General features: G+C 59.1%; 50 protein-coding genes (1 of these 50 only partly in view). 25 read left to right on the top strand and 25 right to left on the bottom strand.

Annotated features, from left to right (window positions below; translation table 11 throughout):
* The 4 genes in view from dnaA to gyrB are tightly spaced (at most 39 nt apart) and all read left to right on the top strand, a layout consistent with a single transcriptional unit that may run on beyond the window.
* A protein-coding gene (dnaA, locus tag BZL43_RS13480; protein ID WP_095632764.1) for a chromosomal replication initiator protein DnaA crosses the window boundary here: on the top strand, positions 1–216 show its end. Its footprint begins 1,305 nt before the window's first position; 216 of the gene's 1,521 nt are visible here — the last part of the coding sequence; its start codon lies beyond the left edge, outside the window; the stop codon is at positions 214–216.
* A 39-nt stretch (positions 217–255) separates the two neighbouring features.
* A complete protein-coding gene (dnaN, locus tag BZL43_RS13475; protein WP_030132563.1) occupies positions 256–1,359 on the top strand; it encodes a DNA polymerase III subunit beta in 1,104 nt (367 codons plus the stop codon).
* Between the two features lie 20 nt (positions 1,360–1,379).
* A complete protein-coding gene (recF, locus tag BZL43_RS13470; RefSeq protein WP_095632763.1) occupies positions 1,380–2,483 on the top strand; it encodes a DNA replication/repair protein RecF in 1,104 nt (367 codons plus the stop codon).
* 5 nt (positions 2,484–2,488) lie between these two features.
* The gene (gyrB, locus tag BZL43_RS13465) at positions 2,489–4,906 is read left to right on the top strand and encodes a DNA topoisomerase (ATP-hydrolyzing) subunit B (protein ID WP_095632869.1); all 2,418 of its coding nucleotides are present in this window, start codon (positions 2,489–2,491) and stop codon (positions 4,904–4,906) included.
* Between the two features lie 72 nt (positions 4,907–4,978).
* On the opposite strand, the gene BZL43_RS13460 is transcribed toward gyrB, so the two are convergent.
* The gene (locus BZL43_RS13460; RefSeq protein ID WP_095632762.1) at positions 4,979–5,698 is read right to left on the bottom strand and encodes a response regulator transcription factor; all 720 of its coding nucleotides are present in this window, start codon (positions 5,696–5,698) and stop codon (positions 4,979–4,981) included.
* A 442-nt stretch (positions 5,699–6,140) separates the two neighbouring features.
* Between BZL43_RS13460 and BZL43_RS13450 the strand changes: the two genes are divergently transcribed.
* Both BZL43_RS13450 and BZL43_RS13445 read left to right on the top strand, forming a co-directional pair.
* Positions 6,141–7,082, top strand: coding sequence for a FecR domain-containing protein (locus BZL43_RS13450; protein ID WP_256582846.1), 942 nt, complete (start codon positions 6,141–6,143; stop codon positions 7,080–7,082).
* 18 nt (positions 7,083–7,100) lie between these two features.
* Positions 7,101–9,413 carry a CHASE2 domain-containing protein gene (locus BZL43_RS13445; protein WP_095632760.1) on the top strand — a complete coding sequence of 771 codons (2,313 nt, stop codon included), beginning with the start codon at positions 7,101–7,103 and terminating at the stop codon, positions 9,411–9,413.
* A gap of 181 nt (positions 9,414–9,594) precedes the next feature.
* Here BZL43_RS13445 and BZL43_RS13440 read toward each other — a convergent pair whose 3' ends face one another.
* The 4 genes from BZL43_RS13440 to glyQ form a co-directional block, all read right to left on the bottom strand.
* On the bottom strand, positions 9,595–10,374 hold the full coding sequence (locus tag BZL43_RS13440; RefSeq protein ID WP_095632759.1) for a 1-acyl-sn-glycerol-3-phosphate acyltransferase: 780 nt from the start codon (positions 10,372–10,374) through the stop codon (positions 9,595–9,597).
* 81 nt (positions 10,375–10,455) lie between these two features.
* Positions 10,456–10,995, bottom strand: coding sequence for a D-glycero-beta-D-manno-heptose 1,7-bisphosphate 7-phosphatase (gmhB, locus tag BZL43_RS13435; RefSeq protein ID WP_168185091.1), 540 nt, complete (start codon positions 10,993–10,995; stop codon positions 10,456–10,458).
* A gap of 4 nt (positions 10,996–10,999) precedes the next feature.
* On the bottom strand, positions 11,000–13,054 hold the full coding sequence (gene glyS, locus BZL43_RS13430; RefSeq protein WP_095632758.1) for a glycine--tRNA ligase subunit beta: 2,055 nt from the start codon (positions 13,052–13,054) through the stop codon (positions 11,000–11,002).
* Entirely contained in the window at positions 13,051–14,004 is a 954-nt protein-coding gene (glyQ, locus tag BZL43_RS13425) for a glycine--tRNA ligase subunit alpha (protein WP_003213601.1), read from the bottom strand. Before glyQ ends, glyS begins: the two co-directional genes overlap by 4 nt.
* Positions 14,005–14,085: 81 nt before the next feature.
* Here glyQ and tag point away from each other — a divergent pair, with 81 nt between their 5' ends.
* Both tag and BZL43_RS13415 read left to right on the top strand, forming a co-directional pair.
* Positions 14,086–14,643: a DNA-3-methyladenine glycosylase I gene (tag, locus tag BZL43_RS13420; protein WP_095632757.1), complete on the top strand. Its 558-nt coding sequence runs from the start codon at positions 14,086–14,088 to the stop codon at positions 14,641–14,643.
* Positions 14,644–14,683: 40 nt separating this feature from the next.
* Positions 14,684–15,571, top strand: coding sequence for a lysophospholipid acyltransferase (locus BZL43_RS13415; RefSeq protein WP_095632756.1), 888 nt, complete (start codon positions 14,684–14,686; stop codon positions 15,569–15,571).
* Between the two features lie 136 nt (positions 15,572–15,707).
* Here the strand turns inward: BZL43_RS13415 and BZL43_RS13410 are convergent, their stop codons facing one another.
* The 5 genes from BZL43_RS13410 to def form a co-directional block, all read right to left on the bottom strand.
* Positions 15,708–16,022, bottom strand: a complete 315-nt coding sequence (locus tag BZL43_RS13410; RefSeq protein WP_095632755.1) for a tetratricopeptide repeat protein — start codon at positions 16,020–16,022, stop codon at positions 15,708–15,710.
* Positions 16,023–16,172: 150 nt separating this feature from the next.
* Positions 16,173–17,546: a Trk system potassium transporter TrkA gene (gene trkA / locus BZL43_RS13405; RefSeq protein ID WP_095632754.1), complete on the bottom strand. Its 1,374-nt coding sequence runs from the start codon at positions 17,544–17,546 to the stop codon at positions 16,173–16,175.
* A 21-nt stretch (positions 17,547–17,567) separates the two neighbouring features.
* A complete protein-coding gene (gene rsmB / locus BZL43_RS13400; protein ID WP_095632753.1) occupies positions 17,568–18,878 on the bottom strand; it encodes a 16S rRNA (cytosine(967)-C(5))-methyltransferase RsmB in 1,311 nt (436 codons plus the stop codon).
* Positions 18,875–19,834: a methionyl-tRNA formyltransferase gene (gene fmt, locus BZL43_RS13395; RefSeq protein WP_095632752.1), complete on the bottom strand. Its 960-nt coding sequence runs from the start codon at positions 19,832–19,834 to the stop codon at positions 18,875–18,877. The genes rsmB and fmt overlap by 4 nt, the downstream gene beginning before the upstream one ends.
* 70 nt (positions 19,835–19,904) lie before the next feature.
* Positions 19,905–20,411 (bottom strand): peptide deformylase, encoded by a 507-nt coding sequence (gene def, locus BZL43_RS13390; protein ID WP_095632751.1) that lies wholly within the window; start codon positions 20,409–20,411, stop codon positions 19,905–19,907.
* A gap of 169 nt (positions 20,412–20,580) precedes the next feature.
* On the opposite strand from def, the gene BZL43_RS13385 reads away from it, so the two are divergent.
* The 3 genes from BZL43_RS13385 to BZL43_RS13375 all read left to right on the top strand — a co-directional run bounded on the left by BZL43_RS13385 (position 20,581) and on the right by BZL43_RS13375 (position 23,405).
* Positions 20,581–21,606, top strand: coding sequence for a LysM peptidoglycan-binding domain-containing protein (locus BZL43_RS13385; protein WP_095632750.1), 1,026 nt, complete (start codon positions 20,581–20,583; stop codon positions 21,604–21,606).
* Between the two features lie 80 nt (positions 21,607–21,686).
* Positions 21,687–22,793, top strand: a complete 1,107-nt coding sequence (gene dprA / locus BZL43_RS13380) for a DNA-processing protein DprA (protein WP_095632749.1) — start codon at positions 21,687–21,689, stop codon at positions 22,791–22,793.
* A gap of 54 nt (positions 22,794–22,847) precedes the next feature.
* A complete protein-coding gene (locus tag BZL43_RS13375; protein WP_095632748.1) occupies positions 22,848–23,405 on the top strand; it encodes an L-threonylcarbamoyladenylate synthase in 558 nt (185 codons plus the stop codon).
* A gap of 131 nt (positions 23,406–23,536) precedes the next feature.
* Here the strand turns inward: BZL43_RS13375 and BZL43_RS13370 are convergent, their stop codons facing one another.
* On the bottom strand, positions 23,537–24,514 hold the full coding sequence (locus tag BZL43_RS13370) for an NADPH:quinone reductase (RefSeq protein WP_095632747.1): 978 nt from the start codon (positions 24,512–24,514) through the stop codon (positions 23,537–23,539).
* 158 nt (positions 24,515–24,672) lie between these two features.
* On the opposite strand from BZL43_RS13370, the gene hemF reads away from it, so the two are divergent.
* A complete protein-coding gene (gene hemF, locus BZL43_RS13365; protein WP_095632746.1) occupies positions 24,673–25,587 on the top strand; it encodes an oxygen-dependent coproporphyrinogen oxidase in 915 nt (304 codons plus the stop codon).
* A 77-nt stretch (positions 25,588–25,664) separates the two neighbouring features.
* On the top strand, positions 25,665–26,486 hold the full coding sequence (aroE, locus tag BZL43_RS13360; protein ID WP_095632745.1) for a shikimate dehydrogenase: 822 nt from the start codon (positions 25,665–25,667) through the stop codon (positions 26,484–26,486).
* A 126-nt stretch (positions 26,487–26,612) separates the two neighbouring features.
* Here the strand turns inward: aroE and BZL43_RS13355 are convergent, their stop codons facing one another.
* The 3 genes from BZL43_RS13355 to betC all read right to left on the bottom strand — a co-directional run bounded on the left by BZL43_RS13355 (position 26,613) and on the right by betC (position 30,729).
* The gene (locus BZL43_RS13355) at positions 26,613–28,181 is read right to left on the bottom strand and encodes a SulP family inorganic anion transporter (protein ID WP_095632744.1); all 1,569 of its coding nucleotides are present in this window, start codon (positions 28,179–28,181) and stop codon (positions 26,613–26,615) included.
* Between the two features lie 97 nt (positions 28,182–28,278).
* Complete coding sequence (gene choX, locus BZL43_RS13350; protein ID WP_095632743.1) at positions 28,279–29,199, bottom strand: choline ABC transporter substrate-binding protein; 921 nt, start codon at positions 29,197–29,199, stop codon at positions 28,279–28,281.
* 15 nt (positions 29,200–29,214) lie between these two features.
* Complete coding sequence (gene betC / locus BZL43_RS13345) at positions 29,215–30,729, bottom strand: choline-sulfatase (protein ID WP_095632742.1); 1,515 nt, start codon at positions 30,727–30,729, stop codon at positions 29,215–29,217.
* Between the two features lie 114 nt (positions 30,730–30,843).
* Between betC and BZL43_RS13340 the strand changes: the two genes are divergently transcribed.
* A complete protein-coding gene (locus BZL43_RS13340) occupies positions 30,844–31,794 on the top strand; it encodes a LysR family transcriptional regulator (protein ID WP_095632741.1) in 951 nt (316 codons plus the stop codon).
* A gap of 20 nt (positions 31,795–31,814) precedes the next feature.
* On the opposite strand, the gene BZL43_RS13335 is transcribed toward BZL43_RS13340, so the two are convergent.
* Both BZL43_RS13335 and BZL43_RS13330 read right to left on the bottom strand, forming a co-directional pair.
* The gene (locus BZL43_RS13335; RefSeq protein ID WP_095632740.1) at positions 31,815–32,477 is read right to left on the bottom strand and encodes an NAD(P)-dependent oxidoreductase; all 663 of its coding nucleotides are present in this window, start codon (positions 32,475–32,477) and stop codon (positions 31,815–31,817) included.
* A 123-nt stretch (positions 32,478–32,600) separates the two neighbouring features.
* The gene (locus tag BZL43_RS13330; protein WP_095632739.1) at positions 32,601–33,002 is read right to left on the bottom strand and encodes a GFA family protein; all 402 of its coding nucleotides are present in this window, start codon (positions 33,000–33,002) and stop codon (positions 32,601–32,603) included.
* A 320-nt stretch (positions 33,003–33,322) separates the two neighbouring features.
* Between BZL43_RS13330 and BZL43_RS13325 the strand changes: the two genes are divergently transcribed.
* From BZL43_RS13325 to BZL43_RS13280, 9 genes are all read left to right on the top strand, one after another.
* Positions 33,323–34,630, top strand: coding sequence for a CitMHS family transporter (locus BZL43_RS13325; protein WP_095632738.1), 1,308 nt, complete (start codon positions 33,323–33,325; stop codon positions 34,628–34,630).
* 86 nt (positions 34,631–34,716) lie between these two features.
* Positions 34,717–35,484 carry a TerC family protein gene (locus BZL43_RS13320; protein ID WP_095632737.1) on the top strand — a complete coding sequence of 256 codons (768 nt, stop codon included), beginning with the start codon at positions 34,717–34,719 and terminating at the stop codon, positions 35,482–35,484.
* A gap of 369 nt (positions 35,485–35,853) precedes the next feature.
* Positions 35,854–37,512 carry a Na/Pi cotransporter family protein gene (locus BZL43_RS13315; protein WP_095632736.1) on the top strand — a complete coding sequence of 553 codons (1,659 nt, stop codon included), beginning with the start codon at positions 35,854–35,856 and terminating at the stop codon, positions 37,510–37,512.
* A 56-nt stretch (positions 37,513–37,568) separates the two neighbouring features.
* Positions 37,569–38,948 carry a pitrilysin family protein gene (locus tag BZL43_RS13310; RefSeq protein WP_095632735.1) on the top strand — a complete coding sequence of 460 codons (1,380 nt, stop codon included), beginning with the start codon at positions 37,569–37,571 and terminating at the stop codon, positions 38,946–38,948.
* Between the two features lie 213 nt (positions 38,949–39,161).
* On the top strand, positions 39,162–40,190 hold the full coding sequence (locus tag BZL43_RS13300; RefSeq protein ID WP_095632734.1) for a DUF5924 family protein: 1,029 nt from the start codon (positions 39,162–39,164) through the stop codon (positions 40,188–40,190).
* A gap of 54 nt (positions 40,191–40,244) precedes the next feature.
* Positions 40,245–41,393 carry an ABC transporter permease gene (locus tag BZL43_RS13295; protein ID WP_095632733.1) on the top strand — a complete coding sequence of 383 codons (1,149 nt, stop codon included), beginning with the start codon at positions 40,245–40,247 and terminating at the stop codon, positions 41,391–41,393.
* On the top strand, positions 41,390–42,193 hold the full coding sequence (locus tag BZL43_RS13290) for an ABC transporter ATP-binding protein (protein WP_095632732.1): 804 nt from the start codon (positions 41,390–41,392) through the stop codon (positions 42,191–42,193). The genes BZL43_RS13295 and BZL43_RS13290 overlap by 4 nt, the downstream gene beginning before the upstream one ends.
* A gap of 1 nt (position 42,194) precedes the next feature.
* Positions 42,195–43,133 carry an MlaD family protein gene (locus tag BZL43_RS13285; RefSeq protein WP_095632731.1) on the top strand — a complete coding sequence of 313 codons (939 nt, stop codon included), beginning with the start codon at positions 42,195–42,197 and terminating at the stop codon, positions 43,131–43,133.
* Complete coding sequence (locus BZL43_RS13280) at positions 43,130–43,756, top strand: ABC-type transport auxiliary lipoprotein family protein (RefSeq protein ID WP_095632730.1); 627 nt, start codon at positions 43,130–43,132, stop codon at positions 43,754–43,756. Before BZL43_RS13285 ends, BZL43_RS13280 begins: the two co-directional genes overlap by 4 nt.
* A 117-nt stretch (positions 43,757–43,873) precedes the next feature.
* On the opposite strand, the gene BZL43_RS13275 is transcribed toward BZL43_RS13280, so the two are convergent.
* The 4 genes from BZL43_RS13275 to BZL43_RS13255 form a co-directional block, all read right to left on the bottom strand.
* Complete coding sequence (locus BZL43_RS13275) at positions 43,874–45,103, bottom strand: nucleoside recognition domain-containing protein (RefSeq protein ID WP_095632729.1); 1,230 nt, start codon at positions 45,101–45,103, stop codon at positions 43,874–43,876.
* Positions 45,104–45,324: 221 nt separating this feature from the next.
* Positions 45,325–46,656 (bottom strand): glutamate/aspartate:proton symporter GltP, encoded by a 1,332-nt coding sequence (gene gltP, locus BZL43_RS13270; protein ID WP_095632728.1) that lies wholly within the window; start codon positions 46,654–46,656, stop codon positions 45,325–45,327.
* A 754-nt stretch (positions 46,657–47,410) separates the two neighbouring features.
* Positions 47,411–47,575: a DUF1328 domain-containing protein gene (locus BZL43_RS13260; protein WP_003177151.1), complete on the bottom strand. Its 165-nt coding sequence runs from the start codon at positions 47,573–47,575 to the stop codon at positions 47,411–47,413.
* An 81-nt stretch (positions 47,576–47,656) separates the two neighbouring features.
* Positions 47,657–47,941 carry a hypothetical protein gene (locus BZL43_RS13255; protein WP_095632727.1) on the bottom strand — a complete coding sequence of 95 codons (285 nt, stop codon included), beginning with the start codon at positions 47,939–47,941 and terminating at the stop codon, positions 47,657–47,659.
* Between the two features lie 430 nt (positions 47,942–48,371).
* Between BZL43_RS13255 and algB the strand changes: the two genes are divergently transcribed.
* Complete coding sequence (gene algB / locus BZL43_RS13250; RefSeq protein WP_095632726.1) at positions 48,372–49,718, top strand: sigma-54-dependent response regulator transcription factor AlgB; 1,347 nt, start codon at positions 48,372–48,374, stop codon at positions 49,716–49,718.
* Between the two features lie 10 nt (positions 49,719–49,728).
* The gene (locus tag BZL43_RS13245; RefSeq protein ID WP_095632725.1) at positions 49,729–51,519 is read left to right on the top strand and encodes an ATP-binding protein; all 1,791 of its coding nucleotides are present in this window, start codon (positions 49,729–49,731) and stop codon (positions 51,517–51,519) included.
* 12 nt (positions 51,520–51,531) lie between these two features.
* Here BZL43_RS13245 and BZL43_RS13240 read toward each other — a convergent pair whose 3' ends face one another.
* The 5 genes from BZL43_RS13240 to dsbA all read right to left on the bottom strand — a co-directional run bounded on the left by BZL43_RS13240 (position 51,532) and on the right by dsbA (position 57,657).
* Positions 51,532–53,148 carry an EAL domain-containing protein gene (locus BZL43_RS13240; protein WP_095632724.1) on the bottom strand — a complete coding sequence of 539 codons (1,617 nt, stop codon included), beginning with the start codon at positions 53,146–53,148 and terminating at the stop codon, positions 51,532–51,534.
* Positions 53,149–53,221: 73 nt separating this feature from the next.
* Complete coding sequence (locus BZL43_RS13235; RefSeq protein ID WP_095632723.1) at positions 53,222–54,001, bottom strand: N-acetylmuramoyl-L-alanine amidase; 780 nt, start codon at positions 53,999–54,001, stop codon at positions 53,222–53,224.
* Positions 54,002–54,106: 105 nt separating this feature from the next.
* On the bottom strand, positions 54,107–56,140 hold the full coding sequence (locus BZL43_RS13230; protein ID WP_095632722.1) for a GGDEF domain-containing protein: 2,034 nt from the start codon (positions 56,138–56,140) through the stop codon (positions 54,107–54,109).
* Positions 56,141–57,001 carry an endonuclease/exonuclease/phosphatase family protein gene (locus BZL43_RS13225; RefSeq protein ID WP_095632721.1) on the bottom strand — a complete coding sequence of 287 codons (861 nt, stop codon included), beginning with the start codon at positions 56,999–57,001 and terminating at the stop codon, positions 56,141–56,143.
* Positions 57,002–57,015: 14 nt separating this feature from the next.
* Positions 57,016–57,657: a thiol:disulfide interchange protein DsbA gene (gene dsbA, locus BZL43_RS13220; protein ID WP_095632720.1), complete on the bottom strand. Its 642-nt coding sequence runs from the start codon at positions 57,655–57,657 to the stop codon at positions 57,016–57,018.
* Positions 57,658–57,671: the final 14 nt, after the last annotated feature.

Below are 57,671 nucleotides of genomic sequence, written 5' to 3'. Positions count from 1 at the left end.
AAGCGTCGTTCACGCTCGGTGGCACGTCCGCGTCAGGTCGCCATGGCGTTGTCCAAGGAACTGACCAACCACAGCCTGCCGGAAATCGGCGATGTGTTTGGCGGCCGCGATCACACGACTGTTTTGCACGCCTGCCGCAAGATCAACGAGCTTAAGGAATCCGACGCGGACATCCGCGAGGACTATAAGAACCTGCTGCGTACATTGACTACTTGATGAACATCAGCGCAGCTTATTAAGGCAAGGGACTAGACCATGCATTTCACCATTCAACGCGAAGCCCTGTTGAAACCCCTGCAACTGGTCGCAGGCGTCGTCGAGCGCCGCCAGACCTTGCCGGTGCTTTCCAACGTGCTGCTGGTTGTCGAAGGCCAGCAACTGTCGCTGACCGGTACCGACCTGGAAGTCGAGCTGGTCGGTCGTGTACAACTCGAAGAGCCTGCGGACCCGGGTTCCATCACTGTGCCTGCGCGCAAGCTGATGGACATCTGCAAGAGCTTGCCGAACGATGCGCTGATCGACATCAAGGTCGATGAGCAGAAGCTTGTGGTGAAGGCCGGCCGTAGTCGCTTTACCCTGTCGACCCTGCCGGCCAATGACTTCCCGACGGTGGAAGAAGGCCCAGGCTCGCTGACTTGCAGCCTTGAGCAAAGCAAATTGCGTCGTTTGATCGAACGCACCAGCTTCGCCATGGCGCAGCAAGACGTACGCTACTACCTCAACGGCATGCTGCTGGAAGTCTCCGCTGGCGTCATCCGCGCCGTGGCTACTGACGGTCACCGTTTGGCGATGTGCTCGATGCAGGCCGATATCGGCCAACCGGATCGTCATCAGGTGATCGTACCGCGCAAAGGTATTCTGGAATTGGCGCGTTTGCTGACCGAGCCGGACGGTAATGTCAGCATCGTCTTGGGCCAACACCACATCCGTGCTACCACCGGCGAATTCACCTTCACCTCGAAACTGGTCGACGGCAAATTCCCTGACTACGAGCGTGTTCTGCCAAAAGGTGGCGACAAGCTGGTACTGGGCGATCGCCAGGCCTTGCGTGAAGCGTTTAGCCGTACCGCGATCCTTTCCAACGAAAAATACCGGGGTATCCGCCTGCAGTTGGCCAATGGTCAGTTGAAGATCCAGGCGAACAACCCGGAACAGGAGGAAGCGGAAGAAGAAGTGGGTGTTGAGTACAACGGCGGCTCTCTGGAAATCGGTTTTAACGTGAGCTACCTGCTCGACGTACTGGGCGTGATGACCACCGAGCAGGTTCGTTTGATTCTGTCCGACTCCAACAGCAGTGCGCTGGTACAAGAGTCCGACAACGACGACTCGGCCTATGTTGTCATGCCGATGCGTCTGTAATCATGCTCAGCAGAACCTAGATGTCCTTAAGTCGCGTCTCGGTCACCGCGGTGCGCAATCTGCACCCGGTGACCTTCTCCCCCTCTCCCCGAATCAACATTCTTTACGGCGCCAACGGCAGCGGCAAAACCAGTGTCCTGGAAGCCATTCATCTGCTGGGGCTTGCCCGTTCGTTTCGCAGTAGCCGTCTGTTACCCGTCATCCAATACGAGCAATTGGCGTGTACGGTGTTTGGCCAGGTTGAACTGGCCGAGGGGGGACAGAGCGCGTTGGGGATATCTCGTGACCGGCAAGGTGAGTTCCAGATCCGGATCGACGGGCAGAACGCCCGCAGTGCTGCGCAACTTGCAGAAATCCTGCCGTTGCAGCTGATCAACCCGGACAGCTTCCGCCTGCTGGAAGGGGCGCCGAAAATTCGCCGACAGTTTCTCGACTGGGGTGTGTTCCACGTGGAACCCCGATTCATGTCTACGTGGCAGCGCTTGCAGAAGGCCTTGCGCCAGAGAAACTCTTGGCTGCGACATGGTACACTTGACGCCGTTTCGCAAGCGGTTTGGGACAGGGAACTGTGTCAGGCCAGCGCTGAAATAGATGAATACCGCCGCGCTTACATCAAAGCCTTGAAACCAGTCTTTGAACAGACCTTGAGCGAACTGGTTGAGCTCGAAGGCTTAACGCTCAGCTATTACCGAGGTTGGGACAAAGACCGTGAGTTGAGTGCAGTGCTCGCCGGGTCCCTTCAACGGGATCAGCAAATGGGTCATACCCAAGCGGGACCACAACGTGCTGATTTGCGTCTTAGACTGGGCGCACATAATGCTGCGGACATCTTGTCTCGTGGTCAGCAAAAGTTGGTGGTCTGTGCATTGCGGATCGCCCAAGGGCACCTGGTTAGCCAGGCCCGTCGCGGCCAGTGTATTTATCTGGTGGATGACCTGCCGTCCGAACTGGACGAGCACCACCGTCGCGCGCTTTGCCGCTTGCTGGAAGACTTACGCTGCCAGGTCTTTATCACCTGTGTAGATCACGAATTATTGAGGGAAGGCTGGCAGACGGAAACGCCAGTCGCTCTGTTCCACGTGGAACAGGGCCGTATCACCCAGACCCACGACCATCGGGAGTGAAGGCATTGAGCGAAGAAAATACGTACGACTCAACGAGCATTAAAGTGCTGAAAGGCCTGGATGCCGTACGCAAACGTCCCGGTATGTACATTGGTGACACCGACGATGGCAGTGGTCTGCACCACATGGTGTTCGAGGTGGTCGATAACTCGATCGACGAAGCTTTGGCCGGCCATTGCGACGACATCAGCATCATTATCCACCCGGATGAATCCATCACCGTTCGCGACAACGGCCGTGGCATCCCGGTAGACGTGCATAAAGAAGAAGGCGTTTCCGCAGCCGAGGTCATCATGACCGTTCTGCATGCTGGCGGTAAGTTCGACGATAACTCCTACAAGGTATCCGGCGGTCTGCACGGCGTAGGTGTATCGGTGGTGAATGCCCTGTCTGAACAACTGGTACTGACCGTTCGCCGCAGCGGCAAGATCTGGGAGCAGACCTACGTTCACGGCGTTCCGCAAGAACCGATGAAGATCGTCGGCGACAGCGAAACTACCGGCACCCAGATTCATTTCAAGGCTTCCAGCGAAACCTTCAAGAACATCCACTTCAGCTGGGACATCCTGGCCAAGCGGATCCGTGAACTGTCTTTCCTCAACTCCGGTGTCGGCATCGTCCTCAAGGATGAGCGTAGCGGCAAGGAAGAACTGTTCAAGTACGAAGGCGGTCTGCGTGCGTTCGTTGAATACCTGAACACCAACAAGACTCCGGTCAACCAGGTGTTCCATTTCAATATCCAGCGTGAAGACGGCATCGGCGTAGAAATCGCCTTGCAGTGGAACGACAGCTTCAACGAGAACCTGTTGTGCTTCACCAACAACATTCCACAGCGTGATGGCGGTACTCACCTGGTGGGTTTCCGTTCCGCACTGACGCGTAACCTGAACACCTACATCGAAGCTGAAGGCCTGGCGAAGAAGCACAAGGTTGCGACTACCGGTGACGATGCCCGTGAAGGCCTGACCGCGATCATTTCGGTGAAGGTGCCGGATCCGAAGTTCAGCTCCCAGACCAAGGACAAGCTGGTGTCTTCCGAAGTGAAGACCGCGGTCGAACAGGAAATGGGCAAGTACTTCTCTGATTTCCTGTTGGAGAACCCGAACGAAGCGAAGCTGGTCGTCGGTAAGATGATCGACGCGGCGCGTGCGCGTGAAGCGGCGCGCAAGGCCCGTGAGATGACTCGCCGTAAAGGCGCGCTGGACATCGCCGGTCTGCCGGGCAAACTGGCGGACTGCCAGGAAAAAGACCCTGCCCTCTCCGAGCTGTACCTCGTGGAAGGTGACTCTGCTGGCGGCTCCGCCAAGCAGGGACGCAACCGTCGCACCCAAGCCATCCTGCCGCTCAAGGGCAAGATTCTGAACGTCGAAAAGGCACGCTTCGACAAGATGATCTCTTCGCAGGAAGTGGGCACCTTGATCACCGCGCTGGGCTGCGGCATTGGCCGCGACGAGTACAACATCGACAAGTTGCGTTATCACAACATCATCATCATGACCGATGCTGACGTCGACGGTTCGCACATCCGTACCCTCTTGCTGACCTTCTTCTTCCGTCAGTTGCCGGAGTTGATCGAGCGCGGTTACATCTACATCGCTCAGCCGCCGCTGTACAAGGTCAAGAAAGGCAAGCAGGAGCAATACATCAAAGACGACGACGCCATGGAAGAGTACATGACGCAGTCGGCCCTGGAAGACGCGAGCCTGCACCTGAACGAAGAAGCCCCGGGTATCTCCGGCGAAGCCCTCGAGCGTCTGGTCAATGACTTCCGTCTGGTAATGAAGACCCTCAAGCGTCTGTCGCGCCTGTACCCACAGGAACTGACCGAGCACTTCATCTACCTGCCAGCGGTGAGCATGGAGCAACTGTCGGATCATGCAGCGATGCAGGATTGGATGGCTCAGTTCGAAGTTCGCCTGCGCACCGTCGAGAAATCCGGCCTGGTTTACAAAGCCAGCCTGCGTGAAGACCGTGAACGTAACGTCTGGTTGCCTGAGGTCGAGCTGATCTCCCACGGCCTCTCGAACTACATCACCTTCAACCGCGATTTCTTCGGCAGTAACGATTACAAGACGGTCGTGTCGTTGGGCGCTCAATTGAGCACCTTGCTGGACGACGGCGCGTACATCCAGCGCGGCGAGCGCAAGAAGCCGGTTACCGAATTCAAGGAAGCACTTGAATGGCTGATGGCGGAAAGCACCAAGCGTCATACCATCCAGCGCTACAAAGGTCTGGGCGAAATGAACCCGGATCAGCTATGGGAAACCACCATGGACCCTAGCCAGCGACGGATGCTCAAAGTGACCATCGAAGACGCCATTGGCGCCGACCAGATCTTCAACACCCTGATGGGTGATGCGGTCGAACCTCGTCGTGACTTCATCGAAAGTAACGCTCTGGCGGTTTCCAACCTGGACTTCTGATCCGGCAGGACTGCTCCAACAAAAAAAGGCCAACGCTTAGCGCTGGCCTTTTTTGTGATCGCCGAAAAGACATCAGGCGTTAGCGTTGGCGACCCTCTCAAGCCGATACCCATACCCGTAAATCGTCAGCAGTTGCCAACCGCGATCAGCCGTCAGGCCCAGCTTGTTGCGCAGGCGATAGATATGCGTATCCAGTGGGCGGGAAGATGTTATTTCTTCGTGGGTCCAAAAGCGTTCATATAAGTATTCACGGGACAAAGGTCGGCCCAGATTGGCGAACAGGCAGCGAGCGAGACGGTATTCCCGTTCGGTCAGGCTGATGGGGATGGCGGCGCGGGTGACGGTGAGTTCGGCGTCGTCGAATTCGAGGTCATTGAAGGTCAGTATTTCGGTAGCCGCGGCGCGTTGCAGCCCATGCCGGCGAAGCACCGCGCTGACCCGCGCCATCAGCTCGTTAGGACGAAACGGTTTGCTCACGTAATCATCGGCCCCGGCGTTCAACGCCTGGACGATATCGCTTTCGGTATCGCGACTGGTGAGCATGATCGCGGCGGGTGGCACGTCCATGTGTTCGCGGGTCCAGCGCAACAAAGCGAGCCCGCTGATATCGGGCAGTTGCCAATCGAGGATCAGCAGGTCGAAGGTCTCCCGCCGAAGTTGGCGTCGCAAGTCCTCTCCCCGCTCGAAACAATGCAGCGTCCACGCTTGTTCACCCGTGACGGAGATCTGTCGCAGTGTCTGTTCAACCCGGCGCAGTTCAGCGGGCTCGTCATCCAGTATTGCGACACGCATGCCGAGTAGTTCCTTCATCTCGTGGTGCAAAGTAAAAATCCTGCGGGAGTTTAGGCTGATTGATGGAATCTGAACAATTGTGGCGAATTGCTGCAAAGGTCACTTATATCGGTAAATTCGTTGTCGCTGAGCGGCACAGGGGCATTGGGATGTGCTCCGGCGCAGGGAGCGCCAAGTCAACTTTACAGGACCGTCGATTGCCGGTTTTCGGCGGTACCCTGTTCAGGGGAAATACACGGAGTGCCTGCTCGGTGCCGACACAAGGATGTGTCATCTTCGATATCCTTTGCTTCATGGCTATCTGCCAGAGCATCCGCTCAGGTATCGTGCGTCGAATACGCGTGTGCGTTATCCGGCGTGATTTTCATCAGAGCATAAAAGCCAATCCATGAACCCCATGACCTTATTGCTCCCACGCCGTTCTGGCGTCTGTCTTTTACTGATGGCTGGCCTGGCGGGATTGTTCGCTCACAGTGCATCAGCCGCTGTCGCCTCGGCAAAACGTCTGCCTTATATCGATCAGAACCAACAATGCCGTGGTCAACCGCTGCCGGCAACGGTCGAACATCTGACCGGCGAAGCCTGGAAACTGGATGTCAAAGGCAAGCAGACGCCGTTGCAGGAAGGTATGTCGATCGACGAGCAGGAAGGCGTCAAAACCTCGCCTTCGGCATTTGTCAGCCTGTCCCTGGGCGATGGGGCGCGGGTGGTGTTGCCCTCCAGTTCCCATATCACCCTGCACCTCAATGAAGAACATTCGATCCCTCAGGTCATTCTTGAGCAGGGCCAGGTTGAGTCGTATGTGATCAAACGTGCCAGCGACCATGATCGCTTTCAGATTGTCACTCCGGTCGGTGTCCTGGGCGTACGGGGTACGCACTTTCGGGTGCGCAACGATGACACTGGTCAGTCATTGCTTGAGGTTCTGAATGGACAAGTGGCGGTCAATCGTGATGAACAAACGTCGGGGCCCCGCCCTGCCCGGCCCGTTGCCAAACGCCCCAAGGGCGTTGAAGCTGACGAAGTCCAGGTCATGGCCCGCCAGGGGTTGCGAATTCAGAAACAAGGCGTGCTGACGCCAACCGACTTGTTACCCGCTCCACGTTTGTTGGGGCAGGCCGGTCAGAGGGGGAATGTGCCTGTCTGGCAATTGATCATGAAACCCATCGAAGGGGCAACGCGTTATCGGGCTCAAGTAGCCACCGACGCAGCCTTTCTGGACATCAAGCAAGAGCAGTTTTCCAGCACGCCAGAGGTCAAGTTCAGCGGGCTGAAAGCGTTTTTTTACCATGTTCGCCTGTCGGCCTTTGACGCTCAGGGGTTAGAGGGTGAGACCGGGGTGTATGACATTTTCTATCACCCCAGGACCCCACGTGTTCAATAGCATCTCGGTCGACGGCCGATGAAGGGCCGGCCAAGGAAGGATGGCCGCGAGCCGACCCAGGCTCAGCGGCTGTTTCGGCGGATAGTCCGTGAGTGGCTGTGGGTCTGTCTGATCCTGCTGCCGCTGACGGCGATGCTGTCCATGTATCAGGGCTTGGCCCTGAGCAATCTGCTGTATGACAACCTGCGCCGCCTGAGTCCGCTGCCAGTGGACCGGCGAATACTCATTGTTACGATCGATGACTACAGCTTGCAGCAGCTTGGCCGATGGCCGTGGTCGCGAGCCATGCACGCGCAACTGCTGGATCGGCTCAGCGCAGCGAACGTTAAAGGTGTTCTATTCGACGTTATTTTCAGCGAGCCCGATAGCCAGCCCGCCAACGATCAGCTTTTAGCCCAGGCGACCTGTCGGGCCGCAAATGTATTTGTGCCGTTGCTGCGCGAAGGCGTCGCCCGTTATGGGCAACCCTTGGGGGAAATCGAACCGGTGGCTGCGCTGAGCCATTGCGCTAAAGGTGTCGGGCACATCAATGCCGAAGCGGACGCTGATGGGGTCGTGCGCAGCGTGTATTTAAGCGAAGGCCCGGCGCAAAAAGCACGCCCGCAACTGGCCTGGCTGCTGTACGAAGAAACGCTTTCCGACAAGGGAAATGCACCGATGCCCGGCACCCCGGCCTCGCCATTGGAGCAAGGCTGGCAGCGAGCCCATGAAATACGGATTCCTTTCATCCATTCCGACGCAGGCTTTCCTACGGTGCCCTACGTCAGCGTATTGCGCGGCGAAGTTCCGCCCGAATTGCTGCGTGATCGCTTGATTCTGATCGGCTCGACCGCTGCCGGCCTGGGGGATCGCTACGTGACCCCGCAATCGGCCAGCATCGGCACTACACCGGGTGTTGAGATTCAAGCGAATATCCTCAACGGGCTGCTTCAACAGCGCAACATCGTGGAGCTTGATCAACGCTTGGCGGCATTGCTGTCGATGATGATCGTTGGTGAGTTACTGGGCCTGTTACTGGTACGTCCGCGTCGTGCCTTATGGCTGACCCTGGGTGCAATGGCAGCCGCTCTGCTGGGCTCGGCTGTACTGTTGCGGCTTGGCTGGTGGTGGTCACCGGCCGCAAGCCTGTTGGGGATGATGCTGGGCTACCTGATCTGGAATTGGCGAAGGCTGAACGCGGTGCTCGCCTATTTCGGCTGGGAACTGGCGCGCCTGGACAGCGAGCCAAAAGTCTTTCCTGAGCGTCGTCGCACCCAGGCCCCGGCCGGTGATGTGTTGCAAGGGCAAATCGTCGCGCTGGAGCAGGCCATGAGCCGAACCCGCGATACCCGGCGATTCATTGCCGACGGGCTTGAATACCTGCCCGTGGCGACGCTGATCAGCGATCCGCACGGGCGTATTCTGCTGGCCAACCGTAAGGCTCGAGAGGTATTTGGTCGTGGTCTGGTGGGTGAGGACGTGCTCGAGCAACTGAATGACCTGGGGTACCCGGTGCCGTCCGATGGAGCGTCATCTGCGTTGTCGACCCTGGAACCCTTGGAGTTTCGTGACACCCAGGCACGCAGCCTGCGTCTGGACCTGGCACCGCTGTTACCGGCCGAGGGTGACTCCGTGATTGGCTGGCTGCTGAGTCTCACTGACTTGAGCGTGGAGCGCGACACCGAAGAACAGCGAGCCGTATTGCTGCGCTTTTTGTCCCATGACCTGCGGGCTCCCCATTCGGCGATACTCGCCTTGCTCGACGTTCAGCGGCATCAGGTGCCCGGTGATACTCAAGTGTTCAGCCAGATCGAGTTACAAGTGCGCAAGGCGTTGAACCTGACCGAGGCTTTTGTGCAGTTGGCAAAGGCCGAGTCCGAGGCCTATCAGTTTCAGCCGAGCATGTTCGCGATGTTGTTGCTCGATTCTTTCGACCAAGCCTTGAGTATCGCTTACCTGAAAAACATTCAGTTGCTGCATGACCTCGACGAAAACGCTGAAGCGCAGGTCCTGGCGGATCAATCACTACTGACACGGGCACTGTTCAACCTGTTGGAAAACGCCATCAAGTACAGCCCGGCGGGGTCGCGGATATCGGTGCGGGTGAGTTATGCCGAAGGCTGGTTGCTGTGCGAGATCGTCGATCAGGGCCGAGGGATTGCCGTCGAAGAACTTCCTGAGTTGTTCAGCCAGTATCGGCGTTTTACTTCAGCTCAGGGCACCGATGGCCTGGGACTGGGTTTGTCCATGGTCAAGGCGGTGGTGGATCGTCATGGCGGAAGGATTTCCTGTCGTAGCGTGGTGGGGCAAGGCTCGACGTTCAGCATTCAGTTACCGCTATTGAGCGAGTGATCCAGATGTTTTCAGCGCGCATAAAAAACCGGCTATATCAGCCGGTTTTTTTAGGTCAGAAATAAACTTATGCACCTTTTCGGATTTTTTTCTTTCCCAAGAAATATGTATGTAAATCAAAAACTTAATAGCTAATTGAAGCGCTTTTCAACAAAACGACACACAGGTTATCCACAGAATCTCAGACAGCCACTTGATCGGTCGCACTTGGCGCCGCCGGGGCTGCTGGCAGCGAGCCCATTTCGCGCTGCATCTGTTCGTTCCAGGCTTGGACCCGATCATTGAGGTCGGCGATCGCTCGCGGCCCACTGCCCTCGGCGTACATCGGCGCGCCAATGATCACCGTGATCACGCCCTGCTTTTTTGCCCAACCGGTTTTTGGCCAGAACTTGCCGGCATTGTGCGCAATCGGCAGTACCGGCAATGACGCATTGACAGCCAACGCGGTGCCACCCCGGGAAAACTTGCCGATGGTGCCATAGGGAACGCGAGTCCCTTCCGGGAAGATCAGTACCCAGACCTTGTCCTTGAGCAGCTCATCGCCCTTCTTCGCCACATGCTTGAGTGCAGCTTTCGGGTTGCCACGGTCGATGGCGATCGGTCGCAGCATCGCCATGGCCCAGCCGAAGAACGGAACGTAGAGCAGTTCGCGCTTGAGCACCTGGCTCAGCGGCTCGAAGTAGGCCGAGAGAAAAAAGGTCTCCCAGGTGCTCTGATGGTTCGCCTGAATCACGCAGGGCTGGTCAGGTACATTCTCGGCACCCTTCACTTCGTAACGGATACCCAGAAAGACTTTGCTCAGCCATAAGGCACAGCGGCACCAGTACACGTTGATAAAGCGATAGCGCGCCTTGAATGGCAGAAACGGCGCGATAAAAAAGCTCAGGGTGCACCAGAGTAAGGAACTGGTGCCCAGCAGCAGGTAAAAGAGGAAAGTTCTGATGGCCTGCAGTATCGACATGGCGACATTTACCGTTGCGGGCATTGCCCGCCTATTCAAACGCACTCCCGATCAGTCCTTGGCCAGGATGTCAGAAGAGCCTTAGTTGTGGATAAGTTCCGCGGCAATCGCCGCCAGATCGTCAAAAATCAAGGTGCCTGCCGGTAGGGTCTTGCCCTGAGTCTTTTCGCCTTTCCCGGTCTTTACCAAAACTGGCTGACAGTCGACGGCTTTGGCGGCTTCCAGGTCACCGAGAGTATCGCCGACGAACCATAGATTCGTCAGCGAAACGTTGTAATGCGCGGCGATGGCTTTCAACATCCCGGGTTTTGGCTTGCGGCAATCGCAGCCATCGTCGGGCCCATGCGGGCAATAAACGATCAGCCCGACTTCACCACCCTGCTCCGCCACCAGTTCGCGCAAGCGAGCGTGCATGGCCTCCAGGGTGGTGATGTCGTAATAGCCGCGAGCGATGCCCGACTGGTTAGTAGCGACCGCCACCGTCCAGCCGGCCTTGCTCAACTGCGCGATCGCTTCGATCGAACCGGGCAGCGGAATCCACTCCTCCACCGACTTGATGTACGCGTCGGAGTCGTAATTGATCACTCCATCCCGATCGAGAATCAGCAGTTTCAACAGCAGCCCCTCAGCCCAGCAACGAAATGTCGGCGACGCCGAGGAACAGCCCACGCAGGCGCGCCAGCAGTGCATAGCGGTTGGCTCGTACCTTGGCATCTTCGGCGTTGACCATCACTGCTTCGAAGAACGCGTCCACCGGCTCGCGCAAGGCGGCCAGACGTGCCAGCGATTCGCTGTACTGACGAGCAGCGGCCATCGGCTGGACAGCCTGGTCAGCCTGCTGGATCGCCGAATACAGCGAAAACTCGTTGGCGTTGTCGAAGTATTTGGCTTCAACGACCGTCGGCACGGAGCCTTCGATCTTGCTCAACAGGTTGGAAACGCGCTTGTTCACGGCGGCCAGCGCAGCGGCTTCCGGCAATTTGCGGAACGCTTCTACCGCTTGGACACGCTGATCGAAGTCCAGCGCCGAACCCGGCTTCAGGGCACGGACCGACAGGTAAGTCCCGACATCAACGCCTTCGTCTTCATAACGGGCACGCAGACGATCGAAGATGAATTCCAGCACCGAGTCATTAAGGCCGGCAGCCTTGACCTTGGTACCGAACGCATTCACGGCGAACGCCACGGCGTCGTTCAGGTCGAGGTCGAGCTTCTTGTCGATCAGGATGCGCAATACACCCAGCGCAGCACGGCGCAGGGCGTACGGGTCTTTGCTCCCGGTTGGCAACATGCCGATACCGAAAATACCCACCAACGTATCGAGCTTGTCGGCGATGGCCACGGCCGCACCGGTGAGGGTGGTCGGCAATTCAGCGCCGGCACCGCGCGGCATGTACTGCTCGTTCAGCGCCAGTGCAACTTCTTCTGGCTCGCCGTCGTTAAGGGCGTAGTAGTAACCGGCGACACCTTGCATCTCCGGGAACTCGCCAACCATTTCGGTCGCCAGGTCGCACTTGGACAGCAGGCCGGCACGGGAAGCCCATGCAGCGTTGCCGCCAATGCGTTGAGCAATGAATGCAGCGAGTCTGGAAACACGTTCGGCCTTGTCGAAGACGCTGCCGAGTTTTTCCTGGAACACCACATTCTGCAGGCGCAGATTGAACGCTTCGAGTTTTTGCTTCTTGTCTTGCTTGAAGAAGAACTCGGCGTCGGTCAGGCGTGGGCGAACCACTTTCTCGTTACCGGCGATGATCTGCTGCGGGTCTTTGCTTTCGATGTTGGCCACGGTAATGAAACGAGGCAGCAACTTGCCGTCGGCATCCAGCAGGCAGAAATACTTCTGGTTGTCCTGCATGGTGGTAATCAGCGCTTCTTGCGGCACGTCGAGGAAACGTTCTTCGAACGAGCACACCAGCGGCACCGGCCATTCGACCAGCGCGGTCACTTCATCGAGCAGGTTCGGCGGCACGATGGCCGTACCTTCCTGCTGCGTCGCCAGCTCTTCGGTGCGCTTGCTGATCAGCTCGCGACGCTCGTTGGCGTCGGCCACCACGTAAGCGGCACGCAGATCGTTCAGGTAGTTGGCCGGCGAGGTGATGCGCACGCTTTCAGGGTGGTGGAAGCGGTGACCACGGGAATCGCGACCGGACTTCTGGGCGAGGATGGTGCAGTCGATGACATGGTCACCGAGCAGCATCACCAGCCATTGGGTCGGGCGAACGAATTCTTCCTTGCGAGCACCCCAGCGCATGCGCTTGGGAATAGGCAGGTCGTTGAGGGAGTCTTCCACGATGGTCGGCATCAGGTTCGCGGTCGGCTTGCCGGCGATGCTTTGGCTGTAGCGCAGCTTTGGACCGCTCTGATCGATCTCGCTCAGGTCGACGCCGCACTTCTTGGCAAAGCCCAGGGCAGCTTGAGTCGGGTTGCCTTCGGCATCGAACGCGGCCTGGCGTGGCGGGCCGTCGAGGTTGATGCTGCGATCCGGCTGCTGGGTCGCCAGTGCGGTGATCAGCACGGCCAGACGACGTGGCGCGGCGTAGACGGTTTTGGTTTCGTAGTTCAGGCCGGCAGCTTGCAGGCCTTTGTCGATACCGGCCATAAACGCTTCGGCCAGGGTATTCAGGGCTTTGGGTGGCAGTTCTTCGGTGCCCAATTCAACCAGAAAATCTTGAGCACTCATTGTGCAGCCTCCAGCTTGGCCAATACTTCATCACGCAGGTCCGGGGTCGCCATCGGGAAGCCCAGCTTGGCGCGAGCCAGCAGGTAGGCTTGCGCAACGGAACGCGCCAGGGTGCGGACCCGCAGGATGTATTGCTGACGCGCGGTCACCGAGATCGCCCGGCGCGCATCCAGCAGGTTGAAGGTGTGGGAAGCCTTCAACACCATTTCGTAGCTCGGCAACGGCAATGGCTGATCGAGTTCGATCAGGCGCTTGGCTTCGCTTTCGTAGAAGTCGAACAACTCGAACAGCTTCTCGACGTTGGCGTGTTCGAAGTTGTAGGTCGACTGCTCCACTTCGTTCTGGTGGAACACATCGCCGTAAGTCACTTTGCCGAACGGACCGTCAGCCCAGACCAGGTCATAGACCGAGTCGACGCCTTGCAGGTACATCGCCAGACGTTCCAGACCGTAAGTGATCTCGCCGGTCACCGGGTAGCACTCGATGCCGCCCGCTTGCTGGAAGTAAGTGAACTGCGTCACTTCCATGCCGTTGAGCCAGACTTCCCAGCCCAGACCCCAGGCGCCCAGCGTCGGCGATTCCCAGTTGTCTTCGACGAAACGGATGTCGTGCACCAGCGGGTCGAGGCCCACGTGCTTGAGGGAGCCCAGGTACAGTTCCTGGAAGTTGTCCGGGTTCGGCTTCAGGACTACCTGGAACTGGTAGTAATGCTGCAGACGGTTCGGGTTTTCGCCGTAGCGGCCGTCAGTCGGGCGACGACTGGGCTGCACATAAGCGGCGTTCCAGGTTTCCGGGCCAATGGCGCGCAGGAACGTGGCAGTGTGGAAAGTGCCGGCGCCTACTTCCATATCGTAGGGCTGAAGTACCACACAACCTTGCTCGGCCCAGTATTGCTGGAGGGCGAGGATCAAGTCTTGGAAGGTACGCACGGCTGGCGTAGGCTGGCTCACGAAATTCACCTGTTTCTTGGGCTGCGATTTAAAGAGCGGGAGTATACCCGATTCGAACCTGCGCACGCCCCCTGGAGCCTTATGCCACGCTGCTTTTGGTGTACCGAAGATCCGCTGTACATGGCTTATCACGATCAGGAGTGGGGGACGCCGTTGCGCGATGCGCAGGGTTTGTTCGAGTTGCTTTTGCTCGAAGGGTTCCAGGCCGGGCTTTCCTGGATCACCGTGTTGCGCAAACGAGAGCGTTATCGCGAAGTGATGTTTGGCTTCGACATACAGCGGGTGGCACAGATGAGCGATGCGGAAATCGATGAATTGATGCTCGATCCGGGGATCATCCGCAATCGTCTCAAACTCAATGCCGCCCGTCGCAATGCTCAAGCCTGGCTGGCGCTGGAAGATCCGGTGGCGTTTCTCTGGTCGTTCGTCGGCGGCACGCCGGTGATCAATCATTTCAAGGATCGCAGTGAAGTGCCGGCCGTGACGCCGGTCGCCGTCGAGATGAGCAAAGGCCTGAAAAAAGCCGGATTCACGTTCGTCGGCCCGACCATTTGTTACGCGCTGATGCAAGCTTCCGGCATGGTCATGGACCACACTCGCGATTGCGATCGCTACGCCACCTTGGCGAACGGCGGTTAGAATAACCGCCTCGCGCACAGCACAAGATCAGGAGTGACCTGTGGATAAGTTGAAAGGCGCCTTGCTGGTAGGCGCTCTGCGGTTGTTTGCGTTGCTGCCATGGCGGGCAGTGCAGGCGGCAGGTTCGGCCATTGGCTGGATCATGTGGAAAACCCCCAACCGTTCCCGTGAGGTGGTACGGATCAACCTCGCCAAGTGCTTTCCGCAAATGGACCCCGCCGAACGCGAGCGTTTAGTCGGACAGAGCCTGAAAGACATCGGCAAGTCCTTGACCGAGAGCGCCTGCGCATGGATCTGGCCGGCCCAGCGTTCCATTGATCTGGTGCGCGAAGTCGAAGGTCTGGATGTGCTTAAAGACGCCCTCGCCTCCGGCAAAGGCGTGGTCGGCATCACCAGTCACCTGGGCAACTGGGAAGTGTTGAACCATTTCTATTGCAACCAATGCAAACCGATCATTTTCTACCGTCCGCCCAAGCTCAAGGCGGTGGATGAATTGCTGCGCAAGCAGCGGGTGCAATTGGGCAACCGGGTGGCCGCTTCCACCAAGGAAGGCATCCTCAGCGTGATCAAGGAAGTGCGCAAAGGGGGGGCCGTGGGCATTCCGGCTGATCCGGAGCCGGCCGAATCCGCCGGAATTTTCGTGCCGTTCTTCGCCACCCAGGCCCTGACCAGTAAATTCGTGCCGAACATGCTGGCCGGCGGCAAAGCGGTCGGCGTGTTCCTGCATGCCCTGCGGCTACCGGACGGTTCGGGTTACAAAGTAATCCTCGAAGCTGCGCCCGAGGCCATGTACAGCACCGATACCGAAACCTCCTGCGCGGCGATGAGCCAGGTGGTCGAGCGCTATGTGCGGGCTTATCCGAGCCAGTACATGTGGAGCATGAAACGCTTCAAGAAGCGTCCGCCGGGCGAAGAACGCTGGTATTGATGCCGCTGTGGATAACTCCCGGTAAAAATCAAAAGATCGCAGGCTTCGCCAGCTCCTGCAAAAGGCGCGGTGTACACCCCGTAGGCGCTGGCGAAGGCTGCGATCTTTTTTGATCTTTGGCCTGAGTTGCCTCTGATCAGTGCGCCTGACGCTCAAGCTTTTTAAGAAACACCGTCATTTCCTTCTCGGCCTGCTTGTCGCCATGGTTGCGGGCCGCTTCCAGGCCCTGTTCCCAGGCCTGACGCGCCGCTGCGTAATTCGCCAGTGCCAGATGCGCCTTGCCCAATAGTTTCCAGGCTGCCGAATACTTCGGGTCGATCTCGACGCAGCGCTGGAAATGCTCTGCGGCCTTGGCATTTTCACCCAGATCCAGATAACCCTTGCCCAGACCAAAGCGCAGCAGGGAGTTATCCACACCCTTGGCGAGCATCTTTTCCAGGGATTCGATCATTGGTATTTCCCCTCAGTCAGTGATCGTAGCGATCGTTCCCACGCTCCGCGTGGGAATGCCTCAATGGACGCTCCGCGTCCGCTTCGGCAGGGACGCGGAGGGTCCCGGGCTGCATTCCCACGCAGAGCGTGGGAATGATCAGTTGCCGGATCAGAAGAAGCTCAACCCCACATGGAACAGCTTTTCCACATCCCGAATATGCTTTTTATCCACAAGGAACAGAATCACATGGTCGCCGGCTTCGATCACCGTGTCGTCGTGGGCGATGATCACTTCTTCGTCGCGGATGATCGCGCCGATGGTGGTCCCTGGCGGCAGGCCGATGTTTTCAATGGCCTTGCCAATCACCTTGCTCGACTTTTCATCACCGTGGGCGATGGCCTCGATGGCTTCCGCCGCACCTCGACGCAATGAGTGCACGCTGACGATATCGCCACGCCGCACGTGAGCCAGCAAGGTGCCGATGGTCGCCAATTGCGGGCTGATGGCGATGTCGATGTCGCCACCCTGGATCAGGTCGACGTAGGCCGGGTTGTTGATGATCGTCATCACCTTCTTCGCGCCCAGGCGCTTGGCCAGTAGCGACGACATGATGTTGGCTTCGTCGTCGTTGGTCAGCGCCAGGAAGATATCGGCGTCGGCGATGTTTTCCTCGATCAGCAGGTCACGGTCGGAGGCACTGCCCTGCAACACCACGGTGCTATCGAGGGTGTCCGAGAGATGGCGGCAGCGGGTCGGACTCATCTCGATGATCTTCACCTGATAGCGACTTTCGATGGCCTCCGCCAAACGCTCGCCAATCTGCCCCCCGCCAGCGATGACGATACGTTTGTAGCTCTCATCGAGGCGGCGCATTTCGCTCATCACCGCGCGAATGTTCGCTTTGGCGGCGATGAAAAATACTTCATCGTCAGCCTCGATCACCGTATCGCCCTGGGGCAGGATCGGCCGGTCACGACGGAAAATCGCCGCAACGCGGGTTTCGACATTCGGCATGTGTTCACGCAACTGGCGCAATTGCTGACCCACCAGCGGACCGCCGTAATAGGCTTTCACTGCCACCAGTTGCGCCTTGCCTTCGGCGAAGTCGATTACTTGCAACGCACCCGGATGCTGGATCAGGCGCTTGATGTAGTTGGTAACGACTTGCTCCGGGCTGATCAGCACGTCGACTGGAATCGCTTCGTTATCGAACAGTTCGGCACGGGTCAGGTACGCGGCTTCGCGGACCCGGGCGATTTTGGTCGGTGTGTGGAACAAGGTGTGAGCGACCTGACAGGCCACCATGTTGGTTTCGTCACTGTTCGTCACGGCCACCAGCATGTCGGCGTCATCCGCGCCGGCCTGACGCAGGATGGTCGGCAGCGAACCGCGACCTTGCACGGTGCGGATGTCCAGGCGATCGCCCAGATCGCGCAGGCGTTCGCCATCGGTGTCGACCACGGTGATGTCATTGGCTTCACTGGCCAGATGTTCTGCCAGCGAACCGCCGACTTGCCCTGCGCCGAGGATGATGATTTTCATCCATTCACTCCTTAAAACCGGTTAACCGCCTGCGGCGGCAATCTTGATCAGCTTGGCGTAATAGAACCCGTCGTGGCCACCTTCCTGGGCCAGCAATTGGCGACCATGGGGCTGTTTGATGCCGGCCTGACTGGCGATATCGAGTTCACGGGCACCCGGCGTGCGAGCGAGGAATGCTTCGATGACCTCGGTGTTCTCGGTCGGCAGCGTGGAGCAGGTGGCGTAAAGCACAATGCCGCCCACCTCCAACGTTATCCACAGGGCGTCGAGTAGCTCGCCCTGAAGCACCGCCAACGCGGCGATGTCGTCGGGTTGGCGGGTCAGCTTGATATCCGGGTGACGACGAATCACCCCGGTGGCCGAGCACGGCGCATCCAGCAGAATGCGTTGGAATGGCTTGCCGTCCCACCAGCTCGCGGTGTCGCGGCCGTCGGCGGCGATCAGTTCGGCGCTCAGGCCCAGGCGTGCAAGATTTTCCCGCACTCGAACCAGGCGCTTGGCTTCCAGATCCACCGCCACCACGCCAGCCAGTTGGGGCTCGGCTTCAAGGATGTGGCAGGTTTTCCCCCCCGGTGCGCAGCAGGCGTCCAGCACCCGCTGGCCAGGCGCCAGCTCCAGCAGATCGGCGGCCAGTTGCGCGGCTTCGTCCTGCACGCTGATCCAGCCTTCGGCGAAACCTGGCAGGCTACGCACGTCCGCCGCTGCGTCGAGGATGATGCCATCCCGACTGTAAATGCACGGCGTGGCCGCGATGCCCGCTTCAGTCAGCAACCCGAGATAAGCGTCGCGGGTGTGGTGGCGACGGTTGACTCGCAAAATCATTGGCGGGTGAGCGTTGTTCGCCGCGCAAATGGCCTCCCATTGTTCAGGCCAGAAGGCTTTGAGGGATTTTTGCAGCCAGCGCGGGTGAGCGGTGCGCACCACCGGGTCGTGTTCCAGCTCAGACAGCAGCGCTTCGCTTTCCCGTTGGGCACGGCGCAAAACGGCGTTGAGCAAGGCTTTGGCCCACGGTTTTTTCAGTTTGTCGGCGCAACCCACGGTTTCACCGATGGCCGCGTGGGCCGGAACCCGGGTGTAGAGCAGTTGATAGAGACCGACCAGCAACAGCGCCTCGACATCGGCATCAGCCGCCTTGAACGGCTTTTGCAGCAACTTGGCCGCTAGCGCCGACAAACGTGGCTGCCAGCGCGCCGTGCCGAATGCCAGGTCCTGGGTGAAGCCGCGATCGCGATCTTCGACCTTGTCCATTTGCGTCGGCAGAGAACTGTTGAGCGAGGCTTTTCCGTTAAGAACAGCGGCCAATGCCTTGGCGGCAGCCAGACGTGGATTCATTGAGCGTCCGCCGTTTGACCAAGCACGGTACCGACGGCGAATTTCTCACGACGGCTGTTGTACAAATCGCTGAAGTTCAGCACCTTGCCGCCGGGCAATTGCAGACGGGTCAGGCACAGCGCCTGTTCACCGCAGGCGACGACCAAGCCGTCCTTGCTGGCACTGAGGATTTCACCCGGTGCGCCCTGCCCTTCGGCCACGCTCGCAGCCAGCACTTTAAGCGCTTCGCCGTTCAGCGTGCTGTGGGTGATCGGCCATGGGTTGAAGGCGCGAACCAGGCGCTCCAGCTCAACCGCCGGGCGGCTCCAGTCGATGCGTGCTTCGTCCTTGTTCAATTTGTGTGCGTAGGTGGCGAGGCTGTCGTCCTGCACTTCACCTTCCAGAGTGCCTGCCGCCAGGCCGGCAATCGCCTGCACCACGGCCGGCGGGCCGATCTCTGCAAGACGATCGTGGAGGCTGCCGCCAGTGTCTTGGGCGCTGATCGGCGTGGTGACTTTCAGCAGCATCGGCCCGGTATCCAGACCCAGTTCCATGCGCATCACAGTCACGCCACTTTCGCTGTCGCCCGCTTCCACAGCGCGCTGGATCGGCGCCGCACCGCGCCAGCGTGGCAGCAACGAAGCGTGGCTGTTGATGCAGCCCAGACGCGGAATATCCAGCACCACTTGGGGCAGGATCAGGCCGTAGGCGACCACCACCAGCAAGTCCGGTTTCAGTGCGGCGAGTTCAGCCTGAGCGTCTTCGTTGCGCAGGGTTGGCGGCTGCAACACCGGGATGTTGTTTTCCAGTGCCAACTGCTTGACCGGGCTGGGCATCAGCTTCTGCCCACGACCCGCCGGACGGTCCGGTTGGGTATAAACCGCAATGATTTCGTAAGGACTGTCGAGCAGGGCCTTGAGGTGTTCGGCGGCGAATTCCGGGGTACCGGCAAAGACAATGCGCAATGGCTCAGTCATGAGAACTCTCGATTACAAAGCGTCTTGAAAAGAAAAAGGCTTGCCGCAGCAAGCCTTTGAAAGAAGGGCATCAAGCGTTCTGGCGATGGAGCTTCTCCAGTTTCTTCTTGATCCGGTCGCGTTTGAGCGTGGACAGGTAATCAACGAACAATTTGCCGTTGAGGTGGTCGCATTCATGCTGGATGCAGACCGCGAGCAAGCCTTCGGCGACCAGTTCGTACGGTTGGCCGTCGCGGTCCTGGGCCTTGATCCTGACCTTTTGCGGGCGATCGACGTTTTCGTAGAAACCCGGCACCGAAAGGCAGCCTTCCTGATACTGGTCCACCTCGTCGGTGAGGACTTCGAACTCGGGGTTGATGAACACCCGCGGTTCGCTGCGGTCTTCGGAGAGGTCCATTACGACAATACGTTTGTGCACGTTGACCTGGGTCGCGGCGAGGCCGATGCCTGGCGCTTCATACATTGTTTCAAACATGTCATCGACCAACCGACGCACTTCGTCGTCCACTACAGCCACGGGTTTGGCGATAGTGCGCAGGCGCGAGTCGGGGAATTCGAGGATGTCTAAAATGGCCATAAGCTCAATTGCTGCACGTGTGAGGTAAAGTCGGGTCGATGGCCTGGCGAGTCCGAGGATGCAGGCTACCGTTGTGAACGTAGCTTCCCGCTTTTCAATAATGAGCCGGAAGCGAGCCACGAGGGCTCTGGCGTTTCACGCGAACGTACATAATAAAGGGATTCACCGCATGAGGAAATCACTACTCGCCTTGCTCCTTCTGGCCTCGGCCGGTTTTGCGCATGGGCAAGTGCAACTCAGGGAAGGTTTTCCACAGCAATACACTGTAATGGCAGGGGACACACTCTGGGACATTTCCGCCAGATACCTGCGTGAACCGTGGGAGTGGCCGCAGCTTTGGCAGGCCAATCCACAGATCGAAAACCCCAATCTCATCTATCCCGGCGATACGCTGTCGCTGGTCTACGTCAACGGGCAGCCACGCCTGACCCTCAATCGCGGCGCTTCCCGGGGCACCATCAAGCTTTCGCCACGAGTCCGCAGCTCGCCGGTGGCCGATGCCATTCCGAGCATTCCGCTGAAATCGATCAACAGCTTTCTGCTGAGCAATCGCATCGTCGACAAGGCAGAGGATTTCGACAAGGCACCCTACATCGTCGCCGGCGATGCCGAACGGGTGCTCAGCGGCACCGGTGATCGAATATTCGCGCGCGGCCACTTCGACCCGGCACAACCGGTGTACGGCATCTTCCGTCAAGGCAAGGTCTATACCGATCCGCAGAGCAAGGAGTTTCTGGGAATCAATGCCGACGATGTCGGTGGCGGCGAGATCATTGCCACTGAAGGCGACGTCGCCACCCTCGCCTTGCAACGCACCACTCAGGAAGTACGACTCGGCGACCGGTTGTTCGGCGGCGAGGAGCGCTCGATCAATTCGACTTTCATGCCCAGTGCCCCGACAACCGAAATCAACGGTTTGATCATCGATGTGCCGCGTGGGGTCACCCAGATCGGCGCGCTGGATGTCGTCACGCTGAACAAGGGCCAGCGAGATGGCCTGGCTGAAGGCAATGTGCTGGTGGTGATGAAAACCGGTGAAACCGTGCGCGACCGGATCACCGGCCAACCCTTGAAAATTCCCGACGAGCGGGCCGGTTTGCTGATGGTATTCCGCACTTACGACAAGCTCAGCTACGGGCTTGTCCTTAACGCATCGCGCTCCCTGGCGGTGATGGACAAGGTGCGAAATCCTTAAGCCTGCTCACAAGTTACCAACAGAGTTATCCACAGCTTATTCCCGATTCGACGGGACCTTATAACGATCAAGGATGATCCATGTCGCTGCCTGCCTGTACGTCCGTTTCCCCCGCGGAACTGGAAGCCCGTTTACGTCTGCACCGTTTGCCGGAACTCGGCCCTGCACGTTTCAAGAAATTGCTTGAGGCCTTTGGTTCTGCCTCCAAAGCCATCAGCGCACCGGCCAGCGCGTGGCGTGCATTGGGCCTGCCTCACACCTGCGCGCAAGCCCGGCGCTGCAGCGAAATTCGTGACGGGGCCAGTCATGCATTAGCCTGGTTAGAGCGCCCGGGCCAGCATTTACTGATGTGGGACCAACCTGACTACCCTGCGCTGCTGGCGCAAATCAGTGATGCGCCGCCGCTGTTATTTGTGGCGGGCGATCCGGGCATTCTGGAAAAACCACAGCTGGCGATGGTCGGCAGCCGTCGTGCTTCGCGACCGGGCATGGACACTGCCGCCGCGTTTTCCCGCACACTGGCCGGTGCCGGTTTTGTCATCACCAGCGGTCTGGCCCTGGGCATCGATGCTGCCGCGCACCGGGCGGCTCTGGACGTTGGCGGGCAAACGGTCGGCGTGTTGGGCACGGAGCTGGAAAATTTTTATCCACAGCGCAATCGACGACTGGCGGACGCGATGATCGCTTCGGGAAGCGCAGTACTTTCGGAGTTCCCGCTGGACGCCGGCCCTTCCCCCGGCAACTTCCCCCGACGCAATCGAATCATCAGCGGTTTGTCCCTTGGCGTGCTAGTAGTCGAGGCGAGTGTGGCCAGTGGTTCGTTGATCACCGCCAGGCTGGCGGCGGAACAGGGGCGAGAGGTGTATGCGATACCCGGGTCGATCCATCACCCCGGCGCAAGGGGTTGCCATCAGTTGATCCGCGACGGTGCGGTGCTGGTGGAAACCATCGAGCACATCCTCGAAGCGTTGCGCGGCTGGCAACGGCTGCCATTATCCTCAGCAACGGCGCAAACGACAGAGACTCATCCGCTGCTCGTATTGCTCCACGCGGCGCCCCATACCAGCGAAGCCTTGGCAATCACCAGCGGCTGGGCGTTGTCGAAAGTGTTGGCAGCGCTGACGGAACTGGAAATGGACGGCCGCGCGGTCTGTGAAAGTGGCCGCTGGCTTGCGCGGGGACGCTAGGTTTTGCATGGAAGATCGGTAAACTGCGCAGAGCCTTATTCCGGAGAGTCATTCATGGTTAACAGTTGGCGTGTGCAACAAGCCGCACGAGAAATTCGCGCTGGGGCGGTCATTGCCTATCCAACCGAAGCTGTCTGGGGCCTGGGTTGCGACCCGTGGAACGAAGAGGCGGTGGATCGTCTGCTGCTGATCAAGGGGCGATCTGTGGATAAAGGCCTGATTCTGGTGGCCGATAATATTCGTCAGTTCGACTTCCTCTTCGAAGACTTCCCAGAATTGTGGATGGACCGCATGGCCAGCACTTGGCCGGGGCCCAACACCTGGCTGGTGCCGCATCAAAACATGTTGCCCCAGTGGATTACCGGTGTGCACGAAACCGTGGCATTGCGGGTTAGCGATCACCCACTGGTACGGGATTTGTGTGCGTTGGTCGGGCCGCTGGTGTCGACTTCGGCCAACCCTCAGGGGCGGCCAGCGGCACGGACGCGGATTCGCATAGAGCAATATTTCCGTGGGCAGCTTGATTGGGTGCTGGGCGGCAATCTGGGTGGGCGGAAGAATCCGAGCGTGATCCGCGACTTGGCCACCGGCCACGTGGTGCGCCCGGATTAATGTGGTGAGGGGGCTTGCCCCCGTTCGGGTGCGAAGCACCCGCCATTGAGCGATGTGTTTTAAATGACAGACCGCATCGTCAGTTGGGGGGACTGCTGCGCAGTCCAACGGGGGCAAGCCCCCTTACCACATCAAGGCAACAAAACGGTCGAGCCAGTCGTGCGCCGCGCCGACAATTCGGTCTGCGCTTTGGCCGCTTCAGCCAATGAATAGCGCTGGCTGATGTCCACCGTAAGCTTGCCGCTGATGATCATCTCGAACAGTTCATCGGCCATGCTTTGCAGGTTTTCAGCGTTGTTGGCATAGGTCGCCAGGGTCGGTCGGGTCACGTACAGCGAACCTTTCCCCGCGAGAATCCCCAGGTTCACGCCATCCACTGCACCTGAAGCATTACCGAAACTCACCACCAGCCCCCGAGGTGCGACGCTGTCGAGTGACGTCAGCCAGGTATCTTTGCCTACACCGTCGTACACCACCGGCACCTTTTTACCGTCAGTCAATTCCAGCACGCGTTGTGCGACGTTTTCATGGCTGTAATCGATGGTCGCCCAGGCTCCGTTGGCTTTTGCCAGGGCGGCTTTCTCCGTTGAGCTGACCGTGCCAATCAATTTCACGCCCAAGGCTTTGGCCCATTGGCAGGCCAGGGAGCCGACACCTCCGGCCGCAGCGTGGAACAGGATGGTTTCGCCACCCTTGAGTTCATACGTCTGACGCAGCAAGTACTGCACGGTCAGGCCTTTGAGCATCACGCCGGCGGCTTGCTCGAAGCTGATGGCATCTGGCAGATGTACCAGATTGGCTTCCGGCAATACATGAACGTCGCTATAAGCACCCAATGGGCCGCTGCCGTACGCCACGCGATCGCCGATCCTGAAGCGGGTGACTTCGCTGCCGACGGCTTCGACCACGCCCGCGCCTTCAGCGCCCAGGCCCGATGGCAAGGCGGGTGGCGCATAAAGGCCGCCGCGGTAATAGGTATCAATGAAGTTCAGGCCGATGGCTTTGTTGGTCACGCGCACCTGCAGCGGGCCGGGCTCGGCGGGCTGGTAATCGACATGCTCGAGGACTTCGGGGCCGCCATGGGCGCGGAACTGGATACGCTTTGCCATCTGCACTCTCCTAAGATCATTTTTCCAAGCGCCCTATCGGACGCTTAAGCTTGACCTTCGTCAACTGCGACGGCACAAGGTGCAGTGTTATCCTACGCAGCAATTTGCCGCCGGCCTGTATGAGCGCCGCGTAGCTTTGCCCGATTCAAGGTGATGCCATGACTACCCGCACCGAGGCCGTAAAAGCCTACCTGCTCGACCTGCAAGACCGCATTTGCGCTGCTTTGGAAGCTGAAGACGGCGGCACACGTTTCGTCGAAGACGCCTGGACCCGCCCTGCCGGCGGTGGCGGTCGCACCCGGGTGATCGAAAACGGCGCGGTCATCGAAAAGGGCGGCGTCAACTTTTCCCACGTCTTTGGCAGCGGTCTCCCGCCCTCCGCCAGCGCTCATCGGCCAGAACTGGCCGGCCGAGGTTTCGAAGCCTTGGGTGTGTCTTTGGTCATCCACCCGCACAACCCCCATGTACCGACGTCCCACGCCAACGTGCGCTTTTTCATCGCGGAAAAAGAAGGTGAAGAGCCGGTCTGGTGGTTCGGTGGCGGCTTCGACCTGACCCCTTACTACGGCAACGAAGAAGACTGCGTGCACTGGCACCGCGTTGCCGAACAGGCCTGCGCACCGTTCGGCCCGGACGTCTACCCGCGCTACAAGGCCTGGTGCGACAGTTACTTCCACATCAAGCATCGCCACGAGCCGCGTGGTATTGGCGGTTTGTTTTTCGATGACTTGAACGAGTGGGACTTCGATACCAGCTTCGCCTTCATGCGCGCCATCGGCGATGCGTTTATCCACGCGTACCTGCCAATCGTGCAGCGCCGCAAGAACGATGCGTTCACGGCCAAACAGCGTGAATTCCAGGAGTTCCGCCGTGGTCGTTACGTCGAGTTCAACCTGGTCTATGACCGCGGCACGCTGTTCGGCCTGCAATCAGGCGGGCGTACCGAGTCGATCCTGATGTCGCTGCCGCCGCAAGTGCGCTGGGCCTACGACTGGAAAGCCGAGCCGGGCAGTGAAGAAGCACGCCTGACCGAGTACTTCCTGCAAGATCGCGATTGGTTGGCCAAGGCCTGATTCCAGGGTTTGAGTTTTGCATCGTCGGGGCTGCCGTCAAGATCGCAGCCTTCGGCAGCTACGGTTGAGGAATGTAGATGGATCGTTACGTCGTATTCGGTAACCCGATTGGCCACAGCAAGTCGCCGCTGATCCACCGTTTGTTCGCCGAGCAGACGGGACAAAAGCTCGACTACAGCACTTTGCTGGCGCCCCTCGATGATTTTTCCGGCTGTGCCCGCACATTTTTCCGCGAAGGGCGTGGGGCGAATGTGACGGTGCCGTTCAAGGAAGATGCCTATCGTTTGGCAAACAGCCTGACCAAGCGAGCGCAGCGGGCGGGTGCGGTGAATACCCTGAGCAAACTGGCCGATGGCAGTTTGCTGGGCGACAACACTGATGGCGCCGGGCTGGTGCGGGACCTGACGGTCAATGCCGGTTTCAGTCTCAAGGGCAAACGCATCCTGCTGCTCGGGGCCGGCGGTGCGGTGCGAGGGGCGCTGGAGCCGCTGCTGGCGGTGCAACCGGCGTCGGTGATCATCGCCAACCGCACCGTGGAAAAAGCCGAATTGCTGGCCGAATTGTTCGCGGATCTGGGGCCGGTGTCGGCCAGTGGTTTCGATTGGTTGAAGGAGCCGGTGGACCTGATCATCAACGCTACGTCCGCCAGTCTGTCCGGCGATGTACCGCCGATTGCCAGCAGTTTGATCGAGCCGGGCAAGACGGTTTGCTACGACATGATGTACGGCAAAGACCCGACATCGTTCTGCCGCTGGGCCAGCGAACACGGCGCGGCGGTGGCGATGGATGGCCTGGGAATGTTGGCCGAGCAGGCGGCGGAAGCGTTCTATCTGTGGCGCGGCGTGCGACCGGATACCGCGCCGGTGCTGGCCGAACTCCGTCGGCAATTGGCGCTCTAGGCTTTTGTGGCGAGGGGGCTTGCCCCCGTTCGGCCGCGCAGCGGTCGTGGCAGTTTTGGGACGGCTTCGCCGTCCAACGGGGGCAAGCCCCCTCGCCACAGGTGGGTTTATTCCAGGGTGAATGTTTCAATCCTCGAAGCGAATCGGGCATTTCTCCGCGCCTTCGAGTTTTCTCAATTCTTCCACCACCTGCGGCCGCGCCCGCCGCAGGGTCAGGCTGCGATCCTGGCGCAGCAGCCGTCGCGCTTCCTGGTGCAGCATTTCCACGCCCGAATAGTCGATGAAGTTAATCTGCTGCGCCTCGATCACGACCCGTGCGCCGTGCATCCGTTGCAAGCGCACTTGCAGGTAATGGCTGGCGCCGAAAAAGATTGAACCGCCGACTCGCAGAATGTCTTCGTCGCCTTCACGCCAATGCTGCACCCGAGGTTGCGAGGTGCGTTTGAGGTAGAAGAACAGCGACGCCAGCACGCCGGCGTAGATCGCCGTTTGCAATTCCAGCAACAACGTCGCGACACAGGTCAGCGCCATGACCAGAAACTCGGCACGGCTGACCCGCAACAAGGCGCGAATGCCGCGATGGTCGACCAATCCCCAAGCGATCAGCAAAATGCTGCCGGCCATGGCCGGGATTGGAATGTGCGCGATCAATACCGCACCGAAGATAGCGAACAAGGCTACCCACACCGCGGAAAAAACGCCTGCCAACGGTGAGCAGGCACCGGCGTCATAGCTCAAGGCCGAGCGGGTGAAGGAACCGGCTGACAGCGAGCCGGAGAAAAACGCACCGACCATGTTCGAAAAACCCTGGGCGCGGACTTCTTGATTGGCGTCGAGCAACTGCTGCGAGCGCGCCGACAAGGAGCGGGCAATCGACAGGCTCGTCACCAGCCCGAGCATCCCGACCGCCACCGCGCTGGGCAGCAAGCGCAACACCAGGTCCAGATCCAGCGGCAGCGGGCTGAAGGGCGGCAGCCGTCCGACAAAGGCGCTGACCAACCGCACATGACCGAACATCGACGGCCACAGCCATACCAGCAACCCGCTCAAGGCCAGAGCGATCAACAGCGTCGGCCAGCGCGGCACCAGCAGTTTCAGCACGATGCCCAGGCCGACCGTGGCCAGGCCCAGTACCAGCGAGGGTTTGTCTACCTCACCGAGATGACTGAACAGCAGCATCAGGCTGTTCAGCGCTGTAGCCTGGTTGGGCACATCCAGCCCCAGCAAGTTCGGCAGTTGCCCGATGGCAATCACCACCGCTGCACCCAGGGTGAAGCCCAGCACCACCGAGTGAGAGACGAAATTCACCAGGGCGCCGAAACGCAGCAAACCCAGCAGCCACTGGAAAATCCCCGCAAGGAGTGTCAGAAGCAGGATCAGCGTGACGTAGTCCTGCGATCCGGGAACGGCCAGAGGACTGACGCTGGCGTACAGGACAATGGAAATGGCCGCCGTAGGGCCGCAGATCAAATGCCACGATGAACCCCAGAGGCAGGCGATCAGCACCGGGATGATGGCGGCGTACAAGCCGTATTCCGGTGGGAGACCGGCAATCAGTGCGTAGGCAATGGATTGTGGCAACGCGAGAATCGCACCACTCAGGCCGACAATCAGGTCACGGCCGACGCTGGCGCGGGTTTGCCGGGGCAACCAGGTCAGGAAGGGAAAGAGTGAATGGCGGCTGGGGAAGGCCATGGGTCCTCTCGGGTGGGATTTTGCGCAAGGGTAGCAGGACGAGACACCGATCGCTGATCGTTCCCACGCAGAGCGTGGGAACGATCGGCGCAGGGAGTTAGAGCTTGGCTTTCACCGCCGGCAACGCATCCTTCCCGTCCACGGTCTTCACGCCGTCCAGCCACTTATCCAGCACCGCCGGATTAGCCTTGATCCACGCCTTGGCCGCCTCGGCATTGCTGACCTTTTTGTTCATCACCTCGGCCATGATGCTGTTCTCCATTTCCTGGGTAAAACTCAGGTTGGTGAGCAGTTTGCCGACGTTCGGACAGGCCTGTGCATAACCTTTGCGGGTCAGCGTATAAACGCTGCCGGTGTCACCAAAGTATTTCTCGCCGCCCTTCAGGTAATGCATTTTCAGCTGCACGTTCATCGGGTGCGGCGTCCAGCCGAGGAAGGTCACGAACTTCTGTTTCTTCACCGCCCGAGACACTTCGGCCAGCATTGCCTGTTCACTGGACTCGATCAGTTTCCACTGACCCAGATCGAAGTCGTTCTTCTTGATGATCTCTTGCAGCGAAATGTTCGCCGGAGCACCGGAGCCGATGCCATAGATCTTCTTGTCAAACTTGTCCGCGTACTTGTTCAAGTCATTGAAGTTATGCACACCCGCGTTCCAAACATAATCCGGAACCGCCAGCGTGAACTCGGTGCCGTCGAGGTTTTTCGCCAGTTGCGTAACGTCGCCATTGGCCACGAATTTGTCATAGAAGCCCTGCTGTGCGGGCATCCAGTTACCCAGGAACACGTCCACCTGGCCATCCTTCAGACCGCCAAAAGTGATCGGCACCGCCAGCGTGTCGACCTTGGCCTTATAGCCCATGCCGTCCAGCAGAAACCCGGTGATGGCATTGGTGGCAGCGATGTCGCTCCAGCCAGGGTCGGCCATTTTCACCGTCTCGCAGCTTTGCTCGGCATAGGCCGAGGCACTGCCCAGAGCCAGAAGCCCGACCGTCAGTACTGTGGATAACCTTTGCATGGACTTCCCCTTACGTTATTGGTTTTGGCAGGGTTGTGGATAACGTGCTTTGCGTTCCAGATCGTCGAGGTCGATGTGGTTGCGCATGTACTGCTGGCTGGCGTCCACCAGTGGCTGGTGATCCCAGCTCTTCAGCTTGCCGATGGTCAGGGCATCGGCGACGAAACGCCGACGGCGTTGACTGGCGAGCACCTGTCGGTGGATCGCCGGGATGTCCCATCTGGCCCGCGCTTCGGCGAGAAACTCCTCGAAAAGCTGCCGATATTGCGGCGACTGGCTGAGTTCTTCCTGTTCGTTCGGATCGTTATGTACATCGAAGAGTAGGCAAGGGTCGTCTTCGCTGTAGATGAATTTGTAAGCGCCGCGGCGAATCATCATCAACGGGCTGATGGTGCCTTCGGCCATGTACTCACCGAACACTTCGTCATGACCGCCCTGCCCTTGCAGATGCGAAACCAGCGAGCGGCCGTCCAGCGGCAGACCGGGTTCCAGCGAGCCGCCGGCCAATTCGACAAAGGTCGGCAGCAGGTCGGCAGTGGACACCGCCGTGCTGACGCGCCCAGCCCCGAATTGCCCGGGCGCATGGATCAGCAATGGAACCCGGGCCGCCATTTCATACCAATGCATTTTGTACCAGAGGCCACGCTCGCCGAGCATGTCGCCGTGGTCACCGGAGAAGACGATGATGGTGTCATCGATCAGCCCGGTTTCCTCAAGTGTTTGCAGAAGTTTGCCGACGTTGCTATCGATATAGCTGCATGCACCGAAATAGGCACGGCGCGCATCGCGAATCTTGTCCACAGGCAGCGGCTTGTCCCACAGGTCATAGACCTTGAGCAAACGCTGGGAATGAGGATCAAGTTGATCCTGTGCAGGTGTTTCGGGCAAAGGGATGTCAGCGTCGTCGTACATATCCCAAAAAGCCTTGGGAATTGTGTACGGGTCGTGTGGGTGAGTCATCGACACGGTCAGGCAGAACGGCTGATCGCCTTCCTCGCGAATGTGATCGAACAGGTATTGCTGGGCCTTGAACACCACCTCTTCGTCGAAATCCAGTTGATTGGTGCGTACACACGGTCCGGCTTGCAGCACCGACGACATATTGTGGTACCAGCTCGGACGTACGTCCGGCTCATCCCAATTCACTGCCCACCCATAATCGGCCGGGTAGATGTCGCTGGTGAGGCGTTCTTCATAGCCGTGCAACTGGTCCGGGCCACAGAAATGCATCTTGCCCGACAGCGCGGTGCGATAACCCAGGCGACGCAGGTAATGGGCATAGGTCGGTACGTCGGCGGGGAAATCGGCCGCATTATCGTAGGCGCCGATCTTGCTCGGTAACTGACCACTGACCAGCGTAAAACGCGACGGCGCGCAAAGCGGACTGTTGCAATAAGCGGCGTCGAACACCACGCCTTCGGCGGCGAGGCGGCTGAGATTCGGCAGTTTAATCGGCGAAGGACCGTAGAACGGCAACATTGGCGCGGCCATTTGATCGGCCATGATGAAAAGAATATTTTTGCGCTTCATGTGATCGCGGCATTCCATAGTGGATATTTATGCGAGAGTGCTGTGATCGAGCATGGATTCCATCATCTTTGTGGTAAAGCCCATGCCAGGCAATGACTAGGATAAGCACAGCTTATGTATGACGCCCTCGGTGATTTGTCTCTGGACCTGTTGCGTGCCTTTGAAGCCGCTGCCCGGCACCACAGTTTTACCGCCGCTGCGGTGGAGCTCGGCACCACGCAACCGGCCATCAGCCAGCAGATCAAACGACTGGAAGAACAACTGGCTACACGGTTATTCGACCGCATCTATCGTGGGATCGAACTGACCGAGGCCGGCGCCATCCTCTTTGAGCAAGTTCAGCTCGGTTTACAGAATATAGAGGCAGGATTAAGCGCAATCAGCGCACAGCAACAGCACGAAGTGCTGCAAGTGGCCACCGATTTTGCCTTCGCGGCGTACTGGCTGATGCCGCGTCTGCACCGCTTCCATACCGCCAATCCGCAAGTGGACGTCAGCCTGGTCACCAGTGAACGCAGTCACAACATGCTGCGAACCGATATTGATGTGGCGGTGCTGTTCGGCGATGGCCGGTTCAAGCAAGGCGAAAGCCATTGGCTGTTCAGCGAAGAGGTGTTTCCGGTGTGCAGCCCGCTGCTGTTGAAGGACCGTCCCCTGCCCTTGCCGGCTCAGGCATTGCTGGAATTCCCGCTGCTGCACCTGCGAGGCGAACACAGCAGCAACTGGTTCGACTGGAGCGGCGTGTTTCGTGAGTTGGGAATCACCTCGGCCCCGGCCCCGGGCCAGCTGCGCTTCGACAATTACACCTTGCTGATTCAGGCGGCGATTGGCGGTCAGGGCGTTGCGATCGGTTGGCGACACCTTGTGGATAACTTGTTGGCGCAAGGTCTGTTATGTCGCCCGATCGCCGAGACGGTGATTTCCCGGCTGGGGTATTACGTGGTCCTGCCCCAGCGCAAACGGCGTGGGGCGTTGATTCAGCTGTTTGTGGATTGGTTGATGGCCGAACAGGCCAGCAGTGCGCAATCGCTCAATGGTCTCCCTTTACCTTCGATTGCGGTGTAGACGGGTTCGGGCGATTTCTATTATTCCGACGTCGCAATAAAACTCACATGTTCACCCACGTGCAGGTTCAGGTGCAGCTCATCGGCAATCCCTGTGGCAACCCTGTTCAATTGTTCCAGCGCTGCGGCCATGCCAGGTTCCAGGCTACTGCTGACGTGACTGAAATGCTCGATGGTCAGCCCGGGCACGCGCCGGGGTGCATTCACCAGGGTCCATTGCAAAGCGCTGCTTTGCAGCGCCTCGCGAATTTCCTCGGCGGCGTGGCGTTGCAACGGGTCGTCTATTTCCGGGTCATCCAGCACCTCGAAGTCGCCCACCACAAACAGGCGGGCAATGCCTGCGGCCTGCATGCCGTCGATCAGTGCATCGATTGCCAGTACCTCCTCGACCGGGCCGGGCACAAAGTTCTTTTCGATGTGCTTGCTGTTCATGGGCAACCCTGGCGCATCGAGCAGGCAAATCACCGCCGAACAGCCGGCCACGCTCTGCTTGACTCGATTGGCATCAAACAGATCCCCGGTCTTGGTACGTAAACCCGGGCGCGGTGCGAGCGCGGTCAGGTCATCGAGAATCGCGATGACTTCATGCTGGCGCCGTAGCATTTCAGCCATCAGCGCACTGCCCAGGCTACTCATGGCTCCATAAAGCACTACCTTCACCACCGGGGTTTCGGCATTTTTCATGGCCGTGCTCCCTACATTCCTGCCTATATGGTGTGTGACCTGCGGGAAGCGGCGACGGTTCGACAAGGTTCAGAGGGGGGCCAGGTGCAAACGATCAAGGGTTACCACGCCCGTTTGTCCTGATCAGAGTTGTTCCTCTGCTTCGCCGGGCAAATGTTCGTCCAGATGCAGCCACGGCAAACGACTGTCGGTCCAGATATGCCGCTTGGCCGGTGCCTGCTCGGGATGGTCGAGGGTGGCGATGGTCACGTCGATGCTCTCGGGACTCAGCTGCGTCACCAGCGCCAGTTGTGCCCCACAGTTCGGGCAGAAATAACGCACGCAGGTGGACGAGGATTCATACCGCGATGGCGTACCTTTCAACCAGGTAAATGCCGACGCGGGCACGGTGATCCAAGTGGTCACGATTCCTCCGCTGACCCGTCGGCAAATCGAGCAATGGCAGTGAGCGATGTCATGCAATGGCCCGCTGAATCGATAGCGCATTTGTCCGCAGTGGCAGCCGCCGGTGTGAAATTTGCCCATGTCTCTTGCTCCCGATCCCGTGGTTACGGACTCTCAACCCGGCCGACGACCGGTTGTACATTCGGTCAATGCTTTTACTCGCGAAAGCTGGCTGAAAGCTTCCCCGATTAGGATCGCCCTCACTGCCGGCAACAGACCGGTTGGCCAATGCGAGTGTTTTATCGCCCGCCCGGTCCATTAAACAACAACAATGGTGATTCTGATGTCCGCTACTATCCGCCTCTTCGCTGTCACTCCGCCCGTACGTCTCGTGCTTCCCGTTCTGCGCTGACCCCATCCGGTTCGCCATTTCCTAGTCGCGCTACGCCTGGAGTATTCCTATGCTGACTTTCCTTGGCTTCGCCATGGTCATCACGTTCATGTTCCTGATCATGACCAAGCGCCTGTCCGCGCTGATCGCCCTGATCATTATCCCGATCATCTTCGCCCTGTTCGGCGGCTTCTCGCCCAAGATCGGCCCGATGATGCTCGAAGGCATCACCAAACTCGCGCCAACCGGCGTGATGCTGATGTTCGCCATTCTCTACTTCGCCCTGATGATCGACTCCGGCCTGTTCGACCCGGCCGTGCGCAAGATCCTCAAACTGGTCAAGGGCGACCCGTTGAAAGTTTCGGTCGGCACCGCCGTTCTGGCGCTCGTCGTTTCCCTTGATGGTGACGGCGCGACCACTTATATGATCTGCGTGGCCGCCATGCTGCCGCTCTACAGCCGCATTGGCATGAGCCCACGGATCATGGCCGGTCTGATCATTCTCGCTGGCGGCGTGATGAACATGACCCCTTGGGGCGGCCCGACGGCTCGTGCGGCCAGTGCGCTGCATGTCGATCCGTCCGACATCTTTGTGCCAATGATCCCGGCGATGCTGGCCGGCGTGGTGGCGATTCTGGCGATCGCCTACTTCTACGGTAAACGCGAGCGTGCCCGTCTGGGTGAACTGCACCTGGTCGGTGATGAAGTCGATCATAGCGAAATCAGCGTTTCGCAGTTCCCGGATGCCCGCCGTCCAAAGCTGATCTGGTTCAACGGCGCCTTGACCCTGGCACTGATGTGCACGCTGGTCGCCGGCCTGTTGCCGCTGCCAGTGCTGTTCATGGTGGCGTTCAGTATCGCGATGATTGTCAACTACCCTTGCCTGCAAATGCAGAAAGATCGCGTTGCAGCCCATGCCGGTAGCGTGCTGGCGGTGGTCGGGTTGATCTTTGCCGCGGGTATCTTCACCGGTATCCTGTCGGGCACCGGCATGGTCGATGCCATGTCGAAAAGCCTGCTGGCGGTTATCCCGGATTTCCTCGGGCCGTACCTGGCTGTGATTACCGCGCTGGTGAGCATGCCGTTCACGTTCTTCATGTCGAACGATGCATTTTATTACGGCGTATTACCGGTGCTTGCCGAAGCCGCCAGTCATTACGGTATAACCGCGGTGGAAATGGCACGTGCCTCGATCGTCGGTCAGCCCGTCCACTTGCTGAGCCCGCTGGTACCATCGACTTACCTGTTGGTGGCCCTGGCCGGTATCGAATTCGGTGATCATCAGCGGTTCACCTTGAAGTGGGCAGTGCTGGTTTGCCTGTGCATACTGGTCGCTGCATTGCTGATGGGGATTTTCCCGCTGTTCAGCACTCTATAAGCCCAAGACTTACCATAACGGGTCCAGGCTTTGTTGTTTGAAGCCTGGGCCCTTTGTGGTTTAAACACTCGCTCAAAGGAATACACATGGAATGGCTGACCAACCCTGAAATCTGGGTTGCCTTCTTCACCCTGACTGCCCTGGAGATTGTCCTGGGCATCGATAACATCATCATGATCTCGATCCTGGTCAGCCGCATGCCCAAACATATGCAGGCGCGCACCCGGATTTTCGGCCTGGCGCTGGCCATGATCACGCGGATCCTGTTGCTGCTGTCGATCACTTGGGTCATGCGCCTCACAACCGATCTGTTCGAAGTATTCGGCCAGGGTATTTCCGGACGTGACCTGATCCTGTTCTTCGGTGGTCTGTTCCTGCTGTGGAAAAGCTCGCAAGAGATGTACCACGCGCTGGAAGGTGAAGACGAAAGCGGCGACGAGCCTGCAGGCAAGGGCGGCAATTTCCTGTACACCATCATCCAGATCGCGATCATCGACATCGTGTTCTCGCTGGACTCGGTGATCACCGCGGTGGGCATGGTGTCCCACGTACCGGTGATGGTCGCGGCGATCGTTGTTGCCGTACTGGTGATGATGATGGCCTCGGGCACCATCAGCGCGTTCATCGACAAGCACCCGTCGCTGAAGATGCTGGCGCTGGCGTTCCTGTTGCTGGTGGGCACCGTGCTGATTGCCGAATCGCTGGACGTGCACTTGCCAAAAGGCTACGTCTACTTCGCCATGGCGTTCTCGCTGGCGGTGGAAGCGATCAACATCAAGATGCGCACCGCCATGGCGAGAAAGCGCAAACAGCAAGAGCCGGTGAAACTGCGCAAGGATGTTCCGGGGCAGTAACCCGACTCTGTGCACTGACGAATGTCAGTCAGTGCACAAAACCTGTGGGAGCTAGCCGGCCTGTAGGAGCGAGGCTTGCCCGCGAAGGCGGTGTGTCAGTTAACAACAATGTCGACTGACACACTGCCTTCGCGGGCAAGCCTCGCTCCGACAGGCCGGTTCGCTCCCACATTTGTTTGCTCAATGTGCTATCTGTACGCCCCCCTTTCTCTAACTGTTTTCATGACAGTTTTGTTTCAATCGCCTCTTTAGCTATGCGATGCTGGCGTCCAGACCGTTAGCCAACTACAGCTTATGTACAGAACGTAGAAGAACGCGCGGCACCATCGACTTGCCCCACTGGGGCGGCTACCACCACAGGGGGCCTGTATGCTCACCCTGCTCAATCTGCTATCCGCCGTGGCCCTTTTGATCTGGGGCACGCACATCGTCCGAACCGGCATTTTGCGGGTTTATGGCTCCAATTTGCGCCATGTGATCGCTCATAACATGTCCAGGCGCTGGCTGGCGTTTCTCGCCGGGATCATGGTGACTGCCATGGTCCAGAGCAGTAATGCCACTGCCATGCTCGTGACCTCCTTTGTCGGTCAGGGCCTGATGGCGTTGACGCCGGCGTTGGCGACCATGCTCGGTGCCGACGTCGGTACCGCCCTGATGGCGCGGGTACTGACCCTCGACTTGTCGTGGCTGTCGCCGCTGCTGATTTTCCTCGGGGTGATTTTCTTTTTGTCGCGCAAGCAGACCCGGGTCGGACAAATGGGCCGGGTCAGTATCGGACTGGGGCTGATCATCCTGGCGCTGCAACTGATCGTCGAGGCCGCCGCGCCGATCACTCAGGCGCAAGGGGTAAAGGTCATCTTTGCCTCCCTGACCGGCGACATTCTGCTCGATGCCTTGGTCGGCGCGCTGTTCGCGATGGTTTCCTATTCCAGCCTGGCCGCCGTTTTGCTGACCGCGACCCTCGCCGGTGCCAACGTGATCAGCCTGCCGGTGGCCATCGGCCTGGTGATCGGCGCCAACATCGGCAGCGGCATTCTCGCCTTCCTCAGCACCAGCATGCAGAACGCGGCTGGCCGTCAGGTGGCGCTTGGCAGTCTGCTGTACAAACTGATTGGCCTGCTGCTGATCATTCCGGTACTCGATCCGCTGGTGCACTGGATCGACAGCCTCGACTTCAGCCCTCAGGAAATGGTCATCGGCTTCCACCTGCTCTACAACACCGCGCGTTGCCTGGTCCTGTTGCCCAGTGTCGGGCCGATGGCCAAGCTCTGTGCGTGGTTGCTGCCCGAGCGGCCAGACATCAACGGCACGGCCAAACCGCGGCATCTTGACCCGACGGCATTGGTCACCCCGAGTCTGGCGCTGGCCAATGCTGCCCGGGAAACCCTGCGCATCGGCGATCTGGTGGACAGCATGCTCGAAGCCATGCTCGCCGTGCTACGCGGCAATCAAAGCGCTCTCACCCAGGAAATTCGTCGCCTGACCGATGATGTTGAAGTGCTCTACAGCGCCATTAAACTCTATCTGGCACAAATGCCCCGTGAAGACCTCAGCGAGCAGGACAGTCGGCGCTGGGCGGAAACCATCGAGCTGGCGATCAACCTGAAACTGGCCAGCGACTTGATCGAGCGCATGCTGCGCAAGGTTCAGCAACAGAAAACCGCGCAGCGCCGATCGTTTTCCGAGGTCGGTCTGGAAGAGCTGGCGGGGCTGCACAGTCAGTTGATTGCCAACTTGCGTCTGGGTTTGTCGGTGTTCCTCAGTTCCGACCCGCAAAGTGCCCGTCAGTTACTGCGTGAGAAACGTCGCTTCCGCGCACAGGAACGCCGCCTGGCCCACGCTCATGTCAGCCGTTTGCACCGTAAGATCGTGCAAAGTATCGAGACCAGTTCGCTGCATCTGGAGCTGATTGCTGACATGAGACGCTTGAATTCGCTGTTCTGCAGCAGCGCCTATGCCGTATTGGGCACCTCGGACACTGGCGCGCTGGCGGTCGACGATATGACTGACATCACTCATTCACCCTGAACGTCCATAGTTGGCTGAAGTCTGTTGAACTTACGCGGGTCGTACGGAAATTTGTTATGCGTTGTCTGCTGTTCGCTTGTCTGTTGCTCTGTTCACTGCCTTCAATTGCCCTGGATCGCTTTCAGGTCGAGGGCTACACGTTGCGCAACGGCCTGCAATTGGTCCTCAAACCGGGCACGGAGCGCGGGCATGTGGCGATCCGGTTGGTGGTTGGCGTAGGCCGGGATGATTTCAGCTGTGCCGACCAGGAACTGCCCCATCTGCTCGAACACTTGCTGTTCAGCGGCATCGACGCCACCGGCGAAGGCGGTCTGGAGGAGCGCATGCAGGCCCTGGGCGGCGAGTGGAATGCTTACACGAACAATGCGGACACGACCTTCGTCATCGAAGCTCCGGCGAAAAACCAGCGCAAGGTCCTCGACCTGCTGTTGGCGCTGTTGACCCAGACCCGTATCGACGAGTCGGCGATCAACGTCGCCAAGCAAGTGGTCGAGCGCGAAGACGGTGGGCATTACTCGCACCTGCAACGCTGGCTGGATCGCCAGGACCTGGGCCACACCGCGAGTAATCAGTTGGCAGTGGAACTGGGCCTCAAATGCCCCGAGCGCGCGCAAGTCGATCACCTGACCCGCGAGCAATTGGAAACGGTGCGTAAGGCCTGGTACGCGCCCAACAACATGACCCTGATCGTGGTCGGCGATCTCGACCGCCTGCTGCCGGCCTATCTGGAACGGGCCTATGGCGCACTCGAGGCAGTAGAACCTAGCGCTCACCCGCCATTGCCAGACATTCAGGCCAGTGCGGCCCACGAGCGCAATGTGAGTAACGGTTTCGTCGGCGGCGATGCCAAATTGCATTGGCTGGTGCCGGAACCGGTGCTCGAAGACCGGCATGACGAAACCTTCGACCTGCTCAAGGACTATCTGGACTGGGCGCTCTATCGCCAATTGCGCCTGGCCCATGGGTTGTCCTACGGTCCCTCGGCCGAGCGCGAGGTATTTGGCGCAGTGGGTTTCATGAGCCTGAACGCCGACCTCGATCGCGACGCCGTGCCGACAGCGAAACAAATACTGGATGAGCTTAAAGCCGATCTGCTCAAGAACGGCCTCGATGCCGCCACCTTTGCCCGTCTCAAGCAAGCCGCCATCGCTCGCCAGGCCTGGGCGGTGCAAGGCAACAGCGCCCTGGCGGACTATTACTGGAGGGCTCTTGGCGATTACGAGGATGGCCATTTCGGCAACCCGGCCGAGGCGCTGCAAGAGGTGACACTGGCCGAGGCGAACAAGGCGATGCGCGAATTGCTGCTGCAACCGGGGTATGTGCGGATCGAGAAGCCGCTGATGAGTTATGACCAGCTGATGTGGACGATTGTCGGGGGATTTGCACTGATGGTGCTTGCAATATCGGGTTGGCGCGTCCATCGCAGAAAGAAATGATTTTCCTGTGGCGAGGGGGCTCTGTGGCGAGGGGGCTTGCCCCCGTTCGACTGCGTAGCAGTCGCAATATCGGTGGACGCGGTTTGCCTGAAAAACCGGGGGGCCATTTTTTAGGGCCGCTTCGCAGCCCAACGGGGGCAAGCCCCCTCGCCACAGGGCCTTGCGGGCGGTACCCTGTCGAGGATTTTCCCCACGACCATTGTGAATCGCCGAATGCCGAACCTGACCCTGTACGTACAGCGCCTTCTGGAATTGATGAAGCGCTATCCCGGGGTCATTGCGCTCGGTGGTTTCATTTCAGGGGTCGGCAGCTTCATGCTGGTGGATCGCCAACAAGGTCTGGCGACATGGATCACTGCCATCATGCTGATCAGCTGGGTGTGGTTGATGCTGGAAAACAGCCTCACCAAGCTGTTTGCCAGGGTTTTCAAGCGCGAAATACCTCAGCCGCTGCTGCGTTATGCGACGCAGATGATCCATCAGGAAAGCCTGTTCTTCGTCCTGCCATTCTTTTTGATTACCACCACCTGGAACAGCGGCCAGTTGTTTTTCACGGGATTACTGAGCATGGCGGCGCTGATTTCGATCATCGACCCGCTCTACTACAAATGGCTGGCTCCGCGCCGCTGGGCGTTCCTGGCGCTGCACACCCTGACCCTGTTCGCGGCCTTGCTGACCGCCCTGCCCGTCATCTTGCACCTGACCACCGCCCAGAGCTTCAAACTGGCGCTGGGCATAGCCATGTTGATGTCATTCCCCAGCCTGGCCTCGATCTTCCCGATTCGCACTGTGCGCAATGCGCTGGCGATCCTCAGCATCACCGTCGGCATCGGCGCCGCCGGTTGGGTGCTGCGCTCCTGGGTGCCACCGGCGACGCTGTGGATGACCGATGTGGCGATCAGCACGCAAATGCAGGATCGAACACCCGGCAAGAGCCTGGAAGAAGTCAGCGCCGAACAGATTCGCGGAGGTGGGCTGTATGCATACACGGCGATCAACGCTCCGCGGGGGCTGGCCGAGCGGATTTATCACGTCTGGATATTCAACGGTAAAGAGGTCGACCGTATTCCCCTGGACATCCACGGCGGGCGCAAGGAAGGCTACCGCGCCTGGACCCACAAGCAGAACTTCCCCGGCAACCCCGCCGGCAAATGGCAGGTTCGGGTGCTGACTGAAGACGGTCAGTTAATTGGCGTGTTGCGCTTCAAGATCATGGACAGCACACCCGTCAAAGAAAAGTAACGCGGTTCGTGTTATTAGTCAGATCTGCGTAACAGCCGAACAAGCACGGAGCTTATGACTAGCAGCACAATGCCTGGCAGTGCCCGACTGGACACCTCGCACAGCCCTGCCCTGTTGCGGGTCACGGGTGACTGGACGCTCGCCCATTACGCCGATCTCAGCCGCCTGAGTGAAAAGCTCCGTGGCCAATACGACAACAACACTCTCATCGATCTCAATGGCCTCGGCGAGCTCGATACGGCGGGTGCGTCATTGTTGGTGGAGCTACTGGGGGCCGAGCGTCTGGGCAAATCTGCCGAACACCCCGATTGCACCCTTTCCTCTGCGGATCGCGCCTTGTTGCAGACGGTTTACTGCTCGCTGACTGATTTTTGCGTGCCGATCAAAGAACCGGAAATCAGTGTCGGCATTCAACTGCTGACCCGTATCGGCCGCGCGGTCGATGCGGTCTGGCAGGACACGTTGCAACTGTTGGGTTTCGTCGGCCTGATCCTGGAAACCATCGCCCGCGGGTTGTTTCGGCCCAAACGCTGGCGCCTCACGCCGATGGTCGCCCACATCGAACAGACCGGCCTCGACGCCGCCCCCATCGTCGCCTTGCTGACCTTTCTGGTGGGTGCTGTGGTGGCGTTTCTCGGGGCGACGGTGCTGGCGAGTTTTGGCGCGAGTATTTTCACCGTGGACCTGGTGGCGTTCTCTTTTCTGCGGGAGTTCGGCGTGTTGCTCACGGCGATCCTGATGGCGGGTCGCACCGCCAGCGCGTTCACCGCGCAGATCGGTTCGATGAAGGCCAACGAAGAAATCGACGCGATCCGCACCCTCGGCCTCGACCCGATGGAGTTGCTGGTAGTACCCCGCGTCCTGGCGTTGCTGGTGGCGCTGCCGATGTTGACCTTTCTGGCGATGTTGTCCGGGATTGTCGGCGGTGGCGTAGTCTGCGCGCTGTCGCTGGATATCTCGCCGGCGATGTTCCTGTCACTGCTGCAATCGGACATCGGCGTTCAGCACTTTCTGGTGGGGATCGTCAAAGCGCCGATTTTCGCATTCCTGATTGCCGCCATCGGCTGCCTCGAGGGCTTCAAGGTCAGCGGCAGCGCCGAGTCCGTCGGCGCGCACACCACGTCCAGTGTGGTGCAGTCGATTTTCGTGGTAATCGTGCTCGACGCCGTGGCTGCGTTGTTTTTCATGGAGATGGACTGGTGAGTCGTTTACCCCGAGCGCCTTCAGAGGCAGTAATCGAAGTCCGTGGGCTGTGCAATCGCTTCGGCCGCCAGAGCGTGCACGAGAACCTCGACCTGGACTTGTACAAAGGCGAGATTCTGGCGGTGGTCGGCGGTTCCGGCAGCGGAAAATCGGTGCTGCTGCGCAGCATTGTCGGCCTGCGGCAGCCCAGCGAAGGGCTGGTGAAGGTCTTCGGCAAGAACTTGCCGAGCCTGTCGGAATACGAGCGCTCGCTGGTCGAACGGCGATTCGGTGTGTTGTTCCAGAAAGGCGCCTTGTTTTCTTCGCTCACCGTGACCGAGAACGTCGCCCTGCCCCTGATTGAACACGCCGGCCTGAGCCGTGCCGACGCCGAGCACCTGGCGGCGGTGAAACTGGCGTTGGCCGGGTTGCCGTTGTCGGCGGCCGACAAATACCCTGCTTCACTGTCTGGCGGCATGATCAAACGCGCAGCCCTGGCCCGAGCACTGGCGCTGGACCCGGACATCCTGTTTCTCGACGAACCCACTGCCGGCCTCGATCCGATTGGCGCCGCAGGCTTCGATCAACTGATCCTGACCTTGCGCGATGCCTTGGGCCTGAGTGTGTTTCTGGTGACCCACGACCTCGACACGCTCTACACCATCACCGACCGGGTGGCAGTGCTGGCGCAGAAGAAAGTGCTGGTGGCGGACGCCATCGACAAGGTCTCGGAAACCGATGATGCGTGGATTCACGAATACTTCCATGGCCCTCGCGGCCGCGCGGCGCTGACGGCCGCTAACCAGCTCAACGAGGTCTGACATGGAAACCCGAGCGCATCACGTATTGATTGGCCTGTTCACCGTCATAGTGGTGGCAGGCTCCCTGCTCTTCGGTCTGTGGCTGGCCAAATCCAGCGTCGATACCGAATTCAAGGATTACGAAATCGTCTTCAACGAGGCAGTCAGCGGCCTGTCCAAGGGCAGCGCCGTGCAGTACAGCGGGATCAAGGTCGGCGACGTGGTGATGCTGCGTCTGGACCCGAACGATCCGCGCCGGGTTTTGGCGCGGATTCGCCTGGGCGGAGAGACTCCGATCAAAGAAGACACTCAGGCCAAGCTGGCGCTGACCGGGATCACCGGGACCTCGATCATCCAGCTCAGCGGCGGCACGCCACAAAGTCCGACGCTCAAGGGTAAGGACGGCAATTTGCCGACAATCGTTGCATCGCCCTCGCCCATTGCCCGGTTGATGAATGACAGCAACGATCTGATGGCGGGCGTGAACGTGTTGATGCACAACGCCAATCAGTTGTTTTCCTCGCAGAACGTCGCGCGTATCAGCAGCACCCTGGAGCACTTGGAGCAAACCACCGGCACCATTGCCGATCAGCGCGGCGATATTCGTCAGGCGATGCAGCAACTGGCTTCGGTTGGCAAGCAGGCCAGCGCCACCCTGGAACAGACCACCGCGTTGATGCGCAACGCCAACGGCCTGCTCAACGACCAGGGCAAGCACATGTTCGGCAGTGCCGAGCAAGCCATGAAGTCCCTGGAACAAAGCAGCGCGACCATCAACACGTTGCTCTCCGCCAATCAGGATTCCCTCAACAGCGGCATGCAGGGCCTCAATGGCCTGGCGCCGGCGGTGCGTGAGCTGCGCGATACCTTGAGTTCGTTGCGGACCATTTCCCAGCGGCTTGAGGCCAACCCCAGCGGTTACCTGCTGGGCAGCGACAAAAACAAGGAGTTCACACCATGAAGCTGGCTCATCTCGCCCTCCTCGCCGGCTTTGCGTTGGTCGCTTCCTGTTCGATTTTCCCCAAGACCGAGCCGTCCGATGTCTATCGACTGCCGTCGGCACAGCGCGACGCATCGGCCCATCACGGCACGCCGCAGCGCTGGTCGTTGCGGCTGGCCAAGCCTCAAACCAGCGAAGCCTTGAACAACCCGAAAATCGCCGTAATCCCTCAGGGTGATCTGATCAGCAGCTACAAGGCTTCACGCTGGAGCGATCCGGCACCGGTGCTGTTGCGCAATCGTCTGCTCGATGGTTTCCAGCGTGACGGTCGAGTGCCGTTGCTCAGCACCGATGACAGTAATTTCCAGGCAGACCTGGAACTGGGCGGCAACCTGCAAGCGTTCCAGACCGAGTACCAAGGCACGGCGGCGAGCGTGGTCGTGCGCCTGGATGCATTGTTGGTGCGTGGGTATGACCAGCGAATCCTCGCCAGCCGACGCTTTGAAGTGCGTCAGCCTTTGAGCGATGTGAAGGTGCCGGCGGTGGTGACCGGTTTTGGTCAGGCCAGCGATCAATTGACGGCGCAGGTGGTGGCTTGGACGGTGGAGCAAGGTCAGAAGGTTGCGCCGCCGCTGAGGCCGTGAGGCCACCGCTGAACCCCTGTGGGAGCGGGCTTGCCCGCGATGAGGCCGGAGCATTCAACATTTCTGTTAACGGTTAGACCGCCATCGCGGGCAAGCCCGCTCCCACAGGATTTTCGGTCAACCGAAGAACCAGTAGCAAACCCCGATGGCCCCCAGCACACCCGCCAATTCCGCCAGCAACGCACACCCCACCGCATGCCGCGCGCGCTGTATGCCCACCGCGCCGAAGTACACCGCCAACACATAGAAGGTCGTTTCGGTACTGCCCTGAACCGTCGCCGCTACCAGCGCCGGGAAGCTGTCGACTCCGGAGGTTTTCATGGTTTCGATCAGCATTGCCCGAGCGGCGCTGCCGGAGAAGGGTTTGACCATGGCCGTTGGCAGCGCGTCGACAAAGCGGGTGTCCCAACCGGCCCATTCCACCAGATGACGAATCCCGTCCAGACCGAAATCCAGTGCCCCGGATGCTCGCAGCACACCCACGGCGCAGAGCATCGCCACCAGATACGGCAGCAGGTTCCTGGCCACGTCGAAGCCTTCTTTGGCGCCTTCGATGAACGTCTCGTAGACCTTCACTTTGCGTAATGCGCCGATCACCAGAAACAGCATGATCAGCCCGAACAGCGTCAGGTTGCCGAGGATCGATGACAGGCTCGCCAGCGCGGTCGCCGAGAGCGTCGCCAGCAACGCCATGAACGCACCGAGTGCCAAGGCACCGGGAATGAAGTAGGCGAGCACCACCGGGTCCCACAGCCGAAGACGTTGCATGAACGCCACCGACAACAAGCCCACCAGGGTCGAACAGCTGGTGGCCAGCAGGATGGGCAGGAACACCAGGGTTGGATCGGGCGCGCCTTGCTGGGCGCGGTACATGAAGATTGTCACCGGCAGCAGAGTCAGGGACGAAGCGTTGAGCACCAGAAAGAGGATTTGCGCGTTGCTGGCGATGGTGTCGCTGGGGTTGAGCTCCTGCAACGCCTTCATGGCTTTGAGGCCGATCGGTGTGGCGGCGTTGTCCAGGCCCAGGCCATTGGCGGCGAAGTTGAGGGTGATCAGGCCGATGGCCGGATGCCCGGGCGGCACCTCCGGCATCAGGCGCAGGAACAGCGGCCCCAACGCCTTGGCCAGCCATTCGACGATTCCGGCCTTTTCCGCGATCCGCAAAAAACCCAACCAGAGGGTGAGGGTGCCGAACAGCAGGACCATGACTTCGACCGACAATTTGGCCATGGCGAAAATGCTCTCCACCATCGCCGCAAAGATCCCGGCGTTGCCGCCGATCAGCCATTGCGCGAGCGCCGATACGGCCGCCACGATGAAGAAGCCAAGCCACAGGCCATTAAGCATCAGTCAAATCCCCCGGAAGATGCGGCGAATGATAGCGGGGTAGCCAGAAACGACAAACCCCGGATTTCTCCGGGGTTTGTCTGTGGTCCCTGTGGGGGCTATGTGGCGAGGGGGCTTGCCCCCGTTGGGCCGCGCAGCGGACCCGCATTTGCGAGCGCTGCGCACTCGAACGGGGGCAAGCCCCCTCGCCACATAGCCATGCCCCTACAAAGGGTTATGCGTTAGTTGCTGGAAACTTCGCCAACCGGCAGCTTTTCCTTGCTGCGCCAGTGCGGCAGGGAGTTCCAGTAGCGCTCGCCCTTGGCGTCGTCGTACATACCTTCCCAACGTGCGATGACCAGCACGGCCAAGGCATTACCGATCACGTTCAGCGCGGTACGGGCCATGTCCATGATGCGGTCGACACCGGCAATGAACGCCAGGCCTTCCAATGGAATACCGACGCTGCCCAAGGTGGCCAGCAATACCACGAAGGACACGCCCGGTACGCCGGCGATGCCTTTGGAGGTGACCATCAGCGTCAGCACCAGCAGCAATTGCTGGCTGATCGACAGGTCGATGCCGTACAGCTGGGCAATGAAAATCGCCGCGATGCTTTGGTACAGGGTCGAACCGTCGAGGTTGAACGAGTAGCCGGTCGGCACCACGAAACTGCAAATGGCTTTCGGCGCGCCGTAGGCTTCCATCTTCTCGATCACGCGCGGCAGCACGGTTTCGGAACTGGCGGTGGAGTAGGCCAGCACCAGCTCATCCTTGAAGATGCGCATCAGCTTGATCACCGAGAAGCCGAACAGGCGAGCGATCAGGCCCAATACAACGAAGGCGAAGAAGGCAACGGCGAAGTAAACCAGAACCACCAGTTTGGCCAGCGGCAGCAAAGAGGCGAAGCCGAAGTTGGCCACGGTCACCGCGATCAATGCGAACACGCCGATCGGGGCGTAGTTCATGATCATGTGGGTGACCTTGAACATGCTTTCCGATACGCCCTGGAACATCTTCACCAGCGGCTCGCGCAGGTCCGATTGCAGGCTCGACAGACCGAGACCGAACAACACGGAGAAGAAGATGATCGGCAGCATCTCGCCGCGGGCCATGGCCGCGAAAATGTTCGACGGGATCAGGTTGAGGATGGTCTGGATGAACGCATGTTCATGCTGAACTTCGGCGGCAGTGGCCTGGTACTTGGAAATATCCACCGTCCCCAGGGTGCTCATGTCGATGCCGCTGCCCGGGTGGACCACGTTGGCCAGCACCAGACCGACCAGAATGGCGATGGTGGTGACGATCTCGAAGTAAATGATGGTCTTCAGACCGATGCGACCGAGTTTCTTCGCGTCACCCACGCCAGCAATGCCGACGATCAGCGAGGAGATCACGATCGGGATCACGATCATCTTGATCAGACGGATAAAGATATCGCCTGCCGGTTGCAGTACGTTGCTGATCCACCAGGCTTTTTCGGCACTGAAATGGTTGAGCAGTGCACCAATTGCTATCCCCAGAACCAGACCGATGAGGATCTGCCAGGCGAGGCTAAGCTTTGCCTTCTTCATATCTTTACCCTTACTTGCGTTTGACTCAGGCTGATGCATGAACTGAAACGCGCAATGGCGAACAAATCTTGCATCGACCCCCGTATAAGGTCCCCGCGACCGAGCAATTACAGCTCTCAGGCAGCGAAAAAGGCGCAACTATTCCGATGCAGCGAAGCGCCGTCTAATGCCGTAAACGCCTACCCTATGCCGAATCGGCATGAGATTTTCCAACTGAAACCCGCGTCCCAACCGGTTTGAATACGACATTCAGGCGGGCATAAGTGCCGTGTGCCGGCCATTTCAGCGCAGGGCGAAGGTTTTTAAATAAGCGGAAATTTAGGAAAAAGCCTACGTTTGGCTGCGAATTCTCTTATCGGGAAAGTCGGAGCTTTCTCGATATACGGTCACGAAGAAACACCGCGAAACGGTTTTGCGGGGAATATGCACCAAGAACAGATGAGCCGAATGCTCTAGATCAACGTTTTGCACGTTGAAGCTCTCCGCAGGTTCGTCGAGCCGCTCCGGCCTCGACGAACTTGCGGCGCAGCTTGCCTGACCCGGCCCTTGCGCGGGTACTCCCTGTACCCGTAGGTCACTCCGACCCTGAAACAGTCAGAACGTCCCGGCCCCTTGGTCATGCGCTTACCGTCCTCGGGTAGCGCAGTGGAAAAAGGCGCTGAGGCCTCTTTCGTGTTTCGAAACTCAATAGCCGTCCGGCTCTTTTTAATGGGCTTCGCACCCAGCAGCAGGGCGGCCAATCAAATACTCATGCTTAGCCTCGACCGCGGCGGCCAAAGAAGAAGGAAGCAATGAACATCACCAGGAATACGACAAAGAGAATCTTGGCGATACCTGTGGCGGTGCCCGCGATACCACCGAAGCCCAATACTGCAGCGATGATGGCAATGATCAGGAATGTGATTGCCCAGCTCAACATGGTGATTCTCCTTACGGCTTCTATTAAAAGTGTTGCCTGTGGTGCTTATCCCGGCGCGTTGAGCGCGCCAAGTTCGTTTGCTTAAAACACCCAACGTTCCTGAGGCGTCTCATCCACAGGCCGGGCCTGGTCGACGTCCATCATTCGCATCGAGTCGCTGTCAGCCAGGTTGCTGCTGGCCGCGCTGAAATGGGTTTGGGGTGCGTGTGGAATCGACAGGTGTGGCGTCTCTGGCTGCTGGCTCTGTTCCCAGCGCAAGAACTGCTGGCCGCCAATCAGGGTGATCAACAAGGCCAGCAGGGCAAGCAAACCTTGCTGGATATGCAGTGGCGAGATACGCAATCGGGCGGCTCCTTGGCGATTCATCCTGAAGTTCCTCCCTCGGGGTAGGTTGGCGGGCAGTGATTTAAATGCCCTGATTACCCAGGTACCTGCAGCCTGCATGCCACCTTTTCCTCAGGATTAATCCCATTTAAATCAATGGGTTAAATGGCTTTTGAAAATGGGCTTGGACGCATCCTGCACGATGGCCCATTCCAGACCGTGCGTTATGCACGATGGGCTCGCCAAAACTTTCAATATTTTTGGAATTGAAGGAAGGGCGCGGATGTCAGAAAGGGACGCAGGCAATTGCCGAAGGACGATTCATTAATAAAAAGCCAGGTAAATCAGCTGGTTATCTTGTTATGAAGTCGGTAGCCCTACTGCCTTGGCTGAAATCGGCCACAATGAATCATGCAACTTGCCCGATTTTCCGGGCCTAACCCAATTTCAACAATTAAAGGAGCGTAGGAACATGGAATCAGCCACTGAGCATCAAGGCCGCATTCTGCTGGTGGACGACGAGTCCGCCATCCTTCGAACCTTTCGCTATTGCCTCGAAGATGAAGGCTATAGCGTGGCTACGGCGACCAGCGCGGCTCAGGCTGAAGCCTTGTTGCAGCGCCAGGTTTTTGATTTGTGCTTCCTGGATTTGCGTCTGGGCGAAGATAACGGCCTGGATGTGCTGGCCCAGATGCGCATCCAGGCGCCCTGGATGCGGGTGGTGATCGTCACTGCTCATTCGGCCGTGGACACTGCCGTGGATGCGATTCAGGCCGGTGCCGCCGACTATCTGGTCAAACCTTGCAGCCCTGATCAGTTGCGTCTGGCCACTGCCAAACAGCTGGAAGTACGGCAACTCTCGGCGCGCCTGGAAGCCCTCGAAGGTGAAGTGCGTAAACCCAAGGAGGGCCTGGATTCCCACAGTCCGGCGATGAAAGTGGTGCTCGAAACCGCACGCCAGGTCGCCAGTACCGATGCCAATATCCTGATTCTGGGCGAGTCCGGTACCGGTAAAGGCGAACTGTCGCGGGCCATTCACGGCTGGAGCAAACGCCAGAAGAAATCCTGCGTCACCATCAATTGCCCGTCCCTGACTGCCGAATTGATGGACAGCGAGCTTTTCGGCCACAGCCGCGGGGCGTTCACCGGAGCCAGCGAAAGCACCTTGGGCCGGGTCAACCAGGCCGACGGCGGAACATTGTTTCTCGATGAGATAGGCGATTTTCCCCTGACCTTGCAGCCAAAATTGCTGCGTTTCATTCAGGACAAGGAATATGAGCGCGTGGGCGACCCGGTGACCCGTCGCGCCGATGTGCGGATCCTCGCCGCCACGAACCTCAATCTGGAAGACATGGTTCGCGATGGTCGCTTTCGTGAAGACTTGCTCTATCGTCTGAACGTCATCACCTTGCACCTGCCGCCGCTTCGCGAGCGCAGGGAAGATATTTTGAACCTGGCTGATCGCTTTCTGGCGCGCTTCGTCAAGGAATACTCGCGTCCAGCCCGGTGTTTCAGCGACGAGGCGCGCGAAGCGCTGCTCAGCTATCGCTGGCCGGGCAACATTCGCGAGCTGCGCAACGTGGTGGAGCGCGCGAGCATTATTTGTCCGCAGGAGCGGGTAGAGCTCAGCCACTTGGGTATGGCCGAAACTGCGACCAACCACACGCCGCGCATTGGTGCTGCGCTGAGCCTGGATGAATTGGAGAAAGCTCACATTGGCGCGGTTCTCGCCACTGCCGACACGCTGGATCAGGCGGCCAAAACCTTGGGTATCGATGCCTCGACCCTGTACCGCAAACGCAAGCAGTACAACTTGTGAGTGGTAACCGATGAAACTGGCGATGACGTTGCGCACCCGGCTGTTTCTGAGTATTTCCGCACTGATTACTGTGGCACTGCTGGGGCTCTTGCTCGGGCTGGTCAGCGTGATGCAGATGGCAGGGACTCAGGAAGCCCTGATCCGTGACAACTTCATCACGCTGGACCTGGGATTGAAGCTGCGTCAGACCCTGGGTGATCAATTGATCATCATGCTCGACGAGCACCCGGATGCTGCGGCGTTCGAGGCATCCAAGCAGCATTCCCTTGAACTGTTCGACGAAGGCATTGCTCGCCAACCGTCCAGGAGGGGGGGCCAATACGGTTTCAAAAAGGCCAAGGCTGATTATCAGGACCTGCTGCAGTCCTTCGATCTTTCCAGTGTTCCCATCCAAGTCGTCAATGGTGACGTGGATCTCACGGAAAAATTCAACGCGTTGCGCAACGGTTTGATCGCTGAACAAAAACGCACATTGGATGACATCGCTGAGATCGAACGCAAGGCTCGGGAACGAGCACTGTTAATTGCCGGCCTGCTTGGGTTGGTGGGGGTGGCGGTGCTGTTCATCGGCTTCATTACCGCTCATGCGATCGCCCGGCGGTTCGGAGCTCCGATCGAGGCCTTGGCCGCAGCAGCTGACAATATCGGCCAAGGTAATTTTGAAGTGACCCTGCCGATTTCTTCGGCGGTGGAGATGAACCAACTGACCCGGCGTTTCGGCATCATGGCCGAGGCCTTGCGTGAGCACCAGGCTACCAATATCGACGAACTGCTCGCCGGCCAGCAACGCTTGCAAGCGGTGCTCGACAGCATCGACGACGGTTTGCTGATCATCGATCGCCAAGGTCATCTCGAGCACCTCAATCCGGTGGCTCAGCGTCAGTTAGGCTGGAACACTGATCGTCTCGGCCAAGGTTTGGGCACGGCGCTTGAGCGTCCCGAGCTGGATGAAGAACTGCAACTGGTATTGCGCGGTGGCACCCTGGAACGAGCGCCGGACGACCTGAGCATCGAGGTCGATGGCGAGTCGCGATTGCTGACCTATAGCCTGACGCCGGTCAGCCATACCCAGGGTCATATTCTCGGCGCCGTGATGGTGTTGCATGACGTCACCGAACAGCGTGCTTTCGAACGGGTACGCAGTGAATTCGTCTTGCGCGCCTCCCATGAGTTGCGCACACCGGTTACCGGGATGCACATGGCATTCGGCTTGTTCCGCGAACGCACGCATTTTGCCGCAGACTCCCGCGAAGCTGACCTGCTGGACACCGTCAACGAAGAAATGCAGCGCCTGATGCAGTTGATCAATGACTTGCTGAATTTCTCTCGTTATCAGAACGGCCTGCAAAAACTCACCTTGGCCCCTTGTTCCATCGAAGACTTGCTGGATCAGGCCCAGACACGTTTTGCCCGCTCGGCGCAGGAAAAAGGTATCGAGCTGCTGGTGGAAGTGCAGGGGCCATTGCCGCGCTTGCAAGCCGATCAGGCGCAACTGGAACGGGTGCTCGACAACCTGATCGACAACGCCTTGCGCCATACCTCCCACGACGGACAGATACGTTTGCAGGCCCGGCGCCATGGTGAACGGATGATTATCAGTGTCGAGGACAACGGCGAAGGCATTGCCTACGGCCAACAGGGACGGATCTTCGAGCCCTTCGTTCAGGTGGGTCGCAAAAAGGGCGGTGCCGGGCTGGGTCTGGCGCTGTGCAAGGAAATCGTGCAGTTGCACGGCGGGCGGATGGGTGTCTATTCGCGGCCGGGGCAGGGGACGCAGTTCTACATGGCGCTGGCAATATAAACCGGTGTCCTCTCAGGCTTCGTCGTCCTGGCGTCGTGCAGTCAGTCGGCGGCCACGGGTAATCAGTTCAATGAACTGTACGGCGCTCAGGGCGTGGGCGAACAGCCAGCCCTGACCGAATTTCACTCCTTCGCTGCTCAGAAACACCGCTTGGGCTTCATGTTCGATGCCTTCGGCAATCACCTTGAGTTGCAGGGCCTGAGCCATGCGAATGATGTGCGGTGCCACGCCGCTGCTGGCGGCGTCATGGCCCAGCGCGTCGATAAACGCCTTGTCGATTTTCAGGCAGTCCACCGGTAGGGTTTGCAGGTAGGCGAGGCTGCAATAACCGGTACCAAAATCGTCGATCAGCACTTGATGCCCGACATCCCGCAGGGCTTGCAGATTTTCCCTGGCCACCATCACGTCCACCAATCCACGCTCGGTCACTTCAAAGGCAATTTGCCTGGCCGCCACCCGGTGCATGCTCAGCAGACGCGCTATCACCTGACCGATACGCGGCACCATGACATCGCAGGCCGCCAGGTTGACCGAGATATATAGCTGCGGATTTGACCGCAACAGTTGCCCGAGCTGTTCCAACAGGCGCTGTAACACGAAGTCGGTCATCTGACGAATCTGGCCGGTATTCTCCGCCATCGGAATGAACAGGTCGGGACTGGTCAGCGTGCCGTCCGGCCTGCGCCAGCGCAGCAGGGCTTCAGCGCCGACGCAGTTGCGGCTGTCGAGGTCGAAGATCGGTTGATACAGAACCTGTAACTCACCTCGCCGCATGGCGCCTTGCAGTTCGGCATCCAGCGATTGACGCTGGCGTACCAGCAAAAACACCAGAATGCCTACGCAGGCGCTCAGCGCCAGGCTGGCCGGCAGTAGCCACCACCATACCGCCGGTACATGCATTGCGGTACGTGGGGTGATCAGTACCAGCTGGTATTCGCGGGTGTTAGTGGGCATTCGGTAAATCAGGCGGGTAGGGGTGACTTGCAGCGCATGGGGGCTTTTCGGGGGCCAGGGCTCCGCAGGGGGCCAAGGCTGCGCGACACCGAGCACCGGAATGGCCCGGGTGCCGTGGTCGAGCACCACCAACAGGCTGCTGCCCGCAGACAGATCGACCATATCGGTCAAATGCCCGCGCGACGTTGCAACCCGGAAATTGCCACGACCAAGCATCAGTGCGGCGCGGTTCTCATCGGGTTCGGTGGTGGTGTTCAGCCAATAGCTGTAAGTGGGGCCCTTGATGTCCGGCGGCCGGATCAGCGATACCCCTTCCTGGCGGGGGCGGTTGGAGCAGGTTCGCGAAGTGTCCATATAAACGGCTTCATAAACGAAGCGGTAATTGAAGCTGACCTGCTGCAGGGTGGCGATCATTTCGTCATCGCAACCTCGCAGCGGTTGGGCTTCCAGGTCATCGAGGCTTTCGCGCAATTGCCCGAACAGCTGCTCCAGCCGGACCAGAAAGCGTTCTCCCTGGGCATTCATTTCCCGGCTTTCGTTTTGCTCGACCTGATGCATCGCCACGAACAAACTGCCGACCGTTAAAAGTGTTGCGCTCAAGGCAGTAGCCAGCATCGCCAAAAACCAGGGGCGATAGAACCAGCTATGCAGTCTCTCCCGAGCAGCAGGCATCATGGAATATCCGAAGAATTACCAATGAGTTATAGCTGCTGATTTGGAAAAAGCGCTGACCGTCGGGCGGGCGTCATTATTTTGTCTGATTCAACACCTGAAGAATCGCCGCGGTCTGGGCGTCCGGTGTGCCGTCGAAACGGGAAGGGCGAAAATGCAGCTGGAAGGCCGCCAGCACATTGCGTGTCGCGACATCCAGTTCGCCGGTTTGCGGCGTGGCATAGCCTACGCGGGCAAGCTGTGCCTGGAACCAGCTGATGCTGGGTAATTGCACGGTGAACTGCGCTTGCTGCCGCGCCACAGCCTGCTCGTTCGGCCATATTCCCAGGCCTTCGGCAGCCAGGCGCTTCCAGGGAAACAGAGGGCCGGGGTCGAGTTTGCGCATCGGGGCGATGTCACTATGGCCAATGATATGGCGGGGGTTGATGCCTTGGCGCTTGCTGATGTCTTTGAGCAGGAAAATCATCGATTGGATCTGGGCTTCGCTGTAGGGATACCAAAGACGCCCGTTCGGGGTGTCCTCAAAGCCCTGATTGACGATCTCGATACCAATGGAACTGGAGTTCAGCCAGGTCCGGCCTTGCCATTCGCTTTCGCCTGCGTGCCAGGCGCGGAAATTTTCATCTATCAGCTTATAAATAGTGGCGCGTTTGTCGTCGCCAATCAGGTAATGACTGCTGACCTCGCCCTGGGTCAGCAATTGAAGCGAAGTTTCCAGGGATGCGGAGGTGTAATGCATCACCACGAACTGAATACGATTATCGTAATTGGCTGAACGGTGGCTGGTATCGATTCGGGGGCCGCTGGCACAACCAGCCAATAGAAGCAGCGAAGTAATAAGGGCAAGAAATTTCATGGTGGGGGGCAGTACACACAAGACAATAATGCAACAGTGTAACGGTATTGCCTTGCGCGCAGATCGCAAAAAATACTGTTTTAAACAAAATGGAACAATTAGCTATCAGCCCGCTTCAACTCGATTCCGGCCATTGTTTTTCGCCCTATACAGCGCCTGATCGGCTCTTTTAAGTACCAGATCGCTATGTTCGCCCGGTCTGAAGGCGGTCAGCCCCATGGAAATAGTGATGGTGACTCGCTCCCCCTTGAAGTGGAACGGGCAGGCTTCGATCGATGCGCGCAAGGTTTCCAGCAGTTTCGCGCCGACCATAGGCAGTGTGGCGGGCATCAATAGCACAAACTCCTCACCGCCAAACCGGGCAATGAAATCAGTGCCACGCAGACGCTTGCGCAGCACGTTGGCGATGATTTTCAGTACCTTGTCGCCCGCCAGATGACCATAGTTATCGTTGATGCGTTTGAAGTGGTCGAGGTCGAGCATTGCCAGCAACAACGTATTGCCCTGTTGTTGCCATTGACCGATTTCATGCTCCAGGCGTTCGCTCCAGGCTGCTCGATTCGGTAGACCCGTCAATGGATCGATCAGCGCCTTCTGACGCTGTTCTTCAAGATGCTCACGGTAACCCAGGGCTTCCTGCTCCATGTGGGCAACCCTTTCGGCCAGGCTTTGCAGGCGGGCCGCGACTTCCTGCTCACGCTCATCGCGTTGCTTCTGGTGTTGGTCCATGGTGCCGAGCAGGCCTTCGAGATGGTTTTCCAGCACATGCTTGAGATCATCGAGGTCCGCCGCTTCCTGCATGCTGCTTTGCAAGCCATCGACTTGCTCACGAATCTGCGTGTCCATATCCCGCGCGGCCGAGCGGTTGTCGGCGTGGCCTTCACTCGCGGCTTGCAGGTTGCTCTGGAATGACTCGAGGCGTTCGTTGAGTTGCTTCAGATAGGCTTCGAATTCGTGCTGGCCGCTGTCGGTGATTGCCAGCATCAAGGTAGCCAGGTCATCGAGGATGGGTAGCAATTCGTACCAGTTCAAGCCATTTTGAAGACGATCGCGCATTGCCTCGGCTTGCGGGCGATGGCGCTCAGGCAGCGCCAGGTCATCGAGAAGACCCAGCAGGGTGTCTTCGATATGTTTGGCAACAGAGCTATAGGACGGCTCCGGCGAGTCCGGCAGGGCATACAAAATATCGTGCGCGGACGGCTCTGGATCGATGGGCACCGCACAGAGCTCATCGGGATTGCCTGCCGACAGAATCTGAGTGGCCGGCAGGGCGATCGCCGGAACCGGCTCTTGTGGTTGCTCGAGATCGGCTCGGGGTTGTAGCTGCGGGACCGGGCTGCTCGTGGTTTGCGGCTCAAGGACCGGCGGCTCGAATGCGACGACTTCAGCCGCAGGTGCCATGGCTGCTGGCGCCTCAATTTGTGCTGGCTCGGTGAGCGCAGCGGCGGATGTCGTGGCTTCGACGGTTGGCAATACCCCTTTTGGTTTATCGGCGGCTGGCGCGAGATGAACCGTCGTTTGTGGGGGCTTGATCGGCGAGGCTGCACCCGCTTCGACGAGTTTCGGAGCGGGTATTGGCGATTCGGGGAGGATGAGCGGTGGTGCGGTCTCTTCCGTTTCCCGACTGAACAACCGTTGCAGAAAACCCGGGCGATCAGGTTCGGCAGGGTTTTCCAGCAGGTTCAAGGCTTTGCCTTGCAGGCCACTCAGCTCGCTAAGCAGCAACGGGATTTCGCGAGCCTGGCTTACCCGTCCATCCAGCTGCTTGGCGAAATGCTTCAGTGGCCGGCTCACTTCCCGGGGCAGCGGTAACGCTTGCAACTGCGAGACCAGTGCTGTCAGGGCGGCGCTGACTTGATTGGCCCGGGTTTCCCGGCGCTGCTCGGAGTCGAGCACGGCTTTTTCCAGGCGCGGCAGCAGGGCAGCCAGGCCGGCGTCCATGTCATCGGTGCGTACGACCTCACGCATTTCCTTCATGCATTGATCAACGGCGCGATCGGTACCTTCTGCGGCAAGGGTGCTGCGCACCAGCCCACGACGCAGCAGATCAAGCCGGGCGTCCCATCGACGTTCCAGTTTTTCTTGTTGTTCGATGCTTTTGAGGTATTTCTCTTTCCAGCGCTGTGCTTCATCGCTCATTCAGGCAGGACTCAACGCGGGCAATGCATCGGCCGTGAGCGAACCCGGCAGACGAATCTCTACCGCGACCGGCAGGTGATCGGAAATGGGCTGTGCCAGCACTTCGACCTTTTCAAGGGTCAGGGTAGGGCTGAGCAGAATATGGTCCAGGCAACGTTGCGGGCGCCAGCTGGGAAAGGTCGCTTCCAGTTGCGGCGCGAGCAGGCCCAGATCACGTAACGGGGAATTTTGCAGCAAGTCGCTGGCATGGGTATTCATGTCACCCATCAGCACCTGGTGTTTATAACCGCCAATCAACTCACGGATGTAGGCCAGTTGCAGGCTGCGGGCTCGAGCGCCCAGCGCCAGATGCATCATCACCACCACGAGCGCCTCCGGACCTTCGCCGAAGCGCACCAGAATGGCCCCGCGACCCTTGGGCCCCGGCAGCGGATGATCTTCAATCGCCCACGGGCGCAGGCGGCTGAGCACGCCATTGCTGTGCTGGCCGAGATGACCGAGGTTGCGATTGAGTTGTTGATACCAGTAGGGGAAGGCGCCGAGCTGCGCCAGGTGTTCGACCTGATTGACGTAGCCTGATCGCAGGCTGCCGCCATCGGCTTCCTGCAAGGCGACCAGATCGAAGTCGCCCAGCAGATTGCCGATTTTCTGCAGATTGTCGGCGCGCCCATTGTGCGGCAACAGATGCTGCCAGCCTCGGGTCAGATAGTGCCGATAGCGCTCGGTACTGATACCGACCTGGATATTGAAACTGAGCAGACGCAGACGGCTGTCCACGGGCAACCCCGTCGATTCCAGGTGATGCTCATTGACCTGCGGATCATGCAGGCCAACGATGCGTTCAGTTCCCCAGCGGCGCATGGCAGGTGCCGCGCTTAGTTGGCGACAGCCTTGGTTGCCGCTCGCTCTTTGGCGACCAGTTGGTCGGCCAGTTGCAGCGCTTGTTCGGCACCGCCGGCAGAGCCGATGTCAAAGCGGTACTTGCCGTTGACGACCATGGTCGGCACGCCAGAGATTTCATATTTCTTTGCAAGTTCTTTGGCTTTGTTGATCTGGCCCTTGATGGCGAAGGAATCGAAGGTGGCCAGGAACTTGTCCTTGTCTACACCTTGGGTCGCCAGGAAGTCGGCCATGTCTTCTTTGTCGGTCAGTTTTTTGCGTTCTTTCTGAATCGCTTCAAAAACTGCTGCGTGAACCTTGCTTTCGACGCCCATGGCTTCAAGTGTCAGGAACATCTGGCCGTGTGCGTCCCAAGGGCCGCCAAACATGGCCGGAATGCGTACGAAGTTCACATCGGCAGGCAGTTTTTCAACCCATGGGTTAATAACGGGTTCGAAGTCATAGCAATGCGGACAGCCATACCAGAACAGCTCCACGACTTCGATCTTGCCAGGCACGGCCACCGGGACCGGGTTGCTCAATTCGACATAGGGCGCTACAGGTTTTTCGGCGGCTTGGGCGGTCATGCCGAACAGGCTGGCAGCGACGAGCGCGGCGCTGATGATCAGATTACGCATGCTTTACTCCTGGA

It is taken from the genome of Pseudomonas sp. PICF141, assembly GCF_002286815.1.
Classification (GTDB): domain Bacteria; phylum Pseudomonadota; class Gammaproteobacteria; order Pseudomonadales; family Pseudomonadaceae; genus Aquipseudomonas.
The sequence above is the reverse complement of the archived record's forward strand: the minus strand, read 5'-3'. Positions and strand labels throughout refer to the sequence as shown.

Excerpts from the sequence above, each read along its gene's own strand:
- hemF (WP_095632746.1), top strand. The coding sequence starts at position 24,673 with ATGACTACCCGCACCGAGGCCGTAAAAGCCTACCTGCTCGACCTGCAA.
- BZL43_RS13370 (WP_095632747.1), bottom strand. The coding sequence starts at position 24,514 with ATGGCAAAGCGTATCCAGTTCCGCGCCCATGGCGGCCCCGAAGTCCTC.
- aroE (WP_095632745.1), top strand. The coding sequence starts at position 25,665 with ATGGATCGTTACGTCGTATTCGGTAACCCGATTGGCCACAGCAAGTCG.
- fmt (WP_095632752.1), bottom strand. The coding sequence starts at position 19,834 with ATGACTGAGCCATTGCGCATTGTCTTTGCCGGTACCCCGGAATTCGCC.
- trkA (WP_095632754.1), bottom strand. The coding sequence starts at position 17,546 with ATGAAAATCATCATCCTCGGCGCAGGGCAAGTCGGCGGTTCGCTGGCA.
- BZL43_RS13260 (WP_003177151.1), bottom strand. The coding sequence starts at position 47,575 with ATGTTGAGCTGGGCAATCACATTCCTGATCATTGCCATCATCGCTGCA.
- BZL43_RS13255 (WP_095632727.1), bottom strand. The coding sequence starts at position 47,941 with ATGAATCGCCAAGGAGCCGCCCGATTGCGTATCTCGCCACTGCATATC.
- BZL43_RS13320 (WP_095632737.1), top strand. The coding sequence starts at position 34,717 with ATGGAATGGCTGACCAACCCTGAAATCTGGGTTGCCTTCTTCACCCTG.
- dprA (WP_095632749.1), top strand. The coding sequence starts at position 21,687 with ATGTCGCTGCCTGCCTGTACGTCCGTTTCCCCCGCGGAACTGGAAGCC.
- algB (WP_095632726.1), top strand. The coding sequence starts at position 48,372 with ATGGAATCAGCCACTGAGCATCAAGGCCGCATTCTGCTGGTGGACGAC.
- BZL43_RS13230 (WP_095632722.1), bottom strand. The coding sequence starts at position 56,140 with ATGAGCGATGAAGCACAGCGCTGGAAAGAGAAATACCTCAAAAGCATC.
- tag (WP_095632757.1), top strand. The coding sequence starts at position 14,086 with ATGCCACGCTGCTTTTGGTGTACCGAAGATCCGCTGTACATGGCTTAT.
- BZL43_RS13235 (WP_095632723.1), bottom strand. The coding sequence starts at position 54,001 with ATGAAATTTCTTGCCCTTATTACTTCGCTGCTTCTATTGGCTGGTTGT.
- recF (WP_095632763.1), top strand. The coding sequence starts at position 1,380 with ATGTCCTTAAGTCGCGTCTCGGTCACCGCGGTGCGCAATCTGCACCCG.
- BZL43_RS13440 (WP_095632759.1), bottom strand. The coding sequence starts at position 10,374 with ATGTCGATACTGCAGGCCATCAGAACTTTCCTCTTTTACCTGCTGCTG.
- BZL43_RS13240 (WP_095632724.1), bottom strand. The coding sequence starts at position 53,148 with ATGATGCCTGCTGCTCGGGAGAGACTGCATAGCTGGTTCTATCGCCCC.
- BZL43_RS13385 (WP_095632750.1), top strand. The coding sequence starts at position 20,581 with ATGAGGAAATCACTACTCGCCTTGCTCCTTCTGGCCTCGGCCGGTTTT.
- BZL43_RS13285 (WP_095632731.1), top strand. The coding sequence starts at position 42,195 with ATGGAAACCCGAGCGCATCACGTATTGATTGGCCTGTTCACCGTCATA.
- BZL43_RS13245 (WP_095632725.1), top strand. The coding sequence starts at position 49,729 with ATGAAACTGGCGATGACGTTGCGCACCCGGCTGTTTCTGAGTATTTCC.
- BZL43_RS13355 (WP_095632744.1), bottom strand. The coding sequence starts at position 28,181 with ATGGCCTTCCCCAGCCGCCATTCACTCTTTCCCTTCCTGACCTGGTTG.
- BZL43_RS13225 (WP_095632721.1), bottom strand. The coding sequence starts at position 57,001 with ATGCGCCGCTGGGGAACTGAACGCATCGTTGGCCTGCATGATCCGCAG.
- def (WP_095632751.1), bottom strand. The coding sequence starts at position 20,411 with ATGGCCATTTTAGACATCCTCGAATTCCCCGACTCGCGCCTGCGCACT.
- BZL43_RS13335 (WP_095632740.1), bottom strand. The coding sequence starts at position 32,477 with ATGAAAAATGCCGAAACCCCGGTGGTGAAGGTAGTGCTTTATGGAGCC.
- BZL43_RS13275 (WP_095632729.1), bottom strand. The coding sequence starts at position 45,103 with ATGCTTAATGGCCTGTGGCTTGGCTTCTTCATCGTGGCGGCCGTATCG.
- BZL43_RS13325 (WP_095632738.1), top strand. The coding sequence starts at position 33,323 with ATGCTGACTTTCCTTGGCTTCGCCATGGTCATCACGTTCATGTTCCTG.
- BZL43_RS13330 (WP_095632739.1), bottom strand. The coding sequence starts at position 33,002 with ATGGGCAAATTTCACACCGGCGGCTGCCACTGCGGACAAATGCGCTAT.
- BZL43_RS13280 (WP_095632730.1), top strand. The coding sequence starts at position 43,130 with ATGAAGCTGGCTCATCTCGCCCTCCTCGCCGGCTTTGCGTTGGTCGCT.
- betC (WP_095632742.1), bottom strand. The coding sequence starts at position 30,729 with ATGAAGCGCAAAAATATTCTTTTCATCATGGCCGATCAAATGGCCGCG.
- dsbA (WP_095632720.1), bottom strand. The coding sequence starts at position 57,657 with ATGCGTAATCTGATCATCAGCGCCGCGCTCGTCGCTGCCAGCCTGTTC.
- BZL43_RS13450 (WP_256582846.1), top strand. The coding sequence starts at position 6,141 with ATGGCTGGCCTGGCGGGATTGTTCGCTCACAGTGCATCAGCCGCTGTC.
- BZL43_RS13300 (WP_095632734.1), top strand. The coding sequence starts at position 39,162 with ATGCCGAACCTGACCCTGTACGTACAGCGCCTTCTGGAATTGATGAAG.
- choX (WP_095632743.1), bottom strand. The coding sequence starts at position 29,199 with ATGCAAAGGTTATCCACAGTACTGACGGTCGGGCTTCTGGCTCTGGGC.
- BZL43_RS13460 (WP_095632762.1), bottom strand. The coding sequence starts at position 5,698 with ATGCGTGTCGCAATACTGGATGACGAGCCCGCTGAACTGCGCCGGGTT.
- BZL43_RS13410 (WP_095632755.1), bottom strand. The coding sequence starts at position 16,022 with ATGATCGAATCCCTGGAAAAGATGCTCGCCAAGGGTGTGGATAACTCC.
- BZL43_RS13340 (WP_095632741.1), top strand. The coding sequence starts at position 30,844 with ATGTATGACGCCCTCGGTGATTTGTCTCTGGACCTGTTGCGTGCCTTT.
- BZL43_RS13310 (WP_095632735.1), top strand. The coding sequence starts at position 37,569 with ATGCGTTGTCTGCTGTTCGCTTGTCTGTTGCTCTGTTCACTGCCTTCA.
- glyS (WP_095632758.1), bottom strand. The coding sequence starts at position 13,054 with ATGAGTGCTCAAGATTTTCTGGTTGAATTGGGCACCGAAGAACTGCCA.
- BZL43_RS13315 (WP_095632736.1), top strand. The coding sequence starts at position 35,854 with ATGCTCACCCTGCTCAATCTGCTATCCGCCGTGGCCCTTTTGATCTGG.
- BZL43_RS13295 (WP_095632733.1), top strand. The coding sequence starts at position 40,245 with ATGACTAGCAGCACAATGCCTGGCAGTGCCCGACTGGACACCTCGCAC.
- BZL43_RS13445 (WP_095632760.1), top strand. The coding sequence starts at position 7,101 with ATGAAGGGCCGGCCAAGGAAGGATGGCCGCGAGCCGACCCAGGCTCAG.
- rsmB (WP_095632753.1), bottom strand. The coding sequence starts at position 18,878 with ATGAATCCACGTCTGGCTGCCGCCAAGGCATTGGCCGCTGTTCTTAAC.
- dnaN (WP_030132563.1), top strand. The coding sequence starts at position 256 with ATGCATTTCACCATTCAACGCGAAGCCCTGTTGAAACCCCTGCAACTG.
- gltP (WP_095632728.1), bottom strand. The coding sequence starts at position 46,656 with ATGAAGAAGGCAAAGCTTAGCCTCGCCTGGCAGATCCTCATCGGTCTG.
- BZL43_RS13375 (WP_095632748.1), top strand. The coding sequence starts at position 22,848 with ATGGTTAACAGTTGGCGTGTGCAACAAGCCGCACGAGAAATTCGCGCT.